The 57,671-nt window shown below is 74.6% G+C and carries 42 protein-coding genes (2 of these 42 only partly in view); 21 read left to right on the forward strand and 21 right to left on the reverse strand.

What is annotated here, in order from left to right; genetic code table 11:
* From WA788_RS12315 to WA788_RS12325, 3 genes are all read left to right on the forward strand, one after another.
* Positions 1-722, forward strand: partial view of a S53 family peptidase gene (locus WA788_RS12315; RefSeq protein WP_335976145.1) — the 3' portion only. Its footprint begins 652 nt before the window's first position; only the last 722 of its 1,374 coding nucleotides appear in the window; its start codon lies off the left edge, out of view; the stop codon is at positions 720-722.
* A 252-nt stretch (positions 723-974) separates the two neighbouring features.
* Positions 975-2,315 carry a chitinase gene (locus WA788_RS12320; protein ID WP_335976148.1) on the forward strand — a complete coding sequence of 447 codons (1,341 nt, stop codon included), beginning with the start codon at positions 975-977 and terminating at the stop codon, positions 2,313-2,315.
* Between the two features lie 325 nt (positions 2,316-2,640).
* Positions 2,641-3,477, forward strand: a complete 837-nt coding sequence (locus tag WA788_RS12325; RefSeq protein WP_335976154.1) for an undecaprenyl-diphosphate phosphatase — start codon at positions 2,641-2,643, stop codon at positions 3,475-3,477.
* A gap of 102 nt (positions 3,478-3,579) precedes the next feature.
* On the opposite strand, the gene WA788_RS12330 is transcribed toward WA788_RS12325, so the two are convergent.
* From WA788_RS12330 to WA788_RS12345, 4 genes are all read right to left on the reverse strand, one after another.
* Positions 3,580-4,704, reverse strand: a complete 1,125-nt coding sequence (locus WA788_RS12330; protein ID WP_335976159.1) for a Gfo/Idh/MocA family protein — start codon at positions 4,702-4,704, stop codon at positions 3,580-3,582.
* Positions 4,701-5,450, reverse strand: coding sequence for a sugar phosphate isomerase/epimerase family protein (locus WA788_RS12335; protein WP_335976161.1), 750 nt, complete (start codon positions 5,448-5,450; stop codon positions 4,701-4,703). Before WA788_RS12335 ends, WA788_RS12330 begins: the two co-directional genes overlap by 4 nt.
* A 136-nt stretch (positions 5,451-5,586) precedes the next feature.
* A complete protein-coding gene (locus tag WA788_RS12340) occupies positions 5,587-6,507 on the reverse strand; it encodes a sugar phosphate isomerase/epimerase family protein (protein WP_335976165.1) in 921 nt (306 codons plus the stop codon).
* On the reverse strand, positions 6,507-7,688 hold the full coding sequence (locus WA788_RS12345; RefSeq protein WP_335976168.1) for a Gfo/Idh/MocA family protein: 1,182 nt from the start codon (positions 7,686-7,688) through the stop codon (positions 6,507-6,509). Before WA788_RS12345 ends, WA788_RS12340 begins: the two co-directional genes overlap by 1 nt.
* Before the next feature lie 235 nt (positions 7,689-7,923).
* Between WA788_RS12345 and WA788_RS12350 the strand changes: the two genes are divergently transcribed.
* The 4 genes from WA788_RS12350 to WA788_RS12365 all read left to right on the forward strand — a co-directional run bounded on the left by WA788_RS12350 (position 7,924) and on the right by WA788_RS12365 (position 12,557).
* Positions 7,924-9,096, forward strand: a complete 1,173-nt coding sequence (locus tag WA788_RS12350; RefSeq protein ID WP_335976170.1) for an ROK family protein — start codon at positions 7,924-7,926, stop codon at positions 9,094-9,096.
* A gap of 256 nt (positions 9,097-9,352) precedes the next feature.
* The gene (locus tag WA788_RS12355) at positions 9,353-10,183 is read left to right on the forward strand and encodes a hypothetical protein (protein WP_335976173.1); all 831 of its coding nucleotides are present in this window, start codon (positions 9,353-9,355) and stop codon (positions 10,181-10,183) included.
* Between the two features lie 147 nt (positions 10,184-10,330).
* Positions 10,331-11,452 carry a DUF5954 family protein gene (locus WA788_RS12360; RefSeq protein WP_335976174.1) on the forward strand — a complete coding sequence of 374 codons (1,122 nt, stop codon included), beginning with the start codon at positions 10,331-10,333 and terminating at the stop codon, positions 11,450-11,452.
* Positions 11,453-11,549: 97 nt separating this feature from the next.
* Positions 11,550-12,557 (forward strand): ABC transporter ATP-binding protein, encoded by a 1,008-nt coding sequence (locus tag WA788_RS12365; protein ID WP_335976177.1) that lies wholly within the window; start codon positions 11,550-11,552, stop codon positions 12,555-12,557.
* Between the two features lie 41 nt (positions 12,558-12,598).
* Here WA788_RS12365 and WA788_RS12370 read toward each other — a convergent pair whose 3' ends face one another.
* From WA788_RS12370 to WA788_RS12380, 3 genes are all read right to left on the reverse strand, one after another.
* Positions 12,599-15,460, reverse strand: coding sequence for a hypothetical protein (locus WA788_RS12370; protein ID WP_335976180.1), 2,862 nt, complete (start codon positions 15,458-15,460; stop codon positions 12,599-12,601).
* 124 nt (positions 15,461-15,584) lie between these two features.
* The gene (locus WA788_RS12375; RefSeq protein ID WP_335976184.1) at positions 15,585-18,950 is read right to left on the reverse strand and encodes an ABC transporter permease; all 3,366 of its coding nucleotides are present in this window, start codon (positions 18,948-18,950) and stop codon (positions 15,585-15,587) included.
* A gap of 666 nt (positions 18,951-19,616) precedes the next feature.
* A complete protein-coding gene (locus WA788_RS12380; protein ID WP_335976188.1) occupies positions 19,617-20,021 on the reverse strand; it encodes an NTP pyrophosphohydrolase in 405 nt (134 codons plus the stop codon).
* Positions 20,022-20,498: 477 nt separating this feature from the next.
* On the opposite strand from WA788_RS12380, the gene WA788_RS12385 reads away from it, so the two are divergent.
* Positions 20,499-20,777 (forward strand): hypothetical protein, encoded by a 279-nt coding sequence (locus WA788_RS12385; RefSeq protein ID WP_335976190.1) that lies wholly within the window; start codon positions 20,499-20,501, stop codon positions 20,775-20,777.
* A 78-nt stretch (positions 20,778-20,855) separates the two neighbouring features.
* Here the strand turns inward: WA788_RS12385 and WA788_RS12390 are convergent, their stop codons facing one another.
* Positions 20,856-22,430: a hydrolase gene (locus WA788_RS12390; protein ID WP_443034018.1), complete on the reverse strand. Its 1,575-nt coding sequence runs from the start codon at positions 22,428-22,430 to the stop codon at positions 20,856-20,858.
* 349 nt (positions 22,431-22,779) lie between these two features.
* On the opposite strand from WA788_RS12390, the gene WA788_RS12395 reads away from it, so the two are divergent.
* Entirely contained in the window at positions 22,780-24,177 is a 1,398-nt protein-coding gene (locus tag WA788_RS12395; RefSeq protein ID WP_335976195.1) for an NADP-dependent succinic semialdehyde dehydrogenase, read from the forward strand.
* Between the two features lie 64 nt (positions 24,178-24,241).
* Here WA788_RS12395 and WA788_RS12400 read toward each other — a convergent pair whose 3' ends face one another.
* The gene (locus WA788_RS12400; protein WP_335976198.1) at positions 24,242-24,856 is read right to left on the reverse strand and encodes a TetR/AcrR family transcriptional regulator; all 615 of its coding nucleotides are present in this window, start codon (positions 24,854-24,856) and stop codon (positions 24,242-24,244) included.
* A gap of 138 nt (positions 24,857-24,994) precedes the next feature.
* Here WA788_RS12400 and WA788_RS12405 point away from each other — a divergent pair, with 138 nt between their 5' ends.
* From WA788_RS12405 to WA788_RS12415, 3 genes are all read left to right on the forward strand, one after another.
* Entirely contained in the window at positions 24,995-25,453 is a 459-nt protein-coding gene (locus WA788_RS12405) for a cupin domain-containing protein (RefSeq protein WP_335976201.1), read from the forward strand.
* Between the two features lie 122 nt (positions 25,454-25,575).
* Positions 25,576-26,388, forward strand: coding sequence for an alpha/beta fold hydrolase (locus tag WA788_RS12410; protein WP_335976204.1), 813 nt, complete (start codon positions 25,576-25,578; stop codon positions 26,386-26,388).
* Between the two features lie 281 nt (positions 26,389-26,669).
* Positions 26,670-27,122 carry a roadblock/LC7 domain-containing protein gene (locus tag WA788_RS12415; RefSeq protein WP_335976206.1) on the forward strand — a complete coding sequence of 151 codons (453 nt, stop codon included), beginning with the start codon at positions 26,670-26,672 and terminating at the stop codon, positions 27,120-27,122.
* A 30-nt stretch (positions 27,123-27,152) separates the two neighbouring features.
* Here WA788_RS12415 and WA788_RS12420 read toward each other — a convergent pair whose 3' ends face one another.
* The 3 genes from WA788_RS12420 to WA788_RS12430 form a co-directional block, all read right to left on the reverse strand.
* The gene (locus WA788_RS12420; protein WP_335976209.1) at positions 27,153-30,374 is read right to left on the reverse strand and encodes a SpoIIE family protein phosphatase; all 3,222 of its coding nucleotides are present in this window, start codon (positions 30,372-30,374) and stop codon (positions 27,153-27,155) included.
* A gap of 307 nt (positions 30,375-30,681) precedes the next feature.
* A complete protein-coding gene (locus WA788_RS12425) occupies positions 30,682-31,920 on the reverse strand; it encodes a beta-1,3-glucanase family protein (RefSeq protein ID WP_335976211.1) in 1,239 nt (412 codons plus the stop codon).
* Between the two features lie 182 nt (positions 31,921-32,102).
* A complete protein-coding gene (locus WA788_RS12430) occupies positions 32,103-34,241 on the reverse strand; it encodes a discoidin domain-containing protein (protein WP_443034019.1) in 2,139 nt (712 codons plus the stop codon).
* Positions 34,242-34,589: 348 nt separating this feature from the next.
* On the opposite strand from WA788_RS12430, the gene WA788_RS12435 reads away from it, so the two are divergent.
* From WA788_RS12435 to WA788_RS12455, 5 genes are all read left to right on the forward strand, one after another.
* Positions 34,590-35,855: an FUSC family protein gene (locus WA788_RS12435; protein ID WP_335976212.1), complete on the forward strand. Its 1,266-nt coding sequence runs from the start codon at positions 34,590-34,592 to the stop codon at positions 35,853-35,855.
* A 301-nt stretch (positions 35,856-36,156) separates the two neighbouring features.
* Entirely contained in the window at positions 36,157-40,440 is a 4,284-nt protein-coding gene (locus WA788_RS12440) for a discoidin domain-containing protein (RefSeq protein WP_335976215.1), read from the forward strand.
* Between the two features lie 161 nt (positions 40,441-40,601).
* Positions 40,602-41,114: a mycothiol transferase gene (locus WA788_RS12445; RefSeq protein ID WP_335976218.1), complete on the forward strand. Its 513-nt coding sequence runs from the start codon at positions 40,602-40,604 to the stop codon at positions 41,112-41,114.
* Between the two features lie 172 nt (positions 41,115-41,286).
* On the forward strand, positions 41,287-43,005 hold the full coding sequence (locus tag WA788_RS12450) for an MFS transporter (RefSeq protein ID WP_335976219.1): 1,719 nt from the start codon (positions 41,287-41,289) through the stop codon (positions 43,003-43,005).
* A gap of 29 nt (positions 43,006-43,034) precedes the next feature.
* Positions 43,035-43,487: a MarR family winged helix-turn-helix transcriptional regulator gene (locus WA788_RS12455; protein ID WP_335976222.1), complete on the forward strand. Its 453-nt coding sequence runs from the start codon at positions 43,035-43,037 to the stop codon at positions 43,485-43,487.
* Between the two features lie 75 nt (positions 43,488-43,562).
* Here WA788_RS12455 and WA788_RS12460 read toward each other — a convergent pair whose 3' ends face one another.
* Together WA788_RS12460 and WA788_RS12465 are read right to left on the reverse strand one after the other, a co-directional pair.
* Positions 43,563-44,051, reverse strand: a complete 489-nt coding sequence (locus WA788_RS12460) for a DinB family protein (RefSeq protein ID WP_335976224.1) — start codon at positions 44,049-44,051, stop codon at positions 43,563-43,565.
* A gap of 100 nt (positions 44,052-44,151) precedes the next feature.
* Positions 44,152-45,666, reverse strand: a complete 1,515-nt coding sequence (locus WA788_RS12465) for a DHA2 family efflux MFS transporter permease subunit (protein ID WP_335976226.1) — start codon at positions 45,664-45,666, stop codon at positions 44,152-44,154.
* A 184-nt stretch (positions 45,667-45,850) separates the two neighbouring features.
* On the opposite strand from WA788_RS12465, the gene pgm reads away from it, so the two are divergent.
* Positions 45,851-47,491, forward strand: a complete 1,641-nt coding sequence (pgm, locus tag WA788_RS12470) for a phosphoglucomutase (alpha-D-glucose-1,6-bisphosphate-dependent) (RefSeq protein ID WP_335976227.1) — start codon at positions 45,851-45,853, stop codon at positions 47,489-47,491.
* A 130-nt stretch (positions 47,492-47,621) separates the two neighbouring features.
* On the opposite strand, the gene WA788_RS12475 is transcribed toward pgm, so the two are convergent.
* From WA788_RS12475 to WA788_RS12490, 4 genes are all read right to left on the reverse strand, one after another.
* On the reverse strand, positions 47,622-49,388 hold the full coding sequence (locus tag WA788_RS12475; protein WP_335976230.1) for an ABC transporter ATP-binding protein: 1,767 nt from the start codon (positions 49,386-49,388) through the stop codon (positions 47,622-47,624).
* A 265-nt stretch (positions 49,389-49,653) separates the two neighbouring features.
* Positions 49,654-50,436, reverse strand: coding sequence for a chaplin (locus WA788_RS12480; protein ID WP_335976231.1), 783 nt, complete (start codon positions 50,434-50,436; stop codon positions 49,654-49,656).
* 447 nt (positions 50,437-50,883) lie between these two features.
* Positions 50,884-51,159 carry a DUF5133 domain-containing protein gene (locus tag WA788_RS12485; protein WP_335976233.1) on the reverse strand — a complete coding sequence of 92 codons (276 nt, stop codon included), beginning with the start codon at positions 51,157-51,159 and terminating at the stop codon, positions 50,884-50,886.
* A gap of 279 nt (positions 51,160-51,438) precedes the next feature.
* Positions 51,439-51,621 (reverse strand): hypothetical protein, encoded by a 183-nt coding sequence (locus WA788_RS12490; RefSeq protein WP_335976235.1) that lies wholly within the window; start codon positions 51,619-51,621, stop codon positions 51,439-51,441.
* 461 nt (positions 51,622-52,082) lie between these two features.
* Between WA788_RS12490 and WA788_RS12495 the strand changes: the two genes are divergently transcribed.
* Positions 52,083-53,342, forward strand: coding sequence for an MFS transporter (locus tag WA788_RS12495; RefSeq protein ID WP_335976288.1), 1,260 nt, complete (start codon positions 52,083-52,085; stop codon positions 53,340-53,342).
* Positions 53,343-54,073: 731 nt separating this feature from the next.
* Here the strand turns inward: WA788_RS12495 and WA788_RS12500 are convergent.
* Complete coding sequence (locus tag WA788_RS12500; RefSeq protein ID WP_335976238.1) at positions 54,074-54,514, reverse strand: YchJ family protein; 441 nt, start codon at positions 54,512-54,514, stop codon at positions 54,074-54,076.
* A 162-nt stretch (positions 54,515-54,676) separates the two neighbouring features.
* Between WA788_RS12500 and WA788_RS12505 the strand changes: the two genes are divergently transcribed.
* On the forward strand, positions 54,677-55,066 hold the full coding sequence (locus tag WA788_RS12505) for a hypothetical protein (RefSeq protein ID WP_335976241.1): 390 nt from the start codon (positions 54,677-54,679) through the stop codon (positions 55,064-55,066).
* 19 nt (positions 55,067-55,085) lie between these two features.
* Here the strand turns inward: WA788_RS12505 and WA788_RS12510 are convergent, their stop codons facing one another.
* Complete coding sequence (locus WA788_RS12510) at positions 55,086-55,748, reverse strand: endonuclease (RefSeq protein ID WP_335976242.1); 663 nt, start codon at positions 55,746-55,748, stop codon at positions 55,086-55,088.
* Positions 55,749-55,859: 111 nt separating this feature from the next.
* Positions 55,860-57,407, reverse strand: coding sequence for an ATP-dependent DNA ligase (locus WA788_RS12515; RefSeq protein ID WP_335976243.1), 1,548 nt, complete (start codon positions 57,405-57,407; stop codon positions 55,860-55,862).
* 82 nt (positions 57,408-57,489) lie between these two features.
* On the opposite strand from WA788_RS12515, the gene WA788_RS12520 reads away from it, so the two are divergent.
* Positions 57,490-57,671 carry the beginning of an alpha-ketoglutarate-dependent dioxygenase AlkB gene (locus WA788_RS12520; protein ID WP_335976245.1) on the forward strand. It continues 442 nt past the right edge of the window, so the window shows 182 of its 624 coding nt (coding positions 1-182); it begins with the start codon at positions 57,490-57,492; its stop codon lies off the right edge, out of view.

Here is a 57,671-nt window from a genome sequence, read left to right on the forward strand (position 1 = left end):
CGGGCTTCGCCCAGGGCGACTTCTCCAGCATCCGCAAGCTGCGCTACGCCTTCGAGGCCGCGGCCCGCAACGGCGTCACGGTGCTGGGCTCCTCCGGTGACGGCGGTGCCACCGACGCCACCGAGGACGGCACCTCCAACTACCCCTACCGGGTCAACTCCTGGCCCTCCTCGGACCCGCTGGTCACCTCCGTCGGCGGCACCCAGCTCCACCTGGACCAGGCAGGCGAGCGGACCGCGCCGGACAGCGTGTACAACGACTACGGGGCGGGCGGCGGCGGCCAGTCGCACGTCTTCGCCCGGCCCGCGTACCAGAACGGCGTGCGCGACGTGGTCGGCGCGCAGCGCGGCACCCCCGACATCTCGATGGCCGCGGCCGTGGACGGCGGCGCCTGGGTGTACTCCAGCTACGACCCGTCGGCCACCGGCTGGGACGTCTACGGCGGCACCAGCGAGGCCAGTCCGCTCTTCTCGGGCATCGTGGCGCTCGCCGACCAGGTCGCCGGGCACCGGGTCGGCGACATCCACACCGCGCTGTACGCGCTGGCCAAGGGGACGGAGAAGTTCGGCGGGGTGGTCGACGTCAAGGACGGCACGAACAACTCCTACGACGGCGTCACCGGTTACACCGCGGTCAAGGGCTACGACATGGCCACCGGCCTCGGCACCGTGGACGCGGCGCGGTTCGTGCCCGCGCTGGCGCTGCTGAGCCCGCGGCGCTGACCCCGCGGTCCTGACCCCGCGGTCCTGACCCCGCGGTCCTGAACCCGCGGCCCTGAAAGCGGCCGCCGCCGCGCCCGCGTACACCGGGCGCGGCGGCGGCCGCTTTCGCGCTCCTTCGGTGCATCCGCCAACCGGTTTATCTGTAAGGGCTCTTGACAGTTGGGGGCTCCAGATCGAACAGTATGGACCAGCATTGGTCCAGACCAGCATGGCCCGTTGTGCTGGTACCCCCCACCGAAGGGAGCGCGGTCCATGACCGGACCCGTTCGCAGACCACTCCGCGCCCTGATCGCCGTCGCCGCCGCCGTCACCGCGTCGGCCGGCCTGGCGCTGGCCGGCGCCGGCGGCGCGCACGCCGCGGCCCCGAAGGCGAGCGCCGCCACCGCACTTCCGAGCCACGTCTTCGCCCCCTACTTCGAGGCGTACAACGGCGACAGCCTCTCCGGGCTGGCCAGCGCGTCGGGCAACAAGTACCTGACGATGGCGTTCCTCCAGACCGCGTCGGCCGGCTCCTGCACGCCGGACTGGAACGGCGACAGCTCCACGCCGGTCAGCCAGGCGAACTTCGGCAGCGACATCGCCACCATCCAGGCCGGCGGCGGCGACGTCATCCCTTCCTTCGGCGGCTACGCGGCCGACAGCACCGGCACCGACATCGCCGACAGCTGCACCAACGTCAACTCCATCGCCGCGGCCTACGAGAGCGTCATCACCACCTACAACGTCAGCCGGATCGACCTGGACGTCGAGGCGGACTCGCTGACCAACGCCGCGGGCCTGGACCGCCGCAACAAGGCCGTCAAGCTGGTGCAGGACTGGGCGGCGAGCAACGGCCGCACCGTGCAGTTCTCCTACACCCTGCCGACCACCACCCACGGCCTGACCACCGGCACCCTCGGCGACGGCTCCGGCCTGTCGGTCCTCCAGAACGCGATCGCCGACGGGGTGCGGCTCGACGTCGTGAACCAGATGACGTTCGACTACTACGACGGCGCGAGCCACGAGATGGCCACCGACACCGAGACCGCCTCGCAGGGCCTGCACGACGAACTCGCGCAGCTCTACCCGTCGAAGAGCGACGCGGACCTGTGGGGCATGATCGGCGTCACCGAGATGCCGGGTATCGACGACTACGGGGCGGCGGAGACCTTCACCACCGCCGACGCCACCACCGTCTACAACTGGGCGGTCGGCAAGGGCATCAACACCCTGTCGTTCTGGGCGCTCCAGCGGGACAACGGCGGCTGCCCGGGCCAGGGCGCCTCGGACTCCTGCTCCGGCATCTCGCAGAGCACCTGGCAGTTCAGCCAGACCTTCGAGCCGTTCAACGGCAGCAGCGACAACGGCGGCGGCACCGGCGGGAGCACCGGCGGCGGCACGGGCGGGACCACCGGCGGCGGTACGGGCGGCAGCACCGGGGGCGGCACCGGCGGGACCTGCACCGCCGCCGCGTGGTCGGCGAGCGCGGTGTACGTCGGCGGCGACAAGGTCTCCTACGGCGGCCACACCTGGCTGGCGAAGTGGTGGACCACCAACGAGACCCCCGGGACCACCGGCGAGTGGGGCGTCTGGGAGGACGAGGGCGCCTGCTGACGCCCTCGTACGGACCCCTCGAACGGACGGCCGACAGCCCGGCCGCAGGCGCGAGGTGGCCGGCGGGTGAACAGCGGTCGGTGCGCCGGTGAACACACTGTGACCTGCGGCGAAGTGGCGCGCGGCGCCGGTACGGTACTCCGTGGCGGCGCCGCCCCGAAGTCGTACGGCGGCCGCCGATCCTCTAGAGTCTGACCGGACGTCTACGCGAATGTAGTCGGGTCGGAGCGGGCCGGGCATGCCACGGGCGTGCCCGGTCCGTCCGCACTTCCGGGCAGCTCCGGCAGCACCACCAGACCAGAAGACCAGGGGACGGAAACCACCCATGAGCGCGATCGGCCTCGGCCAGGCCGCCCTTCTCGGCATCGTGGAAGGACTGACCGAGTTCCTGCCGGTCTCCTCCACCGGCCACCTCAAGCTGGTCGAGGGGCTGATGAACATCCCCGTCGACGACGACGCCGTGGTCGGCTTCACCGCCGTGATCCAGGTCGGGGCGATCGCCGCGGTCTTCGTCTACTTCTACCGGGACATCGCGCGGTTCGTGACCGCCTGGGTGCGCGGCCTGGCCCACCGCGAGGAGCGCGGCAACCACGACTACAAGTTCACCTGGTGGGTGATCTACTCCACGATCCCCATCGTGATCGTCGGACTCGCCGCCAAACCGCTCATCGACGGCGTGCTCGGCTCGCTGTGGGTGGTGGCGGTCTCCCTGATCGTCGGCAGCGGCGTGATGTGGGCCGCCGAGCAGATGGCCCGCTTCAAACGCGGCGAGGACCAGGTGACCGTCAAGGACGCCATGATCGTCGGCTGCTCGCAGATCCTCGCGCTGCTCTTCCCCGGGTTCTCCCGCTCCGGCGCCACCATCTCCACCGCGCTCATCCGGGACCTGGACCGGATGGCCGCCACCCGGCTGTCGTTCTTCCTCGGCCTGCCCGCGCTCACCGGTGCCGGCCTGTACGAACTCAAGGACGCCACCAGCGGCGGCGTCAGCGGCTCCGCGCTGGCCGTCGGCACCCTGGTCTCCTTCGTGGTCGCCTACGCCTCCATCGCCTGGCTGCTGAAGTTCGTCGCCCGGCACTCCTTCAACTCGTTCGTGGTCTACCGGATCGTGATCGGCGTGGTCATCATCGGCCTGCTCGCGACGGACACCGTCAACTCCTGAGCAGCACCCGGCGGACGAAAAGGCCTGACCGGCCCATCCCCCACGGGTGGGCCGGTCAGGTCGCCGGGGCGGACCCCGGGTCGGCGGTGGCGACGGCGCCGGTCAGGTCAGCGTCGCCGCCACCGGGTCCCAGTCTTCCGGAAGCGTGGCCACTTCCGGGGCGCGGGAGGAGATCTCCACGAAGCCGTGCCGCTCCGCGGAGTCCGTCACTGTGGACATCAGCTCCAGGACGTGCTGCGCCAGCTCACCCGACGCGCGGTGCGGCGCGCCGGTCCTGATGCCGCGCGCCATGTCCAGCACGCCGATGCCGCGACCGGCGGTCGTGCCGGTCACGGGCAGGTCGCGCCACTCCTGGTCCTCGAACGACCGCACCTGCACCGGCCCCTCGAACGTGTTCGGGTCCGGCAGCGACAGTGTGCCCTCGGTGCCGGTGACCTCGATCATCCGGCGCGGCACGGAGGAGTCGAAGCTGAAGGTGGCCGCGGTGCTCGGGCCCGAGACGAAGTCCAGCAGCGCGTGCACGTGCGTGGGCACCTCCACCGCGAACGCCGTGCCGGCCTTCGGGCCGGAGCCCACCACCCGCTGCACGCGCGCCTGCCGCGCGCTGGCCGCGACCCGCTCCACCGGCCCGAACAGCGCCACCAGCGCGGTCAGGTAGTACGGGCCGATGTCGAACAGCGGCCCGCCGCCGTACTGGAAGAGGAACTCCGGGCTCGGGTGCCAGCTCTCCGGCCCCGGACCCTGCGTCACCGCGACCGCGCTGACCGGCTCGCCGATCACCCCGGACGCCAGCGCCCGCGCCGCCGACTGCAGACCCGCGCCCAGGAACGTGTCCGGCGCGCTGCCCACCCGCAGGCCCAGCTCCTGCGCCTGCGTGAGGATCTTCACGCCGTCCACGGGCGCCAGCGCCAGCGGCTTCTCGCCGTAGACGTGCTTGCCCGCCGCCAGCGCGGCGGCGGCGACCTCGGCGTGCGCCGCCGGGATCGTCAGGTTGACGACGATCTCCACCTCGGGGATCGCCAGCACCGACGCCACGTCGCCGGCGTGCGGCACGCCGTACGCGTCGGCCTGCGCCCGGGCCCGCGCCACGTCGAGGTCCGCCACCGCCAGCACCCGTATGTCCGGGAAGGTGGACAGCGCCTGGAGGTACTGCGTGCTGATCACGCCGGCGCCGATCAGCGCGACGCCGACCGGGCCGGAGCCCGAAGCACCCGAAGCGGTGGTCATGACAGCCCCTCCTCCAGTGCCGTCAGGTAGGCGCGGCTCTCGGCGACGGCCTGGAAGATGTCGGTGGCGCAGGTGTCCAGCTCCACGATCCGCTGCGCGGCCGGCGCCGCGGCCAGGATCGACGGCACGTCGATCGCGCCCTTGCCGACCGCGGTGTGCGGCTCGCCCTTGACGCCCGGCCCGTCCTTGACGTGCAGGGCCAGCACCCGGTCGCCCAGCGTGCGCAGCAGGGCCGGCACGTCGGCGCCGCCGACCTGCGCCCAGTAGGTGTCGACCTCCAGGAACACCTCGGGCGCCAGCTCGTCGGTGAGCACCTCCAGCGCGGTACGGCCCTCGAACCGCGGCTCGATCTCCCACCAGTGGTTGTGGTAGCCGATCCGGATGCCGTGCTCGGCGGCCTTGGCGGCGAACCCGTTGAGCTTGTCGGCGGTGCGGCGCAGCCCGTCGGCGGTGGTGAACTCCTCCTCGGCGATGCCGCCGGGGATGATCGCCAGGTCGGTGCCGACGGTGGCGACCGCCTCGAAGACCTCGCCGGCGTCCTTGTCGAACAGCGCGTAGGCGTGGGTGCTGGAGACCCCGACCCCCAGGTCGTCCAGGAGCTTGCGGAAGCCGGCCGGGTCGGCGGTCGGGTCGAACGCCTCCACGGCGCGGTAGCCGATCTCGGCGAGCCGGGTCAGCGTCCCGTCGCGGTCGGCGGCGATCTGGTCGCGGAGGGTGTAGAGCTGGATGCTCAGGGGTTTGGCCATCGAAGCGATGCCTCCTGGAAGTACGACGGCGAAAGCGGGTGCGGGTGCGGGTGCGCGTGCTGGTGCGGACGTGCGGTGGTGCGGGCGGCGCGTGGGGATCGTGCGGCTCGTGCGGCGTGTGCGGCTCGCGCGGCGGTCATCCGACGATCAGCGGGCGCAGCGTGCGGTGGGCGATCTCCAGACCGCCCGTGACGCGCTCCACGTCGCCGCTCCACACCGGGTCCTCGTGCTCGACGGAGAGCACCCCGGTGAAGCCGCCCTCGTAGAAGGTGTCCACCAGCCGGCGCCAGTCCACGTCGCCCAGGCCCGGGACCCGGTAGCGCCACCAGCCGCTGTCCCAGCCGTCGGTGCGCTCCACGGTGCGGCCGAAGAACCCGTAGCGGTCCCGGGCCCGCGGGTCGAGCTGCGCGTCCTTGGCCTGCGCGTGCGGGATGCGGTCCAGGTACGGCTTGAGGGCCGTCACCGGGTCGATGCCCAGCCACAGCAGGTGCGAGGGGTCGTAGTTGAGGTAGAAGCCGAGGTCGAACATCCACTCCCACAGCTCGGGGGAGTAGGCGAGGTTGCCCGGGTAGCCGTCGGGGTGCCACCCCTCCATCACGCAGTTCTCGATGATGATCTTCACCCCGCGCTCGCCGGCGTACTCCACCAGCGCCGGCAGCTCGCGCTCGGCCTGGGCGAGGTTCTCCTTCACCGACAGGCCCGGGTGGCGGCCGATGAAGGTCCCGACGTAGTCCACGCCGAGCAGCGCGGCCGCGTCCACGTTGGCCCGGACGTGGGCGGCGATCTCGGCGCGGCGCTCACGGTCGGGGTGCAGATTGTTCTCGTAGTACGCCAGCGCCGACAAGGTGAGCCGGTGCTGGTCGAAGAGGGTGCGGACCTTTTCCGCCTCCGCCTTGCCGAAGTCCACCACGTCGATGTGGCTCGCCTCGAAGTCGCGCGACCCGGTGGACGGCCAGGTGGCGACCTCCAGCGCGTCGTAGTCGTGGGCGGCGGCCCAGCCGGCGATCTCGGCGAGCGGCAGCTGCGGAAGGCAGGCGGTGAGGAAGCCCAGCTTCATCAGGAGACCTCTTTCCAGGTCCGGTCCTCCGCCGAGCCGAGGACGGCCTCGGTCAGGCGCACCATGCGGGCGGCGTCGGCGAAGGTGGCGAAGGGAGTGGCGGGAGCGCCGGGGGCGGGGTCGGCGGTGCCGGACGCGTCGGCCGCGCGGGCGGCGGCGTGCACGTCGCGGACGAAGGCGGCGAAGCAGTCGAGGTAGCCCATCGGGTGCCCGCCGGGCACCACCGACAGCCGGGCCGCCTCGGGGGACAGGGTGGCCGGGTCGCGCAGCACCGCGGCGTTCTCACCGCGGCTGCCGACGAAGAGCGACTCGGGCGCCTCCTGGTCGAAGGCGAGCGAGGTGCGGGTGCCGTCGACCTCGAACCACAGCCGGTTCTTGCGGCCGGGGGAGATCTGCGAGACCGTCACGCTCCCGCTCGCACCGAGGTCGGTGCGGAAGAGCAGCTGCACGACGTCCTCGGTGGCGGGGGTGCCGCCGGCGCGCGGCACGGTCTGGGTGAGCGCGGTCAGCTCGGCGATCCGGTGCCCGGTCACCCACTCCACCAGGTCGCACCAGTGCGAGCCGATGTCGGCGAACGCCCGGGAGGGCCCGCCGGCGGCCGCGTCCACCCGCCAGTTGGTGTCCTCCGGCAGCAGCAGCCAGTCCTGGAGGTAGTGGCCGTGCACCAGGCGTACGTCGCCGGCCCGGCCGTCCCGCACCCGGGCGCGGGCCTCGGCGGCCATCGGGTGGTAGCGGTAGACGAACGGGACCGCGGCCACCTTGCCGCTGCGCGCGGCCAGTTCGGCCAGGGCGCCGGCGGTCGCCGAGGAGGTGGTCAGCGGCTTCTCGCACACCACGTGCTTGCCCGCGCGCAGCGCGAGTTCCGCCAGGCGCGCGTGCGCGTCGTTCGGGGTGCAGATGTGCACCACGTCCACGTCGTCGCTCGTCACCAGCTCCTCGGAGGAGTCGAAGGCCCGGTCCACGCCGAGCGCGGCGGCGGCCTCCTTCGCCCGGGCCGGGGTGGAGGCGCTCACCCCGACGACCGGGGCGCCGCTGCGCCGCACGGCGTCCAGGTGGACCCGGCCGATCATGCCGGTGCCGGCGATCGCCGTACGCAGCGCGGCGCCGCCGGTGGCGCCGGGGGTGCCGGAGCTGCTGGGTGTGCCCGGTGGGTTCGTGTCGTCGGGCCCCGAGAGTGACACAGACTTCCCTCTCTTTCGGTTCGACCAGAACGCTAGCCACCAGGGTTTCGGTTGACAATGGCAAAAATTACGCTAACTTCTGTCATAAATCGGGGTCGACGGCCGCCCGGGGAGCGGCGGCGCGGCGACGGGGAACAGGGCAGGGCCAACGGGCCGACAGAGCAACGGGCCGGCGGGCCGGCGGGTCAACAGACCGGCGGGCCGAGGGCCGAGCGGACGAGGGACGGGCGACGACGTGACGGCAGCAACCGACCGGCAGCTCACCTCGCTCAGCGAACTCGCCGGGCTCGTGGCCGGCGGCGCCACCCGCCGCAGCCAGCTCGTCACCGCCACCGGCCTGTCCCGCGCGGCCGTCGCCCAGCGGGTGGACCTGCTCATCGAGCGCGGCCTGCTGGTCGAGACCGGCACCGTGGCCACCGAGCGCGGCCGCCCGCCGCTGGCCCTGCACCTCGCCTCGCACAGCGCCGTGGTGTGCGCGGTGGACCTCGGCGCCACCCACGGCACCGTCGCGATCTCCGAACTCGGCGGCGCCGTCCTCGCCGAGACCACCGAGGACCTCGACATCAACGACGGACCCGAGGCCGTACTGACCGCGCTGGACGCCCAGATCGACCGGATGCTGGCCGCCGCCGGGCACCCGGCCGGGCACGTCCGCGCGATCAGCGTCGGCGTGCCCGGACCGGTCGAGGCCAGCACCGGCACCGTGGTGCGCCCGCCGATCATGCGCGGCTGGGACGGCTACCGGGTGCCCGGGTTCTTCGCCGGGCGCCGCGCGGCACCGGTACTGGTGGACAACGACGTCAACATGATGGCCCTCGGCGAGTACGGCCACCGGCCCGCCACCGCCCACCTGCTCTACGTCAAGGTCGGCACCGGGATCGGCTGCGGCATCGTCTCCGGCGGTGTGGTGCACCGCGGGGCCAGCGGCGCGGCCGGCGACATCGGGCACATCGCCGTACCCGGCCACGACGACGTGCTCTGCCACTGCGGCAACACCGGGTGCGTGGAGGCTGTCGCGTCCGGCGCCGCCGTCGCCGCGCGGCTGCGCGAGGCCGGGCTGCCGGCCGAACACGCCGCCGACGTGGTGCGCCTGGTCGCCGAGGGCGACCCGCTGGCCCGCCGCCAGGTCCGGCTGGCCGCGCAGCGCCTCGGCGACGTCCTCGCCTCCCTCGTCAGCTTCTACAACCCCGACACCATCGTGCTCGGCGGCTCGCTCGCCTCCCTCCACGACGACCTGCTCGCCGACATCCGCGCCGCCGTCTACGGGCGCGCGCTGCCGCTGGCCACCCGCACGGTCGCGATCGAGAGCACCGTGCTCGGCCGCCGCGCGGGCATCGAGGGCGCCCGCCGCCTCGCCGTCCAGCACCTGCTCTCCCCGGAGGGCATCGCCCGCTTCCTCGGCGCCTGAACGCCGAACGGCCGGCGCTCGGTCCGCACGCGCGCGGGCGGCGGCCCGGGCGCGCGGCGCCCCATGGGTGACGGAATTGCCCCGTACGAAGGGAGCCCGGTACGTTGCCGCAGGCAGTCGGCGCGGCGGGCCGCGGATACGGGGACCGCGCTCCGCGCCCCGGTGGCTCCGAACGGCCGCGGGGTTCGGCCGGACACAGCAGGGGGGACCACACATGGGCGACGCGGCGTCGCACGGAGTACGGGGAACAGCTCGGGTGCGGACAGCGCGACGGCCGCTGGCGGGCCCGCTCTGCCTCGCGGTCCTGGTGGTGGCCGCGGCGACGGCCTGCGGGGGCGGCGGTGGCGGCAAGGGCGGGGGTACGCACGCGCCCTCGGGCGCGGCATCGACCGCCGGGGCGGCGGCGAGCGGCACGCCTCGGGCGGCGCGGATGCTCGACCAACGACAGCTGGAACAGGCGGCCGTGGGCAAGTCGGACCTGCCGGGATGGTCCACGGGCACGCAGTTCGGCCACGGCCCCGACGGGGTCTCGATCAAGGTCGCGATCACGGACGTGGCCCGACTGCCCAAGGTGTCACCAGCCGTGTGCACGGCGCTGGCGGGGATCGCCATGGGGCCGGTGAGCCCAGGCCACCAGCACCACGCCCTGTTCGAGCAGAGCGTCACGCGGGACGCCAAGGACGGCGAGGACGACTCGGTGGTGGGGGACACGCTCCTCGCCTACCGACCGGCGGACGCCGCCGGGGTGATGACGGACCTGCGCGCGTCGCTCAGAACCTGTGACTCCTTTCCCGGTGGTCAGGGGGAGCGGTACACCCGTCCCGTGCCGGCCGCCGCGCCCTCCGTCGGTGACGACGCCGTGGAGTACACCATCACCCAGGTCGTGTCGGACGGAGACGACGCCGGGAACGACGGCGGGACCGATGAAGGGGACGACGACGCCGTCGACGTGCCCTTCCGCTTCCTGGTCGTCCGCGTCGGCGCCACCATCGTGGTCCTGTCCGCGCTGGGCGTCCCCGGCGGCCGTCCGGAGATCCCCGACGCCGTGGTGAACGCCCAGGTCGCCAAGCTGGCCAAGGCCGGCTGAAACGGCGTGAATCGCCGCCAATGGTGGGGAACACGCCTGCGGTGAGGGGCCGTTGGCCGGTGGGACGGGCGGGCGCCGGTGCCGGGCGGGGGTGCGGTTTTGGCCGAACCGGGGGACTGGGGGCGGCCGGGCGGGCATGCTAAGGGCATGAAGGCGAACGGTGACGCTCAGGAGGAAGTGACCGGCCGGGAGTGGCCGCGGTCGACCGCGCCATCGTCGCCGGTCGCGGCGGGGCCGGCCGCGCCCGCGGACGTGGAGACCTGGAAGGCGCGCAAGGCGTACCCGTCGACCCTCTTCGCCGGCGGCCCGGTCTTCGGCATCGCCCGCGAACGGGCCGAAGGTGGCTGGAAGTTGCACCCGGGTTTCGCCGGCCTCGCCCCGCAGGACGCCCGCGACGCGCTGGGCGCGCACTTCCGGACCCGCGCCGACCGCTGCGCCGCCGACGGCGACGAGGCCGGCCGCGCGCAGTACACCGCGGCGGCCGAACGGCTCGACTGGGAACGGCTCGACGAGCTGACCGTGGCCGGTGCCCGCTACCGCGTGGTCCGCGCCGAGCGCTTCATCCGGATGGGCCCGGACGGCCCCGAACCGCCGCGCGCCACCGACCCCGACCGTACGGACCCCGCGCAGCCGCCGCTCGACCCCGCCGCGGACCTGGTCGTCGCCGCCCCCGGCGGCGCGGCGGCGCCGTCCCCGGGCGTGCTGCGCGCCGAACTCCTCACCGCCCTGCGGAAGAACGGCAGCGTGCCGCGCGACGTACGGGAGGACTCCCGCGCCGCCGCGCACACCCACCCGGGCGGTGTCCTGCTGCCGGCGACGTTCATGGCCGCCGAGCGCGAAGGGGGCCGCTGGCGGCCGCAGTCCACCGGCACCGCCGCCACCCCGCGCGACGCGCGCGACGGACTGGCCATGCAGCTGCGGGTGATGGTGCCCTGGCAGCGCCAACTCACCGACGAGGAGCACGAACTCCACAAGCGCGCCGCCGACCACCTCGACACCGAGCAGGTCGACGAACTCGACGTCGCCGGGCGGCACTTCCGGATCATCCGGGTCGAACGGCTGCTGCGCACCGGCCCGGACGGCCCGGAGGGCCCGCGCCCCTCGGACGCCGACCCGGTGCCGCCGGCCATGGTCCACGACCGCCAACTGCGCGAGCAGGCCGCGGTCCAGGACGAGGAGGACGGCGAAGCCGAGGAGGGCACCCGCAAGTTCATGGCCCTGCTCGACGAAGAACGGCGCCGCCGCGACCACCTCCGCGACCGCCGCTGACCGGCGCACCCCGCCCGGCACGTCGGCCCGCCACGCACCCCGCCCGGCACGCACTACGCTGGCGCCGTCGATCCGCACAACACCCCGGGGGCGCGGCATGGCGGCACACGAACCGGCGGCCGGTGCGCCGGACCTGGCGGAGCTGACGCGGCGCGCCGCCGCGGCGGCCGTCCCCGAGCGCGAGGACGGCCTCGTCGTCTGCGAGAACCTGGTGCGGATCTACCGCACCGAGGGCGTCGAGGTGCAGGCGCTGCAAGGGCTCGACCTGGCCGTGGCCGAAGGCGAGATGGTCGCGGTGATCGGCGCCTCCGGCTCCGGGAAGTCCACCCTGCTGGGCATCCTCTCCGGCCAGGACGTGCCCACCGCGGGCTCCGCCGAGGTCGCCGGGCACGACCTGCTGGCGATGAAGCGCCGCGCCCGGCTGGCGTACCGGCGCTCCACCGTCGGCTTCGTGTGGCAGCAGACCGGCCGCAACCTGCTGCCGTACCTGACGGCCGCCGAGAACGTGATGCTGCCGATGAGCTACGTCGGGGCGAAGCGCGCCCGGCGCCGGACCCGCGCCGAGGAACTGCTCGGCCTGCTGGGCGTCGGCCACGTCGCGGACCGCACCCCCGACGCGATGTCCGGCGGCGAGCAGCAGCGGGTCGCCATCGCCGTCGCGAACGCCAACGAGCCGCGGGTGCTGCTGGCCGACGAGCCCACCGGCGAACTCGACACCGCCACCAGCGACGACATCTTCGCCGCGCTGCGCCGGGCCAACGAGGAACTGGGCGTCACCGTCGTCGTGGTCACCCACGACGCGCTCGTCTCCGAGCAGGTCCAGCGCACCGTGCGGATACGCGACGGCCGTACGTCCACCGAGGTGCTGCGGCGGGTGGCCACCGGCGCGGACGGCGTGCAGGCGCTCACCTCCGAGGAGTACGCGGTGCTGGACCGCAACGGGCGGCTCCAGATCCCGCGCGAGTTCACCGAGCGGCTGCACCTGCGCAGGCGGGTGCGGCTCGCCCTGGAGACCGACCACGTCGGGGTCTGGCCCGACGACGCGGCGCGCCGCGCGAAGGCACGGCAGGCCGCGGCAGGCGGGACCGGCCCCGAGCCGGAGTGACCGCCGGCGCCCGCCGCCCTGCCCCACGGCACCCGCCCGCCTCAGTCGAGGCGCAGGACGGCGCCCAGCCGGCGCCTGCGGGCCAGCAGGGTTTCGGCGGCCGCCGCGGCGAGGATCAGCAGCAGCACACCGCCGACCAGCGCCGCGGTCAGCGCGTAGTCGGTGCGCAGCGCCGGGCTGACGGCGCCGCCGGTGAACTGGCGCAGGTCCAACGCCGGTGCCGTCAGCCTCGGTTCGAGCAGGCCGACCAGGGCGCCGCCGACCGCCGCGGCCGCCGCGAGCGGCAGCATCTGGAGGAAGTGCAGCGCCCCCGCACCCCTGCCGCCCAGCCCGAGCGTGCGCAGGAACGCGGTGGTGCGGCCGCGGTCGTGCGAGGTGAGGACCAGTTCCAGGGCGACCGCGAGCAGGCCGAACAGGGCCGCGAGCGCCGAGGTCGCGGTGTAGACGGCCGCCACGCCCCGTGTCAGCCCGTCGCCGCGCAGGGCGCTCAGCGCCTCGGCGCGGGTGCGGACCTGCGCGAGTGGGCCCAGCGCGCGGAACGCGGCCGCCTTGAGCGCCGCCGGGTCGCCGCCGGGGCCGCGCAGCAGCAGCACGGTGCTGCCCGAGGACTGCTGCGGCAGGACCCGGTCGGCGGCCGCCGTGGTGATCACCAGCGGGGTCCCCGGCGGGAGGTGTGCGGTGACGGGCCCCAGCAGCGGGTCGCGCAGGTCGGCGGCGTCCAGGGTACCGGCCGGGTCCAGGTCGAGCTGGACGGTCGGTTTGCCGCGGACCGTGACGGAGGCGGTGAAGCCGCCGGTGCGCTCACGCGCCCGCAGCGCGGGCGAGACGACCGCCGGCAGCCGGGTGCCCCCGGCGGCGGGCGCGCCGGCCAGCGCGGACCGCAGCCGCCCGGCCAGCGGCGAGTGCGGCGCGACGGACGCCAGTTGCGCGGGCGTCACCGTGACCACCGCGACCGACGGCAGGTCGGCGCCGTCGGCCTCGCCCACCAGGTCGACGGTGCGCAGGTGCTCCAGCGCGACCCGTATGCCGGGGGTGCCGTTCAGGGTGCCCGCAGGGGGCGTCGCGTTCCCCGCGACGGTGGCGCCGGCGTCGGCGCCCGCGCTCCAGGCCGCGCCCGCCGCCAGACCGTCGTGGACCGTGCGCTGCACCAGCCCCCCGAAGACGGCCGTGCCCAGCGTCAGGACCAGCACGAACAGGGCGGGCCCGGTCGCCGGCGCGTCGTGCGCGGCCCTGGCCGCGCCCACGAACCCCACGGCGCCCCTGCCGCGCCGGGCCCGGCGCAGCACCAGCCGCAGCAGCAGCGGATGGACCCGCAGCAGCACCAGCACGGCGGCCGCCGCCACCAGCACCGGCACCGCGCCCAGCACCCGGTCCGGCCCCTGCGAACGCAGCGCCACCACGCCCGCGGCCGCCGCCAGCAGCACCGTGGCCTCGGCGACCGTCCGGCGCCCGACCGCGGCACGCCGGCGGGCGCGCCCCGAGCGGCGCGGGCGGGCCGGCTCCCGGACCGCGAGCCACGTCAGCAGCGACACCGTCAGGGCAGCGGCCGCGGCGACGGCGACCGCGGACAGCGGCCGCGGCGCCCCCGACACCCCGGCCGGCGCCGGCAGCCGGCCTGCCGCCCAACCGGCGCCCGCGGCAAGCGCGATGACCGCCCAGGGCACGGCGCTGCGGGCCGCGACCAGCCGCGCGGTGGACGCGCCGCGGGCCCGCTGGAGCCGCAGGTGCGCGCTCCGGCGGCGCAGCAGCAGCCGCACCGCGACCGCCGCCGTGGCCAGCGCGACCGCGGCCAGCGAGTCGACGGCGAACAGGGCGAGCCCGCGGGCCTGGTGGTCCTGCGCGGCGAACGCGGCCACGAGCGGGGTGAGCGCGTCGGTCACCGTCAGCGGCCCGGTGTGCTGCCGGCCGACCGTGCAGCTCTCGCCGCCGGTGAACTCGTCGGTGCCGCGGCACAGTTCGCGGTCCAGGTCGGCGCCGTACCGGGACAGCGGCCCGGTCAGCGCGCCGGCCCGGTCCAGCGCGGCGTGCCGCAGGTCGGGCCGCAGCTCCCAGGTCACCGACGGGCCCGGCACCCCGGCCGACGCCAGCCGGTCGGCCGCGTCGAGGCCGACCAGGCCGCCCGCGGCGAGCACCGTGCCGAAGGCGCCCTGCCGGGGCTGCCGCGCCGGCTGCGCCAGCGTCGCCCGGCTGCTCCAGAAGTCGTCCGCGCCGGCCGCCGCGCGGAAGACCCCGCTCACCACCAGCCCGGCGGCGGGCGCCTTCTGCAACGCCGGGACCGGGTCGTACCGCAGGCCCAGGCGGCTGCCGACCCGTACGCCGAGCGCCTTCGCGGTGGCCTGCGACAGCGCGACCTGCGGCGCGGAGCCGGCGGGCGTACGGTCGGCCGGCGGGTGGCCGCTGACGTACCGCAGGTGCGCCTGTGCGGCGGGCAGGTAGCTGAGGGCCAGCACGGTGCTGCCGCTCGCGCGGCCGGGCGGGCGCGGCGAGGCCAGTGCGGCCTGGCCGTAGTCGTAGGAGCCGGCCCGGGCGAAAGAGGCGTAGCGGCCCGCGGCGCCGCCCAGCCGGTGCGACAGCGCCCTGCCGTCGGCCAGCAGCGCGGCCATGTCCAGCGCGGGCGGCCCCGAACCGAGCACCTGCGGCACCGCGCTCAGGGTGATCAGCGGCGCGCCCGCCTGCGCGGCGGCGACCCGCTGCCGCAGTGCCCGGTCCTCCTGCCGGCCCGCCGCCGAGGGCGCCCACGCGCACATCCCCGCCAGCACCGCCACCAGCACCGCCAGGCACCCCAGCAGCGCCACGTCCCCCCGGGCCTCCCGCCCCACCAGCCGCCACGCCGTCCATGCCCCGCGTCCGCGCCGCGGGACGCGCGAGGCTGCCGTACGGTCCTGGGCGGGTGTGCGGTTCAACGGCCCGCTCCCGCCGTCGTGGCGTGTGCCGCGCCGGCGCGTCCGCGCCGCTCGGGGCGGGCCCGCCGATGTGCCGCGGTCGCTTCCGGGCGTGGGGCGGCGCTGCCGAGGCCGGTGCTGCGGCTCACTGTTCTTCTCCCGCTCTCATGACGCGGACCAGGTCCACCCGGGCAAGCAGGCGGGCGAGGGCCAGGACGACAGCGCTGACGGCCAGGGCGGTGAGGACCGCGGTCAGCGCGACCGTGCCCCAGGGCATGACCAGGGGGAGCGGCGGGTCGAGCGCCTGGCCGTCGTCGTCCACGGTGACCAGGGGCAGCACCGCGGACGCCAGCGCCATGCCCATCAGGGCGCCGGGGACCACCGCGAACAGCGCCAGGCCCACCTGCTCGGTGCCGAGCAGCGCGGCCAGCCGCCCGGGGCTGGTCCCCACCGCCCGCAGCAGCGCGAACTCCCGGCGCCGCCGCCGGGCGGAGATCACCGCGTGGACGGTGAAGGCGATCACCGCGAAGCAGGGTGCGAGGAAGCGGACCAGTTCCAGCACCTGGCGCAGCCCGGCGCGGAACGGGTCGGACCGCAGGGCCGCGGCGGCGCCCTCCCGCGTGGTCACCGTGCCCAGCGCGGGCCGGGCCCGGGCGGCGGCGGCCGTCCGCGCGCTGTCGGTGCTGGTCAGCCACCAGAACGCGGGCTCCTGCGCGGGCGCCCCGGCGCGCGTGAGGGCCTGGCCGAGCCGGCGCTGGTCGGCGACCAGGTGCCCCTGCCCGCTGCCCAGCCCCTGCGGCGGGTCGATGCGCCCGACGATCCGGGCGGGCACCGGGGTGCCGTCGCCCAGGTCCAGCGTGGTGGTCTGCCCGACCTTCAGGTGGCCGTCGCGCAGCGCCCGCGCGTCGGCGTGCAGCGGGAGCGGCGCGGGCCCGCCGGCGGGCCCGGCCAGCAGCCGCACCACACCGTCGGGCCCGACGGTGTCGTCCGGGCTGCTGTCGCCGCCGGTGGTGAGGCCCGTACCGTCCCCGTCGGAGCCGCCCGCCGCCGGCTTCGGCGCGCGGTAGGCGGTACTGATGACGGCGTCGAACACGTGGGACCCGCCGGCGTGCAGGGCGCACAGCCCCGGGGACCCGTAGACGTACGTACTGGTGGTCACCTCGCCCCGGCAGGCGCCCGCGGCGGCCCCCGCCGCGTTCGGCGTGCCGTCGCTCCACACCTGGCCGGCGGGCAGGGGCGCGGCCCAGGTGTCCGCGACCCCCGGCGAGCGCGAGCCGATCCGGAACAGGTCCAGGTCCAGCCGCGCGGGACGGACACCCTCCCGGGGAAGGACATCGAGGGCGGTGACGGTCAGCGGGTAGGCGCGCGGGCGGCCGTCGCCGGTCGGCACGTCCAGCGGGACCGCGACGGTGTGCCGGCCCCCGTCCGCGGCAGGCAGCGCCACCGTGCGGGTGTCGGCCAGGCCGTCCGCGTCCTGAACGGTCAGGTGCAGGCGCGGGGCGGCGGTGCTGCCGTCGCTGCCGAGCCGCTCGTCCAGCAGCAGCGCGGCCGGACGGCCCGGCAGCGCGACGCCGTACGCGGCCGGTCCGGACGGGCGGGGCGCGGGGCCGGACACGGTGCCGTCGAGCACCTCGGTCGCCCCGCCGGGCAGGTTCGCGGTGGTCGCGCTCACCGGCACCGCGGCCGTCACCGCGGGCAGCGCGCGGTACGCGCCGCCCAGCACGGCCGCGGGGTAGTCGACGGACCGGCCCGCGGTGATCCGGACGTCCGCGCCGACCGCCACCGCCGCCTGCTCGGAGGCGAGGGCGCCCAGGCAGGCCAGCGCCGTGGTGGCGAACGCGCTCACCGACACCGCCAGGCACATCAGCACCACCGCTCCGGCCTCGCGCGTGACCCGCCGGCTCACCTGCCACCCGGCCAGCGCCGGGACCAGACCGCGCCCGCGGTGCCCGAACGCGTCCAGCAACATGGACGTCAGCGGCAGCAGCCGCAGCAGCAGGAGCGCGGCGGCGCCGCCCGCCACGGCGGGCACCAGCACCATCACCGGGTCCACCGACACCGCGCCGATCCCGCCCGCGACCAGCGAGCGGTGCCCGCGCAGCTCCACGAACCCCAGGACCGCGACGGCCAGCAGCGCCAGATCCGCTCCCCACCGCTGCGCGGCGGCGGCCCGCGCGCCCCGGCCCGCGCGCGGCCGCACCGGCAGCAGCACCGCCGCCGCGTGCACCAGCAGCGTCAGCCCCACCGCCGCCCAGGCGCCCGCGCCCCGGCTGCCGGGGTGCAGCAGCCCGGCCAGGTACGGCGCCGCGACCGCCGCGGGGACCCCGGTCAGCGCCCACTCCGCGGCGGCGCCGCGCAGCAGCCGCCCGGTGCCCGCGCCCCGGGCCTGCTGGAGCGCCAGCTCCGGCCGCCGCCGTACCGTCATCTGGCGGGCGGCCAGCACCAGGGTGGCCAGCGCGAGGACGGCCAGCATCACGGCGGGCAGGTAGAGCGCGGACCGGGCGGCCACGGTGGGCACCTCGAGGGCGTCGATCGCGTCGGGCAGCCCGGAGGAGACCGCGAGGTCGGTGAGCGACGGGCGCTGCCCGTGGAAGACCGAGATGTCCGTCTGGCTGCCCGCGAACGCCGCCACCCGGTCGCGCAGCGACTTCAGACTCCCCGTGCCGAGGCGCGGGAGGTCCGGCTGCACGCTCCAGTGGGCCGTCAGATGGCCGTTGAGGACGGCGCTGCCGTTCAGCGCGGCCGGCGCGACCACCAGCAACTGCTGGCTCGCGGTCTCCCCCGGGGCCAGGTTCCCGGCCATCGCGGGCCAGAACCCGACGGCCCGGGTGGCCCGGAACACCCCCGAGACCCGCACCGTCACGGTGCTGCCCGAGGCGTTCCGCAGCAGCATCCGCGAGCCGGTGTGCAGGGCCAGGCGCTGGGCCAGCGGCTGCGGCACGGCCGCGGATACGGCGGCGGGTGAGCCCGCGCCGCCGCGCACACCGGGCAGCGAAGTGAACGCGGCGGGCGGGGCGTTCGCCGCACCGCCCGGCCAACTCCCGCTGACCAGGCGCCCGAAGCCGCCCGCGTCCTGCGCGGCGACCGCGTGCAGGTCGCTCGCGCCCGGGCCGCGCGGTGGACCGGCCGAGCCGTCGACCCCGGCCACCGACACCGCCGCGGAGTCCAGCAGGCCCACGTACGTGTGGTGCGGCGCACCCGCCAGCACCCGGTCGGCGGCGGCCCGGACCGCCCGGTCGGCGGCGGCCATCCCGCCCGCGCGGTAGGCGGCGTTCACCGACACCTGCGCGTCGGCGTCCGCGGCGAGCCTGCGGTCGGCCTCCGAGGCGACCGAGCGCCCCGCCATGGCTACGAGCGTCGCGAGCGCGGTCGCGCACAGCAGGACGGTCACCGCGACCGCGGTCAGCACCAGTCCGTGCTGCGTCGAGCGCCGTGCCACCGCGGGAAGGCGCCGCGCCGGACGGGAAACGGCCGTGCCGACCACATGCCCCCCGCCCGCGGCCTCGAACATGGGACGTAACGGTACGGCGCAGTCCTATCAACAGCCTTCCCCCCGGCGCAACAACGGTCGGCGACGGCCCTCCCGCAAACGGCCCAAGCGCCGCGTGCGGCAGGGGAGTTGTGACGGGCGGGGGTTGGGGGCGGCGGAGGGGGCGGTCTCGTCGGTGGCTTGCGCCGGGCGCGCATCGGGTTGGTGGCTGCGGTGTCGGATGGGCCGACGGCCTTGTGGGGCTGGGGAGTTGAGTCGGGTGAGAGGCAGGTGGCCCTCATGCTGCACGGCCCAAGGGCGTTGTGCGGCACGGGAGTTGTATCGGGCGGCGGTGGGCGGTGTGGTCCTGTCAGCGGCTTGCGCCGGGGGCGCGTCGGGCCGGTGTTTGCGGTGTGGGATGGGTCGGTGGCTTTGTGTGGCGGGGGAATTGTGTCGGGTGGCGGCCCTGCCGCAAACGGCCCAAGCGCCGCGTGCGGCGGGGAGTTGCCGTCGGGCGGGGGTTGGGGGCGGCGGCGGAGGGGGCGGTCCTGTCAGTGGCTTGCGCCGGGCGCGCATCGGGCCGGTGCTTGCGGGTGTCGGATGGGCCCGACAGGTGTGGCGGGGGAGTTGCGTCGGCCGGAGGCAAGTGGCCGTCGTGCCGCACGGCTCGACGGCCGTGTGCGGCACGGAAGTTGGGCTGAGCGGAGGTCAGGGGCGGCGGCGGACCGTGCGGGGGCCGGCGGTCTCGGCGCCGGTCGCGGTGACGCGGGCGCGCAGGCCGCGGTCGGCGGTGACGACCAGGCAGGGGCGGGGCGCCGCGCCGGCGGCGATCTCGGCGATCAGGTCGTCACCGCTGCCGGGCGCGGAGCGCACCGTCACCCCGGGCACGGACGCCACCCCGCGGGCCGCGCCCTCGACGACGAGCACCACGTCGAGCGGCACGCCGGCCGCCCACGCCGGGGCGGGGCCGTCCGCGGGCAGCCCGGCGGCGGCGCAGGGCGCGAGCGCGTCACGCAGGCGCTCCGCGGCGGCGTACCGGTCGCGCCACCAGCCGTCGGGCACCGAGCCGACGACGTTCGCGCCGTCGACGACGAGCAGGGGGCGTTCCGTCACGTCCCCCACCCTCGCACACCCCGCTCACGTCAGCGGGGGCGCCGCAGGCTCCGGCTGGGGCGACGGCGGGATCGGCTCCGGCGCGGGCGAGGGCGGTGTGGGCTCGGGCCCGGGCGGGGTCGGCACCGGGTCGGGCGCGGGCCCGGGGACCGGGTGGGGCGTGGGGTTCGGTACGGGGTCCGGCCCGGGGCCGGGGCCGGGTGCGGGCCGGGGGCCGCCGGGTCCTGGTCCGGGCTTCGGATTCGGATACGGCTCGGTCATCGTGTCCTCCCAGATGTCGCGGCGGGACGGGACGCGGGTGCGCCCCGCAGTGGACGCCCTCGCGCCTACCCGATGCCCCGCCCGCCATGCCGCCCGCGGCCCGTGCGGGTGAAAACCGGCGCCGACCGGCAACCGTGTCCCCGCCGGCCATGTCCCTCCCGGCAACCGGCCCGGTCCGCGAGGGGCCGGCCCGCCCCGAGGAAGGGAGCCGAATCCGTGCCCAAGGACCGCAGAGTCCCCGCGCAGCGCCCCGGCGGCGTCGACGGCCGCACCGACGGCCTCGCCCACGTCCTGATCACCGCAGGGGACGAGGCCAGCGCCTACCGGGTCTTCGACGCGCTCGTGGAGCGCTTCCCCGGCGTCGAGGCGCCGGTCCCGTGGCCGGCCCGCCCCGGCCTGGTGGCGTTCCGCGTGCTCGCCCCGACGCTCGGACCCGCCGCGGCCCACCGCGCGCCCCGGCAGCTGCCCGGCCCCGACGGACCGCCGCAGCCGTAGCCCGGACGCACCTCGGGCGGCGGGGCCGGTCGCGGCCCCACCGCCCGAAGCACGTGTCGTGAGCGGACCGGTGTGCGGTCAGCTCACGTTGAGCGCGGTGTCGTCGATGACGAACGACGTCTGGAGCTTGGAACCCTCGACCCCGGTGAACTTCAGCGTCACGCTCTGGCCCGCGTACGCGCTCAGGTCGAAGGTGCGCTGCGTGTAGCCGGACGCCGCGTTCGTGTTGGAGTACGTCGCGAGCGTGGACAGCACCGTGCCCGAGGAGTTGAGCACCTGCGCGGTCAGCGTGTCGTACGCCGTCGAGCCGGTCTCCGCGGTGTCGATGTGCAGCCAGAAGCTCAACGAGGCCGAGCAGCCCGACGGGATCGTCACGCTCTGCGCGAGGGTGTTCGTGGTGGCGGTGCCGTAGCCGTCCAGCCACGCCTTGTACGAACCGGTGTGCGCGGCTTCCGCGGTGGCGTTCGTGATTACCTTGCTGCTCGCGGTCCAGCTGGTGTTGCCGGACTCGAAGCCGGGGTTGGCGAGCAGTTGCGCGGAGGTGCAGCTGCCGGAGCCGCCCGTGGTGGAGCCGGTGGTGGAGCCGGACGTGGTGCCGGAGGACGTCCCCGAGGTCGTGCCGGAGGTGGTCCCCGACGTGGTACCGGAGGTGGTGCCGCCGGTGGTGGTGCCGCTGCCGTCGCCGGCCAGCCACGCGGTGGCGTTGAGCGCGAGGGCCGCGTCGGTGCCGCGGGTGTCGTTCCAGCCGTCGTACAGGGTGTTGCCGGACTGGCCGGTGCCGTCGTCGACCGGCGAGCTGTCGCCCCAGATCGCCACCCGGCCGCTGCCGAAGGTGCTGGTGACGAAGAACGCGCCGGTGTTGCCGGAGTAACCCGTGCGGTACAGCAGGCCCTTGACCGAGGAGTTGTCGGACGGCTTGAGGGTGAAGGTGGTGCCGTCGGCGATGATGCTGCCGGTCACGGTGCCGAACGCGCCGTGGAGCACCGGGTCGGAGCTGTCGCTGATCGCCTTGGGCGTGTCGGTGCTGATGTCGAGCGAGTCGACGGAGAACCCGAACGGGTCGGAGCTGTCGACGGTGTTGTTCGTCAGCAGGTCGTTGATGACCTTCGGCGAGTCGTAGCCGTCGTTGTTGCGGTCGCTGCCGTTGTGGTCGGAGATCAGGAACAGGCCGCCGCCGTTCTTCACGAACGTCATCACCGCGGTCTTCTCGGCCGCGCTCAGCAGGGTGTTGGGCTCGTCGATGACGAACTCGTCGTAGTTGCTGAGGTCCTGCGCGTTGGAGGAGTTGCCGTAGGTGATGGTCTTGCCGGAGGCCAGCGTCGCCAGCGAGTAGTCGCCGGTCTTCTGCAGGGCCACGCCCCACGACGACAGCGCGCCGGTCCAGTCGGTCTCCTTGCTGGGCGAGGCGTTCTCGCCGAGCGGGTCGGGCTTGCTGGTGCTGATGATCCAGTCGGCGTTCCCGGCCTCCTCGGCCTTGGTGTCGTCGAACAGGACGCGGTGGGTGACCGAGGCGGCGGGGGCGGCGGCCGCCGCCTGCGGGCGGGCCGCGGCCTGCGCGCTGCCGCCCGACAGCGCCAGACCGCCGAGCGCGGCCACGGCACTGAGCCCCGCGGCCGCGCTGATCAGCACCCGGCTGCGGGAGAAGAGCGGGATCTGCGGCAGGGCCGGGACCCGGCCGGCCTGCTCGGCACCGGACCTGCCGGATCTGCGGAACGGGCCGGTGGCGCCGGGGACTCGGATGGGCATCCGTCAACCTCCAGGTGGGGGCGGTTTGATGGGGGAACCGTCGTCGGAAGCGGGCATGCGGAGCGAGACGTGGTGCAGCACCTGATTCTCCGCGCGTAGAGCCTGGGACGTATGTGGATGGTGTGACGAATTAGTGAACGTCCCTCGAAGACCTTGGACGCGTCGGCGCCCCGGTGCCACCACGTGGCCCCGTGCTGTCGCGGGACCGGGCCGGATCGGGTGACGATGGGGACGGGGGACCAAGGAGGAGCTGAAGATGCCCATCGCCACCGTGGACCCGGCCACCGGGCGGACCCTCAAGACGTTCGAGCCGATGGACGCGGCAGCCGTCGAGGAGCGGATCGCCAAGGCGGCACGCGCCTTCCGCGCACACCGCGAGACCGACTTCGCCACCCGCGCCGCCCTGATGCGCGCCGCCGCCGACCTGCTGGACAGCGAGCGCGACACGATCGCGCGCACCATGACCACCGAGATGGGCAAGACCTTCGCCGCGGCCCGCGCTGAAGCCGCCAAGTGCGCCAAGGCGATGCGGTGGTACGCCGGCCACGCCGAGGAACTGCTCGCCGACGAGCACCCCGACCCGGCCGACGTGGCGGACAGCGGGGCCGACCGGGCCGTCGTACGCTACCGCCCGCTCGGCGTCGTGCTGGCCGTCATGCCGTGGAACTTCCCGCTCTGGCAGGTGGTCCGGTTCGCCGCGCCGGCGCTGATGGCGGGCAACACGGGCCTGCTCAAGCACGCCTCGAACGTCCCGCAGACCGCGCTCTACCTCGGCGACCTCTTCCACCGGGCGGGCTTTCCCGACGGGTGCTTCCAGACGCTGCTGATCGGCTCGGGCGCGGTCGAGGACATCGTGCGCGACCCGCGGGTGGCCGCCGCCACACTCACCGGCAGCGAGGGCGCCGGGCGCGCGGTCGCGGCGGCGGCAGGCGACGCGATCAAGCCGACCGTGCTCGAACTCGGCGGCAGCGACCCGTTCGTGGTGATGCCGTCGGCCGCCGCGGAACTCGACGCGGCGGTCGCCACCGCCGTCACCGCCCGGGTGCAGAACAACGGCCAGTCCTGCATCGCGGCCAAGCGGTTCATCGTCCACGAGGACGTGTACGACGCGTTCACCGAGCGCTTCGTGCGCGCCATGGAGGAGCTGGCCGTCGGCGACCCGATGGACGAGTCCACCGACATCGGGCCGGTCTCCAGCGAGCAGGGCCGCGCCGACCTGGAGGAGCTGGTCCAGGACGCGCTGGACCGGGGCGCGGCGGCGCTGTGCGGGGGCCGCCGCCCGCCGCGGCTGCCGGACGGCTGGTTCTACGAGCCCACGGTGCTGGCCGGTGTCACCGACGCGATGCGCATCCACCGCGAGGAGGCGTTCGGCCCGGTCGCCACGCTGTACCGGGTGCCCGGCCTGGACGCGGCCGTCGCGCTCGCCAACGACACGCCGTTCGGGCTCAGCTCCAACGTCTGGACCCGCGACGCGGACGAGCAGCGCCGCTTCGCCCGGGACATCGAGGCCGGCGGCGTCTTCTTCAACGGCATGACCGCTTCCCATCCGGCCCTGCCCTTCGGCGGGGTGAAGCGCTCCGGCTACGGCCGCGAGCTGTCGGCCCAGGGCATCAGGGCGTTCTGCAACGTCACCACGGTGTGGTTCGGCCGCTGACGCGCCACCGGGCGGACGGCCGCGTGCCGCGCCGCGCGGTAGCGGTTCGGGCGGGTCGCGGCCGTCAGGGGCCGGGGGGCAGGTCGCGGAGCGCCGCGGCTGTCAGGGTGGAGGCGGTGCGGACGGCGCTGGTGATCGCGTCTTCGGGGGGGAGCCCGCACAGGTCGGTGAGGCAGAACAGGGCCTCCGCGCTGACGGTCACCGCGAGGTCGCGTTCGAGCTGGGCCAGCCGTTGCGGGGCGGTGGCGGCGAACCGTTCGCGGACGGGTGCGAGCGCCTCCTCGATCAGCCCGAACCGGACGCCCGGCCGGGCCGCGGCCGTTTCGGGGCGGGTGATGGTCGCCGCCATCATGGCGCGCACCGCCCCCTGCCGGGCGAGGGTGCCGCGCAGCAGGAACGCGCACGCGAACGCGACCCGCTCCACCGGGTCCGCCGACCCCGCGACCGGTCGGAGCGCGTCGGCCGGCGCGGGCCACGCCCCGCTCAGCGCCTCGCCGACCAGCGACGGGAGGTCGGGGAAGTAGCGGTAGGCGGTGGCCTCGGAGACCAGCGCGGTGCGCGCGATCTCCGGCATCGTCACCTCGCGCCCGGACTCCACGAGGTCGCGCGCGGCGGCGAGGATCGCCGCGCGCGTGCGCTTCTTCTGGTTGCTGCGCCCCGCGCCCGCCTGTGTGGTCATCGCCCGCTCCTCCTGTCGTCCCACCGGCATCGTAGCATTCAACTCTCCTCATGAGAGTGGACTTGCATGACGAGGGCGATCCGCCTATCTTCTCTTCGTGAGAGCGAACTCTTACGAATGTGGCAGGAGCTGAGGACAGTGACCGGGGTTTCCGTGGTCGGCCCGGACGGCGGCGAAGTGATCGAGCTGGGCGCGACCCGCATGCGCATCCTGGAGGACGGCACCACCACCGGGCACCGGCTCGGCATCGGCGAGATCACCATCGCCCCGCACACCGAGGGCCCGCCGCAGCACCGCCACGCCGAGCACGACGAGGGCTTCTACGTCGTCTCCGGCACCGTGCACTTCACCGTGGGCACCGCCGTCCACGTCGCGCCCGCCGGGACCCTCGCGATGATCCCGCCCGGCGCGCCGCACACCTTCGCCAACCACGGCGACGTGCCCGCGGTCATCCTCAACACCTTCACGCCCGACCTGTACGTGAACTACTTCCGCGACCTGCGCGACATGATCGCCGGCGGCCGGGCGCTGACCGCGCGCAGCACCGCCGACGTGATGAGCCGCTACGCCACCGAGCCCGCCGACGACTACGCCTGACCGACGACTACGCCTGACCGGCGACTACGCCTGACCGCCACCCGCGCGGCCCGCGCCGCCTGCCGCACCCGTCGCAACGACCCGCCGCACCCACCGTTCGATCCGCCCGAGGAGCACCCCTGATGACCAGCACCACCTCCACCCGCACCCTCACCGTGACCGCCGGCACCCTCGACCTCACCGTCACCGTCGACGAGCCCGACACCCCCGGGCCCGACGCGCCCCGCACCTTCCTGATGCTGCACGGCGGGGGCGGCCCGCAGACCGTCGCGCCCTTCGCCGCCCGGCTCGCCGCCGAGCGACCGGCCCGGGTGATCACCCCGGTCCACCCCGGCTTCGGCGGCACCGCCCGCCCCGCGTGGCTGAGCAGCCCGGCGGGCCTCGCCGAGGTCTACGCGGCCCTGCTCGACGCGCTCGACGTCCGCGACGCCACTGTGGTCGGCAACTCCGTCGGCGGCTGGATCGCCGCGGAACTCGCGCTGCTCGGCAGCGCACGCGTCCGCGGGGTGCTCCTCGTCAACGCTGTCGGCATCGAACTGCCCGGCCACCCCGTCGCCGACACCTTCCCGCTGACGCCCGTCCAACTCGCGCGGCTGTCCTTCCACGACCCGTCGAAGTTCCGCTTCGACCCCTCCGCGCTCACCGACGAGCAGCGCGCGGTCGCCGCCGCCAACCGGGTCGCCCTCGAGGTCTACGCGGGCCGGGAGATGAACGACCCGACGCTGCGCGAGCGGCTGGCGAAGGCGGCGCAGCCGGCACTCGTGGCGTGGGGCGAGAGCGACCGCGTCGTGGACGCCGAGTACGGACGCGCCTTCGCCGCGGCCATCCCGGGCGCTGGGTTCCGCCTGCTGCCCGGCACCGGGCACATGCCCCAGGTCGAGACGCCCGCCGAGTTCCTGCCGGTGGTCTGGGAGTTCGCCACCGCGCGCGGCTGACCGCGGCCGCGCCGGAAACCGGAAAGACGCGGAGGGCATCTTAGAACAGCACCCCGCACGTACCAGGGGAAAATGCCAGAACTCCTCGAACGGGGCGGCGCGGTGCGTAACTTGACTCCTCACCGCCCGGCCGGGCGGCGGCCCGACGGGCCCTGCACCGAGGGGAGTCGCGTGTCCGGGAACCACACGTACCTGCGCGGGGCGGTCACGCCGCCGCGGCCGAGCGCACCCCCGCCCGGCCCACCCGCCCGCACCGCCCCGAAACCGCGGGGGGCGCGCGGATGACGGCCGCGACACCCGCCGGGGGACAACTGCCCGAGGCGCCCGACGCATGGCAGCGGATCATGGCGCACGAAGCCGACGTACGCGACGAGTTGGGCCGCCTGCTGTCCCGGCTGCCCGACGCCACCGGGGCGGTCGCGGCCACCGCGGACGGGCTGCTCATCGCCCACGAGGCCCCCGACGCGCCCGCCGAGGCGCTCGCCGCGCTCAGCTCCGCCGGATTCGGCATCGGGCTGCGGCTGGCCGGGACCGGCGGCGACGACTCCTTCCACGAACTGGTGGTGCGCGCCGAACACGGCTGCGTCGCGCTCTACCCGGCGGGCCCGTCCTGCGTCCTGGCCGTCCTGGCCGGGCCGCACCCGGACCTTCAGCGGCTGCACACCGCGGCCCGCGCCACCGCCGCCCGCGTCGCGGACCTGCTCGCCGCAGCCGGCACCGACCTGGAGGTGTGAGGACCGCGGGCCGTGGGCGCCCCCGGCCGGTCAGGCGGCGGGCTGCTCCGCGGGCGGGGTGCCGGCCTCCGGCACCGCCGCCTGGGCGCCGGCGCCGTCGCCGTCCGGCGGGGGCGGCGCGTCCAGCCGGGCCCAGATGCACTTCCCGCGCTCGGTGTAGCGGGTGCCCCACTGCGCGGCCATCATCGCCACCAGTTGCAGGCCGCGGCCGAACTCGTCGTCCAGCAGCGGGTGCCGCACCCGCGGGGTGGCCTGCGAGCCGTCGTACACCTCGCAGATCAGCGCGTGCTCGATCCGCAGCAGCCGCAGCCGTACGAAGCCGCCGCCGGCCGTGTGCGGCTCGGGGGACTCGTCCAGGCCCAGCCCGATCCGCAGGCTCAGCCCGCCCTCCAGCCCGAGGCCGCCGAGGTCCTCCAGCCCCGGGCCCTCCGCCGGCCCGGCCGCCGCCTCCTGCGGGGGCTGCGGCACCAGCCCGACCGCGTGCCGCACCGTGTTGCCGATCAGCTCGCTGACGATGAGGGTGGCCGCGTCGGTCAGGTCGTCCAGGTGCCAGGACGCCAGCTCCGCCGCGGTCAGGTCCCGGGCCCGGCCCGCGGACTCCGGCGCCCACGGCAGGTCCCACGCCGACATCCGGTCCGCCGGCACCCGCTCGGTGCTCAGCGCCAGCAGCACCGCGTCGTCCTGCCGGTACGGGTCCGGCGGCAGCTGCGCCACCACCGCGTCGCACAGCGCGGCCAGCCACCGCCGCGCCGGCCCGCCGCCGGCCGGCGGCGGCTCGGCGGCGGCGTACCGGCCGACCGCCTCGGTCAGCTCCTCGGCGTCCGGCGCCCGCGAACCGAGCAGCCCGTCGGTGTACAGCACCAGCACGGTGCCCTCGGCGAGGACGGTCTCGGTCACCTGCGCGGGCACCTGCGCCATTCCCAGCGGCGGCCCGCTGGGAATGGTGAGCCGCCGCGCCCGCCCGCCCGGCTCCAGCGCGATCGGCGGGGCGTGCCCGGCGCTGGCGATGCTGCACGACCCGGACGTGGGGTCGTAGAGCGCGAGCAGGCAGGTCGCGCACACCACCGGGTCGTCGACGCGCGGCGCGAGGCGCACCACCACGTCGTTGAGGTGCGCCATGATCTCGTCCACCGGCATGTCCAGGGCCGCCACGGTCAGCGCCGCGTGCCGGATGATGCCCATCGCGATCGCCTGCTCCAGGCCGTGCCCCAGCACGTCGCCGATCACCGCCAGCGTCCGGCCGCCCGGCAGCGCGATCGTGTCGTACCAGTCGCCGCCCAGCTCCTGGCCGTCGGCCGTACGGTAGCGGGCCACCGCGCGCAGGCCCACCGTGTCCGGCAGCCGGCCCGGCAGCAGCTCCTGCTGGAGGCGCTCGGCGCGGTGCCGGGCGCTCTCGTAGAGCCGCGCGTTGCCCAGCGCCTGGGCGATGATCACGCCCACCGTGCCCAGCAGCGTCTTGTCGTCCTCCGTGAAGGGCCGCGACGCGCTCCAGCCGATGACGCACGACCCGACCGTGCGGTCGCCGACCGCCAGCGGCAGCACCGCCCACGCGCCCACCCCGTCCAGCTTCGCCAGCCGGCCCAGCAGCCACGGCGCCGTGCCGGGCGCCGCCTCGCCCGCGGCTGCCGCGGCGGCCGGCCGGTCGGCGCGGGAGACGAAGCGCGGCTGGTCGGTGACGCCCGGCCCGCCCGCCGGGGCCGCCACGCCGCCGAAGCCGGGGCCCGCCGCACGCTCCTGCTGCCGCCGCTCCGCCTGCCGCAGTTGCAGCTCGTGCACCTCCTCGACCAGCGCGGGCACGAAGCCGACGTCACCGATCAGCCGCGGCGACACCCCCGTCAGATCGTGCACCACCAGGCCGTCCGCCCGCACCAGCGGCAGCACGTGCCGCACCACCGCGGCCACCACGTCCTGCGTGTTGAGCGCCCGGACCAGCGCCGCGTTGAGGTCCGCGACCTGCCGGCCCCGCGCGGCCGCGGCCTGCTCCGCACGGCGCCGCTCGGTGGTGTCGGACATCTGGATCGACATGAAACCGCCGATCTCCACCGCCCTGACCAGGTAGGACGCCGAGCCGCGCGGCGCCGGCCGGTCCACGTCGACCTCCACGGTGGCCGCGGAGCCGGGCGCGGCCCGGGCCCGGTCCAGCAGCTCGGGCAGGCCCCGGTCGCGCAGCAGTGGCTCGGCGTCCCACGGGGTGCGGCCGGTGGGCGCCCCCGCGCTGTCGCCGCCGAGTTCGCGGGCGGCCAGGTTCGCCCACTGCACCCGGTCGTCCGCGGCGACCACGTAGATCGGGTCCGGGTTCAGCTCCAGCAGCCCGGCCAGCCACTCCAGCTGGCTGCGCCGGGCGGTGACGTTCCACACGGTGCCCACCAGCCGGATCGCGCGGCCGTTCCCGCCGCGTTCGCACGCGGCCCGCAGCTCCAGCCAGTTGACCCGGCCGGCGCGGTCCAGCACGCGGTGCTCGACCGCGTACGGCCGCCCGTCGCACAGGGACTCCTCGATCGCCTCCTGCACCGCGGGCCGGTCGTCGGGGTGGATGCGCTCCATCCACGACTCGATCCGGTGGTCCCAGGCGCCCGGCTCCAGCCCCGCCAGCTCCACCAGGTCCTCGGAGACCTCGTCCATGTCGACCAGCCCGCTGTCCAGGTCCCAGCTCCAGGTCCCGACGCTGATCTCCCGCCGCACCTGCCCGGCCGCGCTCTGCGGCTCCTGCCACCAGGGCGCCGTGCCGCTGCGCCACCGCCGGGCCACCGGCAGCCGCACCCCCACCAGCGCCGCCACGTCCGCCAGGAACCGCTGCCGGTCCGGCCCCGGCTCCCGCTCCAGCAGCACCGACAGCACCCCCACCGACGCGCCGTCCACCGGGATCGGCGCCGACAGCACCCCGCACGCCCGCAGCCCCGTCGCCATGCCGCCCGCGCCGCCCGGACCCGGCTCGGGCCAGTGCGGCGCCCACTGCACCTGCCGCCGGTCCATCGCGCGCACCGGCGCCAGCCGGTGGTCGCCGGGCTGCTCCCAGGCACGCGCCACCGGGTCAGGCACGCCGCTGGCCGCGGCCAGCCGCAGGGCGCCGTGCTCGGGGCCGACCAGGTGCGCCAGGCCGCCGACCCCGCCCAGCCCCGCGACGCACTGCTGCACCGCCAGCCGCAGGATCTCCGTCTCGCCCAGGCCCTCCGTGGCGTCCAGCACCGCCAGCCGCAGCGCGTCGGTGGCACCGGCCGGCGCGGCGCCGTCGCCCTGCGCGGGACCGCTCATCGCCACACCTGCCTCAGCTCGCTCCGGGCCGCCGGCCGTTTCGCCCCGAAGGTCACGGTACGAGCCCGCCGCGGTAATCTCTCGCCGCGCGCACGCAGCAGAAGCGCCCGGCCGCAACCGCGGGCGCCCCCCGCCGCCGTGCACGCGCCGGCCCGGGCGCCCCCGCGTGCCCGCCGCGACCTGGGCCATCCGGCTGACAGCGGCCCCGGCCGCCCCCGCGCCCGCGGACGCCGGAACGGCGGGTGCCGCCGGCCGCCCTCGGGCGACCGGCGGCACCCGCCGTACCCGGCCCGGGTGCGCTGGGGGCCTACGAGCCCGCGCTGCCCAGGGTCAGGCTCCAGGACGTCGGCGCGGTGTCCTGGATGTGGCCGTCGACCGGTGCCGCGCCGGTCGGGCCGACGTCGTCGTAGGGGAAGGCGTACCCGATCGAGGCGTACTGGTGGACCAGCCGTGCGTAGTGGTTGGTCACCGGGTCCTGGTAGTAGCCGGACGCGCTGACGCCGTCGGGCTGGTTGTCGCCGCCGGACACCAGCAGGGAGCTGCGGTTGAGGGCGGCCGCCAGCCGTGCCGCGACCGCGCCGCGCGCGTCGGACCCGGAGTTGTACAGCGGCCCGCTGGCGCAGCCGAAGATGTCCGCCGCGCTCGGCCTGGTGAACGGCACGCCGTCGTCGTCGAGCCCGGAGAAGACGAACGCGTCACCGGACACCGTGCCGGAGTACGTGCCGGAGCTGCCCTGGGCGTTGACGGTCAGCGGGGTGGACGCGTAGTGGCTCCACACCGCGTCCAGGTAGGAGTCCCAGTAGCCGCCGAAGTCGGTCGGCGCGTGGGACGGCGCGAGCACCCGCAGCGGGGCGCCGCCGGAGCCGGTGGCGACCAGCTGGTCCCAGGGCGCGCCGTCGCTGGCGTGCTGGGCTTGGAGGCCGGAGGCGATGGAGGCGAGCGCGCCGTCCGGCAGCGGGCTGACCGACTGGTTGCCGCCCGCGCCGGTGCTGGCCATCGCGATCGGCAGCGACACCATGTCGACGTAACTGATGTTGGCGTAGAGGTTGGCGCTGTTGAAGGTGAACTCGGCGAACGTCCACTGGGTCTGCCAGTTGGGGTCGGAGCTGGTGAACCCCGGCTGGACCAGGCCCGGTACGCCCCCGTCCGCGCCCGGCGGGTTGACGAAGAACTGGATGCGGTCGCCGATGGAGAACCAGACGCGGCCGCCGATGACGTAGTCCTGGAGCCTGACCGTGGTCGCCGCCGAGCCCGAACCGCCCAGCGGTATCGCGTAGTCGGGCGTGGGGGTGAGCACCGACGACGGGCTGGGCAGGCGGTTGAAGGCGCCGTCGGCGCCGACGAAGCCGGGCCAGCCGGAGTCGTCGGCGCCGCTGATGTACGCGTAGACGGTGTCGCTGCCCGACTTGTTGGCGAGCGAGACCGGCAGCGAGACGCCGGCCGCCGACGCGTGGGGCGTGAGCGCGGCGAAGCCCGCCGCCGAACCGGCGGCGGCGACCAGGCCGGTGGCACCGATCCGTTTGACGAATGAACGTCGAGAGAGCACTGACTCCTCCTGCGGGGTGGGGGCGCGGGCGGGGCGCTGCCGCGGCGCGGACACCGTGGCGGCACCCCGCCCGCGAACCCGTCGGTAGGAATGCGAGGTTCCACTATTGGCCTGAACCAAAGGCGGAGACAAGGGGGTCGGGAGATCGCGTTCCGTTGTGCAGGGGGTGTGCGGGGCTGGTGTTACTGCGACACGCGGACGTAGTCGACCAGCATCTTCTGCGGGAAGACCGAGGTGGCGTCGGGTGCGCCGGGCCAGTCGCCGCCCACCGCGTTGTTGAGGATCAGGTAGAACGGGTGGTCGTAGATCCACGGCCCCCTGGTCTGCTCCAGGTTGGCCTTGTCCACGGTGAAGAACGCGGTGCCGTCCACCGAGAACGTCATGTGGCTGGAGTCCCAGTCCAGCGCGTAGGTGTGGAAGGCCGAGGCGAAGTCGCTGCCGGCGACGGTGTAGGGCGAGCCGTCGCCGTTGCCGCCGTTGTAGGCGGGCGCGTGCAGCGTGGAGTAGACCGAGTCCGGCACCTTGCCGACGTGCTCCATGATGTCGATCTCACCGCACTGCGGCCACGGCGTGCCGGTCTTGAAGTTCGAGCCCAGCAGCCAGAACGCCGGCCACAGGCCCTGCGTGCCGCTCACCTTGATCCGGGCCTCCACGTGCCCGTAGGTGAAGTTGAAGTGGTCGGAGGTGTTGATCCGGCCCGAGGTGTAGCCGGTGGAGGTCTTGTCAGCCTCGATCACCAGGTCGCCGTTGCCGTCCATCTTCGTGTTGTCGCCGTTCGTGTACGTCTCCAGCTCGCCGTTCTGCCCGGTGCCGGGGTCCTGGCTCCACTTGGTGGCGTCCGGCTCGGTGCCCGCGGCGCCGTTGAACTCGTCGTCGAAGACGACCTTCTCCGGGCTGCCGGGGTTCGGCGGCGCGGCCGGCGGCGGCGTCGGGTCGCCGCCGGTGCCGTACACGTCGAAGTCCCACAGCGAGTAGCCGTAGCCGTTGCTGCGCGCGGTGCCGTACATCCGCACATACCGGCCGGTGCCGTCGACGGAGAGGGTCTCCTTGAAGCCCTTGCCGGTGGTGGTGGAGTAGATGCTGGTCCAGTCGGTGCCGTTGGCGGAGGTCTGGATCTGGTACGCCGTCGCGTACGCCGGGTCCCACTGGAGGACGACCTGCGTGATGTGCGCGCTCGCGCCCAGGTCCACCTGGAGCCAGCCCGGGTCCACCCAGCCGTTCACGTCGCTGGTCGCCCAGCGGGTGGCGGAGTCGTGGTCGAACGCCTTCGCCGGGGTGCAGCCGCCGCAGTTCGCGTCGTCCTGGTAGCTGGAGGCGGTGGCGGGCTTGCCGTAGGACAGCAGGGTGGAGCCGGGAGGAGTGGTGCCGCCGTCCCCGCCGCCCGTGCCGCCGCCGTCGCCGCTGCCGCTGCCGCCGGTGAAGACCTGGAACTCCCACAGCGAGTAGCCGTACTGGGTGGCCCGCGCGGTGCCGTACATCCGCACGTAGCGGCCGGTGCCGGACAGGGTGATCAGCTCGGTGCCGCCCTTGCCGGTGGTGGTCGAGTAGGCGCTGGTCCAGGTGGTGCCGTCGGTGGAGACCTGGATCTGGTACGCCGTCGCGTACGCGGTCTCCCAGCTCAGCTGGACCCCGCAGACCGGCTGCGAGGAGCCCAGGTCGACCTCGAGCCACTGCGGGTCGGCGGCGGCGCTGGACCAGCGGGTGCCGTTGTCGCCGTCGACCGCCGCGGAGGCGGGGGTGCCCGCGTTCTCGGTGGAGGAGGCGGTGGCGGTCTTGTGCAGCGCCGCGTTCGTGGTGGAGCAGGCGGTGCCGGTCGCGCCGGCGGTGCCGTACACCTGGAACTCCCACAGCGACACGCCGTACTGGGTGGCGCGCTGGGTGGTGTAGAGCCGGACATAGCGCCCGGAACCGTTTACGGAAACCGTCTCGGTGCCGCCCTTGCCGGTGGTGGTCGAGTAGGCACTCGTCCAGGTGCTGCCGTCGGCGGAGGTCTGGATCTGGTAGGCGGTCGCGTACGCGGTCTCCCAGCGCAGCGTGACGGAGTCGAGGGTGGCGCTGGCGCCCAGGTCGACTTCGAGCCACTGGGGGTCGGCGGCGGCGCTGGACCAGCGGGTGCCGTTGTCGCCGTCGACCGCCGCGGAGGCGGGGGTGCCCGCGTTCTCCGTGGAGGAGGCGGTGGCGGTCTTCCCCTGCGACAGCAGGGCGCCGGCCGCGCGGGCCGGGGTCTGGGTCGCCACCAGCGCGCACGCGGCGATCAGCGCCGCGACGCACGCGAGGACGAGGGAGCGGGAGAAGCGTCTTGGGGTGGGGGGTGCGAGCACGAGTGGGGGGTTGCCGGTCACGACCGTCTCCTGGAAGTGGGTGGCGTGGACGGGGAGTTGGGAGAGCGCTCTCTGATTGCTGTGATGATTACGGCGCTGTTGCCGACCCGTCAAGAAAGTGAACGAGATTGGGTCGCGGGGCGCCGGGTGCGTGCAAGACCTGACGCGGCGGCAGGTGTGGCGGTCCTCCAGCGGGTAGGGGAGTGCGGGGTGGCCGCGCCGTCCGTGCGGGGCGGCGCCCGCCCGGTCCGCCCGCGCGCCCTCGCGTGCCCGGCGCGGATCGACCCTAGGCTGGCCCACCAGGCGGTCAGCGGAGCCGGAGACACCGAGAGCGGGAAAGTACACGCGATGCCCGACGTACCAGAGCCGATGGTCAAGCTGGTCCGCTGGACCGCGGAGCCGGTGGCGGCGCAGATCGGCCGCTCCACGACGGCGGCGGTCATCTCCTACGTCGTCGCGGTGTGGCTGCTGCCGCAGCCGGTCCCGCTCACCGCGCCGCTGACCGCGCTGCTGGTGGTGCAGGTCACCTTGTACTCCACCTTCATGACCGGCATCCGGCGGGTCAACGCGGTCGTGGTCGGCGTGGTCATCGCGATCGCCTTCAGCTCGCTGGTCGGGCTGCGCTGGTGGAGCCTGGGTCTGATCATCCTCACCGCGCTGCTGGTCGGACGGGTGGTGAAGGTCGGGGAGTTCGAGGCCGAGGTGGCGATCTCGGCGATGCTGGTGCTGGGCGTCACCAAGGTGGCCTCCACCGCCTGGGACCGGATCTACGAGACGCTGATCGGCGCCGCGGTCGGGCTGCTGTTCAACCTGCTGTTCGCGCCGCCGGTGTGGGTGCAGTCCGCGGGCGGCTCGATCGAGGCGATGGCCCACCGGATGGGGCGGCTCTTCCGCGACATCGGCGGCCAGGTCGCCGGGCACCTGCCGGTCGAGCGGGCGGCGGCCCGGCTGCACGAGGCGCGCCGGGTCGACCACGACATCAGCGAGGTGGACGCGTCGCTGCGGCAGGCCGAGGACAGCCTGCGCTTCAACCCGCGGGTGCGCGAGGGGCTGCTGTCCCGGGTGGCGCTGCGCACCGGCCTGGACACCCTGGAGATCTGCGCGGTGGTGCTGCGGGTGCTCTCGCGCACGCTCACCGACCTGGCGAAGAAACGTACCGACGAGACGCTCTTCGCCCCGGAGATCGGTGAGGAGCTGGAGCGGCTCTTCGACCATGTGGCCGCCGCCGTGGAGAGTTTCGCGGTGCTGATCACCACGCAGGTCGCCGCCAGCGCGCAGACCGCGGAGGACGGGCTGACGCAGGCGCTCGTCGACGCCGGCGAGGCCCGCGACAAGGTGGCGGACCTGCTGCTGGCCGGGGTGCAGTCGCATCCGAGGCAGTGGCAGCTGCATGGCGCGCTGCTGGCGGAGGTGGACCGCATCCTGGACGAACTGGCCGTGGAGAAGCGCTCCGAGCGGCTGGTGGAGGAGCTGGACCGGCAGTCGAGAGAGCTGAGCGAGCGGCATCCGCGGCTCGTGATGCTCAGCCGCCGGCTCCGCGGAAAGACGGTCATACAGCGCGCGTCGGCTCCGGTCCGGGCGGCCCTCCGCCGGCAGTCCGGCTCGGACGGCTGAGCCCGGCGCGGGTGCGGGCGCCCGCCCGTACCCGTACCCGTCGCCGCCCCCGCCCCGCCCGGGTCCGTACGCGCCCGCGCGCGGCGGCGGCCCGGCCTGCCCGCGCATGAATAGGTGCTGTCGCAAGGATGGACGCCGCCGTAGCACGTCTGTAACACTCTGCCACACACGCGCAAATTATGAGCAGATCCACGATGGATCGGTGTGACTGGGCCGCAACTTCACGGTGTTGGGCCCGCATGTTTCGGATCGTGCACGCAGTGAGTCTCCTTTTCCGGACCACGACACGTAAGGAACGCCCATGAGACCCAAGCGCTCCATTCCACGGCTGGTGGCGGGGGTGACCGCCGCCGGCCTGCTCCTGCTGGGCGTGCAGGCGCTGCCCGCCGCCGCCGCGGGCAGATCGGCACCGGTGGCGGCGAAGTCCGCCGCCGCGAGCAGTACCGACGGGACGCACACCGCCGCCCGGCTGGACGACGGCAACCAGGGCACGTACTGGGAGAGTTCGGGCCGGAAGCTGCCGCAGTGGGCGCAGGTCGACCTCGGCGCGGACCGGGTCGTCGACCAGATCCGGCTGAAGGTGCCCGCCTCCTGGAGCCGGCGCAGCGAGACCATGGCGCTCCAGGGCAGCGAGGACGGGACCGGCTTCAGGACGCTGGTCACCTCCGCCTCCTACACGTTCGACCCGGGCCGGGACAACACGGTCACGGTGTCCTTCCCGGCGCAGAAGGCCCGCTACATACGCGCCGAGGTGTCCGCGAACACCGCGGGGAAGACCGCACAGCTGTCGGAGCTGACCGCGCTCGCGGCCGCCGCCTCCACCGACAACCTCGCCGCGGGCCGGCCCACCGCCGAGTCGGGCCACAACGACGTCTACCCGTCGGGCAACGCGGTGGACGGTGACGCGAACACCTACTGGGAGAGCACCAACAACGCCTTCCCGCAGTGGCTGCGGGTGGACCTGGGCAGCGCGGTCCCGGTGAACAAGGTCGTGCTGAAGCTGCCGCCGGCCACCGCGTGGGCGGCCCGCACCCAGACGCTCGCGGTGCAGGGCAGCACCGACGGCAGCACCTTCTCCGACCTGGCCGCCTCCGCCGGGTACACCTTCGACCCGGCCACCGGGAACACCGTCACCATCACCTTCGACACGGCCACGGCCCGCTACGTGCGGCTGAACGTCACCGGCAACACCGGCTGGCCGGCCGGCCAGATCTCCGAGTTCGAGGTGTACGGGCCGACCACCGGCGACACCCAGGCGCCCTCGGCGCCGACCGGCCTGGCCTACACCCAGCCCGCCTCCGGCCAGATCAAGCTGACCTGGAACGCGGCCACCGACAACGTCGGCGTCACCGGCTACGACATCTACGCGAACGGCACCCTGCGCAGCTCGGTGAGCGGCACCACCCTGTCCTACACCGACAGCCAGGCCGACACCGCCACCGTGACGTACACCGTCAAGGCGCACGACGCGGCGGGCAACCAGTCCGCGGCCAGCAACAGCGTGACCCGTACCGGCACCTCGGGCGACACCCAGGCGCCCTCCGCGCCGACCGGCCTGGCCTACACCCAGCCCGCCTCCGGCCAGATCAAGCTGACCTGGAACGCCGCGAGCGACAACGTGGCCGTTACCGGCTACGAGGTCTTCCGCAACGGCACCAAGGCCGCCACCACCGCCGGCGACACCCTCGCCTACACCGACAGCCAGCCGGACACGGCCACGGTCACGTACTACGTCCGGGCCGTGGACGCGGCGGGCAACGAGTCGGCGAACAGCAACACCGTCACCCGCAACGGCACCTCCCCGCCCACCGGCGGCACCAACCAGGCCGTCGGCAAGCCGATCACCGCCTCCTCCACGGTGCAGACCTATGTCGCCGCGAACGCGAACGACGACGACGTGACCACCTACTGGGAGGGCAGCGGCACCAGTTCGCTGACCATCCAGCTCGGCGCGAACGTGGACACCAGCCAGGTCGTGGTCAAGCTCAACCCGTCCAGCGCGTGGAGCGCGCGCACCCAGACCATCGCGGTCGACGGCCGCGAGCAGTCCGCGACCGGCTTCAGCCCGCTGGTGGCGGCCAAGCAGTACAGCTTCGACCCGGCCACCGGCAACAGCGTCACGATCCCGGTGTCCGCGCGCGTCGCCGACGTGCGGCTGACCTTCAGCGCCAACTCCGGGGCGGGCGGCGGCCAGGCCGCCGAGGTCCAGGTGATCGGGGTGCCCGGGCCCAACCCGGACCTGACGGTGAGCGCGCTGACCGCCTCGCCCGCCGCCCCGGTCGAGACCGACCCGGTCACGCTCGCGGCCACCGTGAAGAACACCGGCACCGACGCCGCGGCGGCCACCGACGTCAACTTCTACCTCGGCACCACCAAGGTCGGCAGCGCGAAGGTCGGCGCCCTCGCGGCCGGCGGCAGCACCACGGTCACCGCGGCGATCGGCGCCCAGAACGCCGGCAGCTACCAGCTCACCGCGAAGGTCGACGAGGCCAACGCGGTGATCGAGCAGAACGAGACGAACAACAGCTACACCGCGCCGAACCCGCTGGTGGTCAAGCCGGTCGACAGCTCCGACCTGGTGCCGGTCACCGCCTGGTCGCCCGGCCACCCGTCCGCCGGCCAGAGCGTCGGCTTCACCGTCGCGATCCGCAATCAGGGCACCGTCGCCGCCGCCTCGGGCGCGCACGCCGTCACCGTCTCGGTGCTCGACGCCGCCAGCGGCGCCGTGGTGAAGACCCTCACCGGCTCCTACAGCGGCGCTATCGCCGTCGGCGCCACCACCACCCCGGTGGACCTGGGCAGTTGGACGGCCGCCGACGGCAAGTACACCCTGAAGACCACCGTCGCGGTCGACAGCAACGAAGTCTCGACCAAGCAGGCCAACAACACCGACAGCCAGGCGTTCTTCGTCGGCCGCGGCGCCAACATGCCGTATGACGCCTATGAGGCGGAGGACGGCACGGTCGGCGGCGGCGCCACCGTACTCGGCCCCAACCGCACCATCGGCGACCCGGCCGGCGAGGCGTCCGGGCGCAAGGCGGTGCACCTGGGCGGCAGCGGCCAGTACGTGCAGTGGACCACCCGCGCGGCCACCAACACCCTGGTCACCCGCTTCAACATCCCCGACGGCACCGACTCCACCACGCTGGACGTCTACGTGGACGGGACCCTGCTGAAGACGATCAGCCTGACCTCGAAGTACGAGTGGCTCTACGGCGACGAGACGAGTCCCACCAACTCGGCCGGCTCCGGCGGCCCGCGGCACATCTACGACGAGGCGAACGTGATGCTCGGCACCACCGTGCCGGCCGGTCACACCATCAGGCTCCAGAAGGACGCGGCGAACACCGCGGCCTACTACAACATCGACTACATCGACCTGGAGCAGGCCACCGCGACGCCGAACCCGGACCCGGCGAAGTACGTCGTGCCGGCCGGCTTCACCCAGCAGGACGTGCAGAACGCGCTGGACACCGCGCGGCAGGACACGACCAAGCTCGGCGTCTACCTGCCGGCCGGCACCTACCAGACCGCCAACAAGTTCACCGTCTACGGCCGGGCGATCAAGGTGATCGGCGCGGGCCCGTGGTTCACGCAGTTCACCACGCCGCAGACCCAGGAGAACACCGACGGCGGCTTCGCGGTGCAGAGCACCGCGGACGGCTCGACCTTCACCGGGTTCGGCTTCTTCGGCAACTACACCAGCCGGATCGACGGCCCCGGCAAGGTCTTCGACCTCACCGGCGTCTCCGACCTGACGATCGACAACCTGTGGATCGAGCACACGATCTGCGGGGTGTGGGCGACCAACGTCGACGACTCGCACTTCACGAACCTGCGCATCCGCGACACCTTCGCCGACGGCGTCAACCTGACCAACGGCTCCACCGGCAACACCATCAGCAACGACGAGGCCCGGTCCACCGGCGACGACAGCTTCGCGCTGTTCCCGGCGATCGACAACCACAACGAGCAGGAGACCGGCAACACCTTCACCAACCTCAGCGTGCAGACCGTGTGGCGCGCCGCGGGCCTGGCGGTCTACGGCGGTGGCGGCAACACCTTCAGCAACCTCTACATCGCCGACAGCCTCACCTACCCCGGTGTGACGATCGGTTCGCTGGCCTTCGGCGGCATCCCCGCTCTGGGCTTCGAGTCCTCGCCCACCACGAACTTCGCGGACATCACGCTGGCCAGGGACGGCGGCCACTTCTGGGGCGCCCAGGTCTTCCCGGCGCTGTGGATCTACTCGGCGGAGTTCACGATGCAGGGCCTGCGGCTGAGCGACATCGACATCAGCGACCCGACGTACGCGGGCGTGATGTTCCAGACCAAGTGGAACGGCAGCACCTCGCTCAACCCCATCAAGGACACCACCCTCACCAACCTGTCGGTGACCGGCGCGCACAAGAGCGGCGACACCTACGACGCGAAGTCCGGCTTCGGCCTGTGGGCCAACCCGCAGCCGGAACCCGGCCAGGGCCCGGCCGTCGGATCGGTGACGATCAACGGCCTGACCGAGAGCGACAACGCGGTGGACATCGAGAACACCACGTCCACCTTCACCATCAACGTCACCAAGTAGTCCCGCAGCACACTCCCTGGGCGGGCCCGCGTTCGCACCGCGAGCGCGGGCCCGCCCGCGTGGCGGTCACGGCTGCCGGGCGGGCCGGGCGGGAAGAATGCGAGCGCTGCGGGCATTGCCCCCGCAGTGACCTTCCCGCCCTGTTCCCGTCTGGAGATCCGATGAACACCGCTGAAGTCCTCGCCGACGCCTACGGCCGCATCAAGGAGGTCGTGCACGCCGCCGTCGACGGCCTGACCGCCGACGAGCTGGCCGCACGCCTGGACGACGAGGCCAACTCGATCGGCTGGCTGGTCTGGCACCTCACCCGGGTCCAGGACGACCACGTCGCCGACGTGGCCGGCCGCGAGCAGATCTGGACCGCCGAGGGCTGGGAGCAGCGCTTCGACCTGCCGTTCCCGGCCGGCGCGATCGGCTACGGCCACAGCGCCGCCGAGGTCGGCCAGGTCCGCGTCGCCGACCCGGCGCTGCTGACCGGCTACTACGACGCCGTGCACGCGGCCACCCTCGACTACCTCGGCGGCCTGTCCGACGCGGACCTGGACGAGGTCGTCGACGAGCGGTGGACCCCGCCGGTCACCCTCGGGGTGCGGCTGGTCAGCGTGATCGGCGACGACCTCCAGCACGCCGGGCAGGCCGCCTACGTGCGGGGCGTGCTGCTGCGGCGCCGCTGAACCGGGGCCGCCGGACCGCGCCGGAAAGGGGGGAGTGCGCCGCCTCGCGCGTGCGCTCCCCGCACCCCGTCGACGCCGCCGAACCGCCCTGCACGGCAGTGATGTTGAATGATAGAGTTTTACTTAACCTAAGTTAACTAACGGCTCTCTCCGGGTGGGGTGTGACCGCCGCATGGCGACCGAAGAAGACTCGACGACCCGAATACAGCGGAGATCCCCGCGTATCGCCGCCGACCATCCGCACTACAAGTGGGTGGCCCTGTCCAACACGACGCTCGGCATGCTCATCGCCACGATCAACTCCTCGATCGTGCTGATCTCGCTGCCGGCGATCTTCAACGGCATCCGGCTGGACCCGCTCCAGGCCGGCAACGTCAGCTACCTGCTGTGGATGCTGATGGGCTACATGCTCGTCACCGCGGTCCTGGTCGTCACCCTCGGCCGGCTCGGCGACATCCTCGGCCGGGTCAAGATCTACAACGCCGGCTTCCTGATCTTCACCATCACCTCGGTGATCCTCTCCGTCGACCCGATGCACGGCGGCGGCGGCGCCCTGTGGCTGATCGGCTGGCGCGTCGCGCAGGCCGTCGGCGGCTCCATGCTGATGGCCAACTCCGCGGCCATCATCACCGACGCCTTCCCGGCCAAGCAGCGCGGCATGGCGCTCGGCGTGAACATGGTGGCCGGCATCGCCGGCTCCTTCATCGGCCTGGTGCTCGGCGGCCTGCTCGCCGAGTGGAACTGGCGCTCCATCTTCTGGGTGAACGTACCCATCGGCCTGATCGGCACCGTGTGGGCCTACCGCTCCCTGCACGACACCGGCATCCGCCGCCCCGCGAAGATGGACTGGTGGGGCAACATCACCTTCGCCGTCGGCCTGACCGCCCTGCTCGCCGGCATCACCTACGGCATCCAGCCCTACGGCGGCCACACCATGGGCTGGACCAACCCCTGGGTGCTCGCCGGACTGATCGGCGGCGCCGCGCTGCTCGTGGTGTTCTGCCTGATCGAGTCCCGCGTGGCCGAGCCGATGTTCCCGCTCAAGCTCTTCCGCAACGCGGCCTTCGCCGGCGGCAACGCGGCCACCCTGCTCGGGTCCATCGCCCGTGGCGGCCTCCAGTTCATGCTGATCATCTGGCTCCAGGGCATCTGGCTGCCGCTGCACGGCTACAACTACGCCGACACCCCGCTGTGGGCGGGCATCTACCTGCTGCCGCTCACCGTCGGGTTCCTCGCCGCCGGCCCCGTCGCCGGTGCCCTGTCCGACCGCTACGGCGCCCGGCTCTTCGCCGCCGCCGGCTTCGTGGTGATGGCCGGCTCCTTCGCCGGGCTGCTGCTCATCCCGACGAACTTCAGCTACTGGGTCTTCGCCCTGGTGGTCTTCCTCAACGGCCTCGGCGGCGGCCTGTTCGCCGCGCCCAACACCTCGATCATCATGGCGAGCGTGCCCGCGGAGTCCCGCGGCGCCGCCTCCGGCATGCGCGCCACCTTCCAGAACGCGGGCATGGTGCTGTCCATCGGCGTGTTCTTCTCGCTCATGGTCGCCGGGCTGGCCCGCTCGCTGCCCCACACCCTCAGCACCGGCCTGACGGCCCAGCACGTACCGGCTGCCAGCGCCCACCAGGTGGCCAACCTGCCCCCGGTCGGCACCCTGTTCGCGGCGTTCCTCGGGTACAACCCGATCCAGCAGCTGCTCGGCCCCGACCTGCTGGGGAAGCTGCCCAAGGCCAACGCGCAGACCCTCACCGGGCGGGAGTTCTTCCCGCACCTGATCTCCGGGCCCTTCCACGACGGCCTCGTCGTGGTGTTCGCCCTCGCGATCGTGATGTCCTTGGTCGCGGCGGGTGCGTCCCTGATCCGCTCCCGCAAGGTGCCCGAGCAGCAGGGCTGAACCGTACGGCCGAAGGAGGCGTCCCCGCCATGACCGAGCACGAAGGGCGCGGGGGCGCCTCGCCGTCCGCTGTCGCCCTGATCGTCGCCCGCCTGTACCGCCAGCTCGCCCAGGCGTCCGCGGACGACCTGAACCTCACCTACGCCCAGCTGTCCGCGCTCGCCCGCATCGAGCAGTTCGGGCCGATCCGGCTCGGTGAGCTCGCCGCCCGCGAGCAGGTCTCCGCGCCCGCCCTCACCCGCACCGTCCGGCCGCTCGCCGCCGCCGGGCTCATCGGCAAGGAAGCCGACCCCGCCGACGGCCGCTCCTTCCTCGTGAGCATCCACGAAGAGGGCCGCGCCCTGCTCGAACGCATCCGCCGCGAGCGCGCCGAACTCCTTGCCCGCCGCATGGCCCGCCTCACCCCCGCCCAGCACGCCCACCTCACCGCCGCCCTCCCCGTCCTCGAACAACTCCTCACGGAGGGCCCGCCCCCCGAGTGACCGCGGCCCCCCGCGCGCCTCATCGGGCGTGCAGCGAGGGTGGGAGCCGGGTGCCGGTCAGCGCTACGCGCCGGTTCAGCGAGGGCCAAGTCCTGTCCGGCCGTCGAGGAGTTCGCGGACGACGTCCAGATGGCCGGCGTGCCGTGCGGTCTCTTCGACGACATGCAGGATGATCCCGCGCAGGTCGGCGAGCTCGTCGCCCACAGGTTCGGGGTGGCGGCCCAGCGGGGGTGCCGACAGCGGGGTGCGGTCGATCACGGCGTCGGAACGGCGGCACTGGTCGTCGTAGAAGGCGAAAACGACCTCCGGTGCTCGCGGGGTCGTCAGCGGGGCATGGTCATCGGGCCACGGCAGCGGCTCGGCCGCTCCGGTGACGACCTCCTGGAACCAGTGCCTCTCCGCGTGCCCCAGGTGTTCTATCAGCCCGAGGGGCGTCCAGCCGGAGGGCAGGACCGGCGTGGCCAGTGCCTGCGTGTCGAGCCCGTCGACAATGGCCAGCACGCTCGCCCGCTGCGCCGCGAGGAACGCCGACAGCGTCTTCTTCTCCCTGCTCTCTGTGGTCATGCGTGCATGCTGCCAGCAGCCACTGACAAGCGCGGCTCGCGACCGGCCCACCGCCGGCGGGGCGACCCGGGGGCGACGGAACACGGGGACCCCCGGAGGGTCAGGGCACCCGGGAGCTGCCCGGCTCCAAGGGAGGGGAGGAGAAGCCGCAGTTGGGCGCGCACTGCGGCTCCGCCGTGTCCGGGGCGCCCTCGGCGAGCACCGCCCGCGAGGGTACGAGGAAGGCGGCGAGCGCGGCGCCGGCCGCGCACAGCCCCGCGCAGATGCCCATCGCGCGGCCGAACGCGGCGTTGACCGCGTGCGCGGAGGTGTACGCGTGGTCGGAGAGCCCGACGGCGAGCGGGAGCGCGGCCACCACGAGGAGTTGGGCGACCCGGGCCGCCGCGTTGTTGACGCCGCTGGCGACCCCCGCGTGGTCCACCTCGACCGACGCGAGCACCGTCGCGGTCAGCGGCGCCACGAACAGGCTCATCCCCAGCCCCTGGACGACGACCGCGGGCAGCACGTCCACCAGGTAGGAGGACGTGCCCGGCGAGATCCGGGTGAGCAGCAGCATGCCCGCTGCGGCGACGAGCGGCCCGGCCGTCAACGGCAGCCGCGGCCCGATCCGTTGGGAGAGCGCGCCCGCGGGCGCGGAGAGCAGCAGCATCAAGGCGGTGACCGGCAGCGTGGCCAAGCCCGCGCGCAGCGCGCTGTACCCGGCGGCGATCTGGAGCTGCACCGGCAGCAGGAAGAACACCCCGCCGATCGCCGCGTACAGGCACAGCGTGACCACGTTCATCGCGGTGAACAGCCGTGAGGAGAAGATGTCCAGCGGCAGCATCGGGTGCGCCCGGACCCGTTCGGTGCGCAGGAACGCCGCCCCGCACAGCACACCCGCGAGCACCGGCAGCCCCACGCCCAGCAGCGAAGGACGGCTGGACGCGGAGATCAGCGCGTACGTGATCCCGGCCAGGCACAGCGCGGCCAGCGCCGCCCCGGCCACGTCGAACGAACCGGACGCCTGCCGGTCCCGGCTCTCCGGCACGTGCCGCGCGGCGATGAGCAGGACCACGGCGCCGAGCGGCACATTGATGAAGAAGATCCACCGCCAGCCCGGCCCGTCCACCAGCCAGCCGCCCAGGAACGGCCCGACCGCGCCCGCCACCCCGCCCAGGCCCGACCACGCGCCGACCGCCTTCGCCCGGTCCTCCGGGCGGAACGTGGACTGCACCAGCGCCAGCGAACCCGGCGTCAGCAGCGCCCCGCCCACGCCCTGGAGCGCCCGGGAGGCGATCAGCATGCCGGCGTCCTGCGCGATCGCGCACAGCGCGGACGCCAGCGCGAACCACACCACGCCGACGGTGAACACCCGCCGCCGCCCGTACCGGTCGCCGAGCCCGCCGCCGAGCAGGATCAGCCCGGCCAGCGTCAGCAGATAGCCGTTGACCGTCCACTGCAACGCCGCCAGCGACGCGCCGAGGTCCTCGCCGATGCGCGGCAGCGCGATGTTGACGATGGTGCCGTCCAGCATCGCCATGCCCGAGCCGAGCACCGAGCAGGCCAGCACCCACCGGCCCGCGGACGACGCCAGCCGTACCCCGCCCGGTGCTGCCGGCAGTCCAGCCGTGGCCATCGCCTCCGCCTTCCGTCCGGCGCCCGCCGAAGCGTCACCATCGTAGGCCCGGCGGGCGGACGGGGGATCTGCGGCGGGGCCGTGTCGGCCCGGCGGCGTGCGCCGGGCGAGAATGGACGGGCAGGTCAGGCCGCCCCGCACGGCCGCACGACCCCCGACAGCCCGCAGTGAGAAGGAGTGCAGGATGCCGCACGAGCGCGCCGGAACCCCCGCCCGCCCGGAGGACCTGGTCGACGTCCCCCGGCTGGTCACCGCCTACTACGCCCTGCACCCCGACCCGGCCGAGCCCGGGCAGCGGGTGGCGTTCGGCACCTCCGGCCACCGCGGCTCGGCGCTGGACACGGCGTTCAACGAGGACCACATCGCCGCGACCAGCCAGGCCATCTGCGAGTACCGCGCCGCGCAGGGCACCGACGGCCCGCTGTTCCTCGGCGCCGACACGCACGCGCTCTCCGAGCCCGCCCGGGTCACCGCGCTGGAGGTCTTCGCCGCCAACGGCGTGACCGTCCTGATCGACGCCGCCGACGGCTACACCCCGACCCCGGCCGTCTCGCACGCCGTCCTCACCCACAACCGCGGGCGCACCGCCGGCCTCGCGGACGGCGTCGTCGTCACCCCCTCGCACAACCCGCCGCGCGACGGCGGCTTCAAGTACAACCCGCCCACCGGCGGCCCGGCCGGCTCCGACGCCACCGGCTGGGTCCAGGACCGCGCCAACGCGCTGATCGCCGACGGGCTGCGCGAGGTGCGCCGCATCCCCTACGCCCGGGCGCTGGCCGCCGACACCACCGGCCGCCACGACTTCCTCGGCGGCTACGTCGACGACCTGCCCGGTGTCCTCGACCTGGACGCGGTGCGCGCCTCGGGCGTCCGGATCGGCGCCGACCCGCTCGGCGGCGCCTCCGTCGACTACTGGGGCGCGATCGCCGAACGCCACCGCCTCGACCTGACCGTGGTCAACCCCCACGCCGACCCGACCTGGCGGTTCATGACGCTCGACTGGGACGGCAAGATCCGGATGGACTGCTCCTCGCCGTACGCCATGGCGTCGCTGATCGCCCGCAAGGACGAGTACGCCGTCGCCACCGGCAACGACGCGGACGCCGACCGGCACGGCATCGTCACCCCCGACGGCGGGCTGATGAACCCCAACCACTACCTCGCGGTGGCGATCGACTACCTGGTCGGGCACCGCGAGCAGTGGGACCGGGGGCTGGCGATCGGCAAGACCCTGGTCTCCTCCTCGATGATCGACAAGGTGGTGGCCGGGCTCGGCCGCACCCTCACCGAAGTGCCGGTCGGCTTCAAGTGGTTCGTGGACGGGCTGCTCGGCGGCACCCTCGCCTTCGGCGGCGAGGAGTCCGCGGGCGCGTCGTTCCTGCGCCGCGACGGCAGCGTGTGGACCACCGACAAGGACGGCATCCTGCTGGCGCTGCTCGCCGCCGAGATCACCGCCGTGACCGGCCGCAGCCCGTCCGCGCACTACGCCGAGCTGACCGGGCGGTTCGGCACGCCCGCCTACGCCCGGATCGACGCGCCCGCCGACCGCGAGCAGAAGGCGGTGCTGGCCAAGCTCTCGCCCGACCAGGTGCCCGCCCGCGAGCTGGCCGGCGAACCGGTCACCGCGGTGCTCACCGAGGCGCCCGGCAACGGCGCCCCGCTCGGCGGCATCAAGGTCTGCACGGACAGCGCCTGGTTCGCCGCGCGCCCGTCCGGCACCGAGGACGTCTACAAGGTCTACGCCGAGTCCTTCCAGGGCCCGGAGCACCTGGCGCGGGTGCAGGAGGAGGCCAAGGCGATGGTCTCCGGCGTGCTCGGCGGCTGACGGCCCGCCGGCCGGAGGCCGTGGCAGGTCGCAGGGCGGGGCGGCCCGGGCGCGGATGTCCCGGGCCGCCCCCGGTGCTCGGGGCGGCCCTGCGCCGGGCTGCCCCTCCGCCGGCCGCGCACGGCCCCGCCTACGCCAGCTGCGCCGCCTGGAGCCCGGCGTACGCGCCGCCGCGGCGCAGCAGTTCGGCGTGCGAGCCGATCTCCACGATCCGGCCCTCGTCCATCACCACGATCCGGTCGGCGTTCCTGATCGTGGACAGCCGGTGCGCGACGACGAAGACCGTACGGCCCTTGACCAGCCGGCCGAGCGCCTGCTGCACCAGGGCCTCCGAGCGGGAGTCGAGCGCGGACGTCGCCTCGTCGAGCACCAGCACCCGTGGGTCGCGGATCAGCGCCCGGGCGATGGCGAGGCGCTGCTTCTGCCCGCCGGACAGCCGGGCGCCGCGCTCGCCGACGACGGTGTCCAGGCCCTGCGGCATCCGGTCGATGAACTCCGTCGCGTTGGCGTCCCGCAGCGCCGCCCGGACCCGCTCGTCGGGCACGTCGGCCATGCCGTAGGTGACGTTGTCCCGGACGCTGCCCTCGAAGAGGATCGACTCCTGCGGCACCACCGACAGGAAGCTGCGGTAGTCGCGCAGGTCGAGGGCCTCCATGTCGACACCGTCCAGCAGGATGCGGCCGCCGGTCGGCCGCAGGAAGCCGATCACCAGGTTCAGCACCGTGGACTTCCCCGCGCCCGAGCCGCCGACCAGCGCGATCGTCTCGCCGGGGCGCACCTCCAGGTCGAAGCCGTCCAGCGAGGGCCGGTCGCTGTCGGGGTAGGTGAGGGTCACGTCGCGGAACTCGAACCGACCCAGGACGCCGGCGACTTCGGCCTTGCCGTCGTTCTGCTCCAGGTCGGGCGCCTGGAGCACCTCGCCGATCGAACGCACCGACTCCAGGCCCTTGCCGATCTGCGGGGCGAGCGTCAGCAGCGTGGTCACCGACCCGGTGAGGCTGGAGAAGTACGCGGAGAGCATCACCACGGTGCCGGGGGTGACGCTGAACCAGCCGTAGTACGCGACCAGCGCGGAGCCGGCCAGGCAGGCGACGCCGATGGTGTTGAGCAGAATCCAGGCGAGCGAGCCGAACCAGCCGTTGAGCCGGTCCAGCCGCAGCCCGGCGTGCAGCACCTCGCCCAGGGTGCGGTCCATCCGGTGCAGGGCGGTGTCCTCCAGGCCGTGCGCCCGGGTGATCGGGATGAGCGTGGTCATCTCGCTGACCCGTGAGGAGAGTTGCTCGACCTGCTGCCGGAAGAGTTCGTTGCGGTCCTTGATCCGGCGGCGCAGCCTGACCACGAGCGCGGCGGAGGCGGGCACCACGACCAGGTAGACCGGCAGGAACACGGGTGCCTGGATGCCGATGACCACCAGCCCGCCGGACAGGGTGGCGATCGCCGCCAGTCCGTTGTCCGCGGTCTGCTGGGCGGCGGTCTCGATGGTCTCGACGTCCCGGACCACCTTGGTCTGGAGCACACCCGCGCTGACCCGGGAGTGGTAGCCGATCGACAGCTGCTGCATCCGGTGGCACAGCGCGCTGCGCAGCCGGGTGCCGGTGCGCCGGACCGAGCCCTGCATCAGGTGCACATAGGCGAGGTTGAACGGCGGGTTGAGCACGAGGATCACCAGCAGCACCGCCGAGTTCCACCACAGGACGGAGATCGGCTCGTGCTTCACCACCACGTCCACGACGTTGGCGGTGATGAGCGGCAGCAGCCACACGGGCGCGTGCTTGGCGAGGAACGCGGCGACGGCGACGCCGACGCGGCGCCGGTCGGGGTGGAAGAGGTAGAGGAGGGTACGGAGGGGGTGCTCGCCACGGTAGCGGTGGCTGAGCGTGCCTTGCGGCAACGCCATTGCGGGGCTCCTCGGATCACGGCTTCGCGGTGATACGGCAGGGTGCGGTACGGGAGCGGCACGGCACGGGCGGGCTTCGGCGCTGAAGCGGGCGTGCGGGATGTGCGCGCGTACACCTTAGGGGTGAGGAGCCGAGCTGCCACCGGCCGTGCGGTGTCGTCCCTGGCCGCGGGGGCGCGGAAACCGATCGACCGGGGCGCGGTGGCTGGTGGTGGGGCCCCGGCCGGCGGCCCGAGGAGGGGTGCCGCCGGCCGGGGACGGCGGGTCAGCGCGGGCCGGCGCCGACGGGGCCCGCGCTCGCGGCGGTGCGGGAGGCCGGGCGCGCCTTGCGGTAGAGCAGCGCGCCGCCGAGCAGCAGCGCGGCGCTGGCGCCGGCGGTCCAGCCCAGGCCGTCGGCGCCGGTGTGGGCGAGGGAGGGCAGGGCCGAGGAGTCGGCGGTGTCGGCCATGTCCGCCCGGTCGTTCGGCGGCGCGGGGTTCGGCTGGTGGGCCGGCGGCGGGGGAGTGGCGGTGCGGGGCGGAGTGCTGCTGTTGACCGCGGTGTTGCCGAAGGCGGGGTTGCCGATGCCCACCACGTTGACCGAGTTGCCCGAGATGTTGACCGGGACGTCGACCGGCAGTTGGAGGGAGTTGCCGGACAGCACACCGGGGGAGCCGGTGGCGTGGGAGGCCGCGTGGGCGCCCCCGGTGGAGTGGGAGGCGGCGGTGCCGGACTCGTCGGCCGGCTTCCCGGCGTGCTTGGCGGGCCGACCGTCGGTGGAGGCATTCGACGCGGGGGCCGCCGGGACCGCCGCCGTCGACGAGCCGGACGAGGTGTTGGCGCAGGTGTTGCCGAAGGTCGGGTTGAGCAGCCCGACCACGTCGACGGTGTTCCCGCACGCGTTGACCGGCACGTGCACCGGCACCTGCACCGAGTTCCCGGACAGCACCCCCGGCGAGCCCGCCGCCTGCGCCCCGGCCCCGGCGTCCGCCTGCGCGGCCCCGGCGGAGGCGAGCACACCGCCCGCGACCATCGCCGTGACCAGTCCCTTTCGGGCGACCTTGTTCATACCCTCACTGCCTTCCGGAACATAGCGAGCGCTATGCCCGCACCGGGGACAACGCCCGCACACGCCCGATCGAGTCGCATCCACCCGCCTTTTCATTCCAACGAGTGATCCCCCACTGGCACCCCCTGCCGCCTGCCGGTATGGGCGGATGGCCTGCGGCGGCCGCGAAACGCCAGGTCAACGGCGGCCCAGGGAAAAGGGCATGGATGTTCCATGACCTCGGGGGGAAAGGGGGAGCGGCGCCCGCGGGCCGGTCGGCGCCGGTGGCGGCTCGCGGGTGGGACCGGTCGTCGGGACTCCCGTTGCCGGGGTCCGTACCGGTGAGGTGTACGCGGGCGGCGGGTCGCGTGGACGTGCGCGACCCGCACCCGCGGGGTCGCCGTCCGGTACTCCGTCGTCCGGTCGGTGCGTCAGACTTCGTTCGGTGCTGCGGTGTTGAAGGGGAGGTCAGGCCGCGCTGGCGTCCTGCGCCGGGGTCGGGTCGAACGGATCGACCGCGATCGTGTCGATGTGGCGGCGCGCGGCTGCGAGCGCGGCCCCGATCTCCCGGGTGCCGGTCGAGACGCACAACGTGTACGTGGTGTCCTGCAACTGCTGCCGTACCAGGGGGTCCACGCCCTCCGCACGGTCCGACCCGTCCGCGCGGCCCTCGTCGACGACGGCACGGAGCGTCTCGTAACGCTCCACCAGGTTGCGCAGGACGGTCGGGTGGGCCATCAGCATGAGTTCGCTCCTCGGGGGTCGATGAAAACGCCACACACGAGGGCCGTTTGCCCGATCCTGACCGCCGCATGCGAAATTCACGCCGAATTTACGTCGATTCGCGCATGAGACGCGTCACAGAACGGCCTGCTTCGGACACCCGTGGGTCGGCCGGGAGTTGCGATGTGCGTGAGGCCGGAAGCCGCCGACAGCCGCTGCCGGCCCGCCGGTTGCCGCCCTGACGGCAGGGGCCCGCCCCCGGAGGTCGTCCGGGCGGCGGGCGCCGCTCACGGGTCCGCGTCAGTCGATGCTGCGCAGGATGTGCGTCTCGCTGGGGTCGTCCTCGTATCCGGCGAGCCGGATCGGCGCGCACCTGGACCAGACGTCCAGCGGGCGCTCCTCCTCCAGCAGGGACGTGCCGTCCCGGTCGCGCTCGGGCTTGCTGTCCTCACCGTCGTTGCGGGTGAACCTGTCTGCTGACACCGCGCACTCCTTAGCGTCGCGTGGTCCGGTAGCGCCGGACGCGGCCGAACCGCGTCGCGTCATGGCGCCCGGGGGGAAGTCCTTCTCTGTCGGGCGGTGCGGACGCGGTGGCGCCTGATGCCGGTGCCGGAAGTGCAGCCGAGTCGGCGACGGATTCCGGGACGGGCCGCGGGGCCAGGTACTTCCCCGACAGCCTGCTCGTCCCGTTCAGCCTATGCCGCCGTACGCTCCGCCACCACCCGGTTTCGATCCGCATCCGCCACCCGGGTGGACGCGTCACCCGTGCGCCCACCCGGCGGACCCGCCGGTCCCCCGTCCGGCCCAGGTTGCTACGGTTTCGCGTGCTCAACAGCGAAGAAGACGACCGCGCCACCGCCGAGCCGACCGGCCCCGACACCGCGCCCGGCAGCGGCCCCGAGACCGCGCCCGGCACCGCGGCGGCCGGTACGGCACCCGCCGCGATACCCGCCCAGCGCCGCTCCCGGCTGCTCGCCGACGTCTCCCCGCTGCGCGAGCACCCCGACTTCCGGCGCCTGTGGTTCGGCAACGCCGTGTCCTACATAGGCCAGCAGATGACCGCCATGGCCGTGGCGCTCCAGGTGTACGCGATCACCGGCTCCAGCTTCTACGTCGGCCTGGTCGGCCTGTGCTCCCTGGTGCCGCTGATCGTCTTCGGCCTCTACGGCGGCGCCGTCGCCGACGCGGTCGACCGGCGCCGGCTGGGCCTCGTCACCGCCAGCGGCGCCACCGTGCTGTCGGCGGCGCTCGCCGTGGTCGCGATTCTCCACGTCCACCGGGTGTGGCCGCTCTACACGATCGTCGCCCTCCAGGCGGTGTGCTTCGCGATGAACTCGCCCGCCCGCTCGTCCATGATCCCCCGCCTGCTGCCGCCCGAGCGGCTGCCCGCGGCCAACGCGCTCGCCTCCCTGTCCAGCGGCGTCGGGCAGATGGCCGGGCCGATGCTCGGCGGCGTCTTCGTCGGCTTCTGGGGCTACCAGGCCGCCTACCTGATCGACGTCGCCGCCTTCACCGCCTCCCTGTACGCGATGTGGCGGCTGCCCGCGATGCTCCCCGGGGAGCCCGGCGCCGACCCGGCCGCGGCACGGCGCCGGCCGTCCGTCGTCGAAGGGCTGCGCTACCTCGGTGCGCGCCCCAACCTGCGGACGACCTTCATCTCCGACCTCGCCGCCATGGTGCTCGCGCAGCCCCGGGTGCTGTTCCCCGCCGTCGCGGGCCTGTGGTTCGGCGGCGACACCCGCACCGTCGGGCTGCTGGCCGCCGCGCCCGCGGTCGGGGCGCTGGTCGGCAGTGTCTTCTCCGGCTGGCTCGGCCGGGTGAACCGCCAGGGCTTCGCGGTGCTCGTCGCCGTGGGCTCCTGGGGCGCGGCCGTCGCCGTCTTCGGGCTGACCCGCAGCCTGCCGCTCGGCCTGTTCTTCCTCGCCCTCGCGGGCTGCGCGGACACCGTCTCCATGGTCTTCCGCAACACGATGCTCCAGTCCGCCGCGCCCGACGACATGCGCGGCCGCCTCCAGGGCGTCTTCCTGGTCGTCGTGGTCGGCGGGCCCCGCCTCGGCGACTTCCTCGCGGGCTCGGTGTCCGACCTGCTCACCCCGACCGCGGCCGTGGTCGGCGGCGGCCTCGCCTGCATCGTCGCGATCACCCTGATCGGCCTGTTCCAGCGCTCCTTCCGCCACTACGACGCCCGCGACCCGGTCGCGTAGGCCGTGTCCGGCAACTGGCGTCGTCCCGCCCGACGGGCGGGGGACGGCGGAGCCTGGTGCTCCCCCACGCCCCACGGCGTGTGAGGCTCCCCCAGAGCACCGGGCGGGATCGGTCGGACATGACCTGGCACCGGCGAGGGCCGCGGCTTCGCGGTCCAGGGCCGGGTCGAGAGTGAGGGCCGCGCGGGCGAGGGCGGCGAGGTCGGCCGGGAAGCGGCCGGTGGGGCGGCCCGGGAGGCCGGTGCGGGCGTAGGCGCGGGTGAGCAGGGCGTGGGCGGTGGCCGGGTCGCCGCGGTGCAGCGCCTTGACCGCGGCGACGCCGTTGGCCAGGGCGCTGGCCGCGGGCCGCCAGGGGTGGCGGACGGCCGGGGCGCGGGGCGCGGCACCCGGCGCCGCGGTGATCTCCAGGTCGAGCCGCCAGAACGGCGGCAGCCCCTCGAAGGCGACGAAGAGCAGCCGGTGGCCGGGGTCGCCGGCGCGGTCGGGGTCGCCGCGTACCGACAGCACCGGGCGCACCTCGGCGAGCACCTCGCCGGCCCGGTCCACGCAGCCGCCGAACTGCTCGTCCGGCACCGTCCACCACGCGTCGATGTCGCTGTACGGGTCGGCCGTGCCCGTGGCGAGCGACCCGCGCAGGTCGGCCCGGCCGCCCGGGCAGGCCCGCGCCAGCACCTCCAGCACGTGGTGGGCCACCGCCGCGCGCACCACCGGGTCGAGCCCGGGCGCGGCACTCACGCGCGCGCGTCCACGTAGACCCACCGCCCGCCCTCGCGGACGAAGCGGCTGTTCTCCCGCTGCTCGCCGTCCCGCCCGTCCAGCCGGTAGCGGGCGCGGAACTCGACGGTGCCCTCGGTGTGGAAGGCGCTGCCCCCGGTGCTGCCGAGGATGTCCAGGCCGGTCCAGCGCACCGCCGGGTCGAGGTCGAGGTCCGGCGGCCGGGTGGCGGCGGCCCAGGTGCGCAGCAGGTACGCGGTGTCGCCCACGGCGAACGCGGCGTAGCGCGAGCGCATCAGCCGCTCCGCGGTGGGCGCGGGAGCACCTGCGTGCAGGGCGCCGCAGCACTCCCCGTAGCGGGCGGGCAGCCCGCAGGGGCAGGCGGCGGTGGCGGCGGGGGCGTCCCGGCCGGCGCGGGGCGCGGCCGGGCGGGCGGTACGGGCGGGGCGTCGCGGCATGCCCCGATTGTGCCGCAGGCGGCCGGGCGCGGATCACCCGGAAGGTCCGCGCCCGTACGGCCCATCAGGGGGTTTTGGCCGGCACACAGTGGACATGTGCAGGGCGTGGTCCGCTGTGTCCGCGGACCGTCCGTCGCCGGTCCACCCGGAAGGACAGCAACCGTGAGTACCGCGCAAGACCAGCAGGAACCGCCCGTCGACCCGTCCTCGCAGGTCGCGGTCGTCGTGGACAGCTGCGCACGACAGGACGCGGCGGCCGTGTTCGCCGCGCTCCAGGCCAGCTTCCCCTCCGACCGGGCCGCCGACGACGCACCCGAGGAGACCGAGGGCGAGCACCCCACGGTGTGGTCGGCCACGTTCGACGTGTCCCGCACCCTCGGCCTGGCCGACCCCGGCCGCCTCACCGCGCCCGTCACGCTGACCGCGCAGGGCGGCTATCTGGCCGTCGACCGGCTGCGGGAGGGCCTCGCGGAGGCGTTCGCCGTCCGCGTCGTCGGCACCGCGGCCGGTGACCAGGAACAGGAGGCGAAGCTGCGGCTGGAGAACCGGTAGGACCGGTCGTCCGCGGCCCTCAGCGCGCGGCGGCGGCCGCCTCGGCGACCGTGGCCGCCGCGTCCTTGTCGAGCGAGGCGCGCACCAGCGACGCGGCGAGCACCGCCGGTTCGGCGCCGTCGGCGAGCCGCGTCAGCTGCTCGGGGGAGTCCGGCAGGCCGAGCAGCCGGGCGCCCTGGAGCGCCTTGGCGTCGAGATAGGGCGCGTACTCGGGCCAGACGGCCTGCGCCTCGCGCAGGAAGATGTCCGCGCCGGCGGGCCCCATCCCCGGGAACTCCCGCAGCTCGCGGCGCAGGGCGCCGACGTCGCCGTCCGCGCGGGCGCGCATGCCGCGCAGGTCGCCGCCGTACTCCGCGCTCGCCAGCTCCGCGCCGTCGCCCAGCTGGGTGGCGGTCCGCTCGTCATAGCGGCGGTAGCCGCCGCGGCCGAGCGCGTCCACCCGCTGCTGCCAGGTGGCCCGCGCCATCGCGCGCGGGCTGCGCATCCCGGCGGCGGACAGCTCCTTGGCCGCCGCGACGGCGACCCCGGCCCGGATACGGGCGCTGAGCAGGCTCGCCAGGACGAGCAGGCGGTAGAGCGGTTGCGGGGTGTCGGTCAGGCGGATACCCGCCTCGTCGGCGTAGGTGCGGCCGTAGGTGCGAAGCAGGGCGCGTGCCGTGTCGCGCCGGGTGGTGCGGGCCATGGCGGCTCACCTCTCGTCCGGTGCTCGGTCGGTTGCTCCGGTCGTATCTCGCCCTCGGGTACCCGCTCGGCGCGGCCGCAACCGGGGAGGCGGGGCCCGGGCCCCGGCACCTCAGCCCGCCTGCCCGCCGTGGACCGCGCGGACGGCGGCCACGGTGTCCGCCTGGTCCGCCGTCTTGTCCGGGCGGTAGCGCAGCACCCGGGCGAAGCGCAGCGTCAGGCCCGCCGGGTAGCGCGGGGAGGTCTGCACCCCGTCGTAGGCGACCTCCACCACCAGCTCGGGCCGCACCGTGACCAGGTGGCCGTCGTCGGAGACCGCGCGGGCCAGCAACTGCTCGGTCTGCCAGGTCAGCAGCGCGTCGGTCAGGCCCTTGAAGGTCTTGCCGAGCATCACGAACGAACCGTCCTCGGCCCGCGCCCCCAGGTGCAGGTTCGACAGCATGCCGGTCCGGCGGCCGTGGCCCCACTCCACCGCGAGGACCACCAGGTCCAGGGTGTGCACCGGCTTGACCTTCAGCCATGTCGCGCCGCGCCGCCCCGCCGCGTACGGGCTGCCCGCGCCCTTGACGACGACGCCCTCGTGGCCGCGCTCCAAGGTCGCGGCGAAGAACTCCTCGGCGGCGCGCACCTGCTCCTCGTCGCCGGGGTCCGCGACGGTCAGGCGCCGCACCCGGTACGCGGCCGGCACCAGCGCGGCCAGCGCCGCGTGCCGCTCCCCGAAGGGCAGGTCGAGCAGGTCCCGGCCGTCGACGAAGAGCACGTCGAAGAAGACCGGGTGCACCGGCAGGGCCGCCGCGGCCGTCGCCACGTCCACCCGCGAGCCGACCCGGCCCGCGGTCTCCTGGAACGGGCGGGGCCGCCCGTCGGCCGCCAGCGCCAGCACCTCGCCGTCGAGCACGAACCGCTCCGCGGGCAGCGCCGACGCCGCCGCCACCACCTCCGGCAGCCGCGCCGTGACGTCGTCCAGGGTGCGGGTGAAGACCCGTACCCGGCCGCCGTCCCGGTGCACCTGGACCCTGATCCCGTCGAGCTTCTCCTCCACCGCACACGGCCCCAGCCGCGTCACCGCGTCCGCCACGCCCTTCGCCGAGCCGGCCAGCATCGGCAGCAGCGGCCGCCCCACCGTCAGCGCGAACGTCGCCAGCGCCTGCGGGCCGCGGTCCAGCAGCGCCTGCGCCACCGGCTCCAGCGCACCCGCGAGCATCACCGCCCGCCGCACCTGCGGCGATTCCGCGCCCGTCGCCGCCGCCAGCCCCTCGACCGCCGCCGCGTCGAGCGCGCCCTGCCGCACCTCACCGGTGAGCAGCCCGAGCAGATACTCCTGCTCCGGCGCCGTCGCCAGCCCGAACAGGTCCTGGAGCAGCGCCCGGCGCCCGGCCTGCGCGCCCTGGCCCGACACCTCCCCGACGGCCGTCAGCGCCGCGTCCACCGCCCGCACCGTTAGCGTCGGCTCCGCCGCCGGGGCGGCCCGGTCCCGCAGCGCCGCCCAGCCGATGCCGAGGCGGCCCTGCGGCAGGCGGCCGGCCAGGTAGGCGATCGCGATCGGCGCGTCCTGCGGGCTCGCCGCCCGGAAGAACTCCGCGAGCAGTTCCGTCTTGCGGGTGTGCGCGGAGGTCCGCGCGACCTCCCGGGAGACCCGGGCGACCTCGGAGAACAGCATGCGACCATCCTGCGCCGCCCCGGACCGCCCTGCCTCGCCCCTGTAATCGAATGTGCGTACGAATATCGGTTACGCTGCTGGTATGCACCATCAGCAGGCGTCCCTGTTCGGCATCGGCGAGCCCGGTCTCGGGGACCTCGCCGCCGTCCGCCGGACCCCGCTGGGCTCCGGCGCCTGGATCGACACCCTCCCCGGCTGGCTCACCGGCGCCGACGACCTCTTCGAACGGCTCGCCGCCGAAGTGCCCTGGCGGGCCGAGCGCCG

This window comes from Streptomyces sp. CA2R106 (assembly GCF_037034245.1).
Taxonomy (GTDB): Bacteria; Actinomycetota; Actinomycetes; order Streptomycetales; family Streptomycetaceae; genus Actinacidiphila.

Coding starts and splice junctions, on each gene's coding strand:
- WA788_RS12440 (WP_335976215.1), top strand. CDS start 36,157: ATGAGACCCAAGCGCTCCATTCCACGGCTGGTGGCGGGGGTGACCGCC.
- WA788_RS12340 (WP_335976165.1), bottom strand. CDS start 6,507: ATGAAGCTGGGCTTCCTCACCGCCTGCCTTCCGCAGCTGCCGCTCGCC.
- WA788_RS12410 (WP_335976204.1), top strand. CDS start 25,576: ATGACCAGCACCACCTCCACCCGCACCCTCACCGTGACCGCCGGCACC.
- WA788_RS12335 (WP_335976161.1), bottom strand. CDS start 5,450: ATGGCCAAACCCCTGAGCATCCAGCTCTACACCCTCCGCGACCAGATC.
- WA788_RS12320 (WP_335976148.1), top strand. CDS start 975: ATGACCGGACCCGTTCGCAGACCACTCCGCGCCCTGATCGCCGTCGCC.
- WA788_RS12445 (WP_335976218.1), top strand. CDS start 40,602: ATGAACACCGCTGAAGTCCTCGCCGACGCCTACGGCCGCATCAAGGAG.
- WA788_RS12420 (WP_335976209.1), bottom strand. CDS start 30,374: ATGAGCGGTCCCGCGCAGGGCGACGGCGCCGCGCCGGCCGGTGCCACC.
- WA788_RS12480 (WP_335976231.1), bottom strand. CDS start 50,436: ATGAACAAGGTCGCCCGAAAGGGACTGGTCACGGCGATGGTCGCGGGC.
- pgm (WP_335976227.1), top strand. CDS start 45,851: ATGCCGCACGAGCGCGCCGGAACCCCCGCCCGCCCGGAGGACCTGGTC.
- WA788_RS12375 (WP_335976184.1), bottom strand. CDS start 18,950: ATGTTCGAGGCCGCGGGCGGGGGGCATGTGGTCGGCACGGCCGTTTCC.
- WA788_RS12500 (WP_335976238.1), bottom strand. CDS start 54,514: ATGCCGCGACGCCCCGCCCGTACCGCCCGCCCGGCCGCGCCCCGCGCC.
- WA788_RS12485 (WP_335976233.1), bottom strand. CDS start 51,159: ATGCTGATGGCCCACCCGACCGTCCTGCGCAACCTGGTGGAGCGTTAC.
- WA788_RS12395 (WP_335976195.1), top strand. CDS start 22,780: ATGCCCATCGCCACCGTGGACCCGGCCACCGGGCGGACCCTCAAGACG.
- WA788_RS12435 (WP_335976212.1), top strand. CDS start 34,590: ATGCCCGACGTACCAGAGCCGATGGTCAAGCTGGTCCGCTGGACCGCG.
- WA788_RS12460 (WP_335976224.1), bottom strand. CDS start 44,051: ATGACCACAGAGAGCAGGGAGAAGAAGACGCTGTCGGCGTTCCTCGCG.
- WA788_RS12475 (WP_335976230.1), bottom strand. CDS start 49,388: ATGGCGTTGCCGCAAGGCACGCTCAGCCACCGCTACCGTGGCGAGCAC.
- WA788_RS12450 (WP_335976219.1), top strand. CDS start 41,287: ATGGCGACCGAAGAAGACTCGACGACCCGAATACAGCGGAGATCCCCG.
- WA788_RS12330 (WP_335976159.1), bottom strand. CDS start 4,704: ATGACCACCGCTTCGGGTGCTTCGGGCTCCGGCCCGGTCGGCGTCGCG.
- WA788_RS12415 (WP_335976206.1), top strand. CDS start 26,670: ATGACGGCCGCGACACCCGCCGGGGGACAACTGCCCGAGGCGCCCGAC.
- WA788_RS12365 (WP_335976177.1), top strand. CDS start 11,550: ATGGCGGCACACGAACCGGCGGCCGGTGCGCCGGACCTGGCGGAGCTG.
- WA788_RS12455 (WP_335976222.1), top strand. CDS start 43,035: ATGACCGAGCACGAAGGGCGCGGGGGCGCCTCGCCGTCCGCTGTCGCC.
- WA788_RS12515 (WP_335976243.1), bottom strand. CDS start 57,407: ATGCTGTTCTCCGAGGTCGCCCGGGTCTCCCGGGAGGTCGCGCGGACC.
- WA788_RS12360 (WP_335976174.1), top strand. CDS start 10,331: ATGAAGGCGAACGGTGACGCTCAGGAGGAAGTGACCGGCCGGGAGTGG.
- WA788_RS12510 (WP_335976242.1), bottom strand. CDS start 55,748: ATGGCCCGCACCACCCGGCGCGACACGGCACGCGCCCTGCTTCGCACC.
- WA788_RS12400 (WP_335976198.1), bottom strand. CDS start 24,856: ATGACCACACAGGCGGGCGCGGGGCGCAGCAACCAGAAGAAGCGCACG.
- WA788_RS12465 (WP_335976226.1), bottom strand. CDS start 45,666: ATGGCCACGGCTGGACTGCCGGCAGCACCGGGCGGGGTACGGCTGGCG.
- WA788_RS12325 (WP_335976154.1), top strand. CDS start 2,641: ATGAGCGCGATCGGCCTCGGCCAGGCCGCCCTTCTCGGCATCGTGGAA.